Annotated in this window: 53 protein-coding genes and 1 pseudogene; 20 read left to right on the top strand and 34 right to left on the bottom strand. The window is 60.7% G+C overall.

Going from position 1 to position 54,436, the window contains the following annotated elements:
- The 4 genes and pseudogenes from AOA59_RS25630 to AOA59_RS25620 all read left to right on the top strand — a co-directional run.
- Positions 1-569, top strand: a pseudogene (locus AOA59_RS25630) (RHS repeat-associated core domain-containing protein); the annotation flags it as partial.
- Positions 566-898 carry a hypothetical protein gene (locus AOA59_RS25625; RefSeq protein WP_099489534.1) on the top strand — a complete coding sequence of 111 codons (333 nt, stop codon included), beginning with the start codon at positions 566-568 and terminating at the stop codon, positions 896-898. The pseudogene AOA59_RS25630 and the gene AOA59_RS25625, both read left to right, overlap by 4 nt.
- A gap of 217 nt (positions 899-1,115) precedes the next feature.
- Entirely contained in the window at positions 1,116-1,268 is a 153-nt protein-coding gene (locus AOA59_RS32450) for a hypothetical protein (protein WP_158235263.1), read from the top strand.
- Between the two features lie 2 nt (positions 1,269-1,270).
- Positions 1,271-1,486, top strand: a complete 216-nt coding sequence (locus tag AOA59_RS25620; protein ID WP_099489533.1) for a hypothetical protein — start codon at positions 1,271-1,273, stop codon at positions 1,484-1,486.
- A 56-nt stretch (positions 1,487-1,542) separates the two neighbouring features.
- On the opposite strand, the gene AOA59_RS25615 is transcribed toward AOA59_RS25620, so the two are convergent.
- The 8 genes from AOA59_RS25615 to AOA59_RS25580 form a co-directional block, all read right to left on the bottom strand.
- Positions 1,543-3,075 (bottom strand): sodium:solute symporter, encoded by a 1,533-nt coding sequence (locus AOA59_RS25615; protein ID WP_099489532.1) that lies wholly within the window; start codon positions 3,073-3,075, stop codon positions 1,543-1,545.
- Entirely contained in the window at positions 3,075-3,326 is a 252-nt protein-coding gene (locus AOA59_RS25610) for a hypothetical protein (protein WP_065931763.1), read from the bottom strand. The genes AOA59_RS25615 and AOA59_RS25610 overlap by 1 nt, the downstream gene beginning before the upstream one ends.
- A gap of 133 nt (positions 3,327-3,459) precedes the next feature.
- The gene (locus AOA59_RS25605; RefSeq protein ID WP_099489531.1) at positions 3,460-4,395 is read right to left on the bottom strand and encodes a choline kinase family protein; all 936 of its coding nucleotides are present in this window, start codon (positions 4,393-4,395) and stop codon (positions 3,460-3,462) included.
- A complete protein-coding gene (locus AOA59_RS25600) occupies positions 4,392-5,348 on the bottom strand; it encodes an aminoglycoside phosphotransferase family protein (protein ID WP_099489530.1) in 957 nt (318 codons plus the stop codon). Before AOA59_RS25600 ends, AOA59_RS25605 begins: the two co-directional genes overlap by 4 nt.
- Before the next feature lie 8 nt (positions 5,349-5,356).
- Complete coding sequence (locus AOA59_RS25595; protein ID WP_099489529.1) at positions 5,357-6,637, bottom strand: Zn-dependent hydrolase; 1,281 nt, start codon at positions 6,635-6,637, stop codon at positions 5,357-5,359.
- Positions 6,615-7,373, bottom strand: coding sequence for a DeoR/GlpR family DNA-binding transcription regulator (locus AOA59_RS25590; protein WP_099489528.1), 759 nt, complete (start codon positions 7,371-7,373; stop codon positions 6,615-6,617). The genes AOA59_RS25595 and AOA59_RS25590 overlap by 23 nt, the downstream gene beginning before the upstream one ends.
- Before the next feature lie 221 nt (positions 7,374-7,594).
- The gene (locus AOA59_RS25585; protein WP_178076295.1) at positions 7,595-8,995 is read right to left on the bottom strand and encodes an amidase; all 1,401 of its coding nucleotides are present in this window, start codon (positions 8,993-8,995) and stop codon (positions 7,595-7,597) included.
- Positions 8,996-9,126: 131 nt separating this feature from the next.
- The gene (locus tag AOA59_RS25580) at positions 9,127-9,564 is read right to left on the bottom strand and encodes a DUF3995 domain-containing protein (RefSeq protein WP_058421820.1); all 438 of its coding nucleotides are present in this window, start codon (positions 9,562-9,564) and stop codon (positions 9,127-9,129) included.
- Between the two features lie 92 nt (positions 9,565-9,656).
- Here AOA59_RS25580 and AOA59_RS25575 point away from each other — a divergent pair, with 92 nt between their 5' ends.
- Together AOA59_RS25575 and AOA59_RS25570 are read left to right on the top strand one after the other, a co-directional pair.
- Positions 9,657-10,046 carry a DUF2946 domain-containing protein gene (locus AOA59_RS25575; RefSeq protein WP_069785718.1) on the top strand — a complete coding sequence of 130 codons (390 nt, stop codon included), beginning with the start codon at positions 9,657-9,659 and terminating at the stop codon, positions 10,044-10,046.
- Positions 10,047-10,140: 94 nt separating this feature from the next.
- A complete protein-coding gene (locus AOA59_RS25570; protein ID WP_099489526.1) occupies positions 10,141-12,267 on the top strand; it encodes a TonB-dependent siderophore receptor in 2,127 nt (708 codons plus the stop codon).
- Between the two features lie 142 nt (positions 12,268-12,409).
- Here AOA59_RS25570 and AOA59_RS25560 read toward each other — a convergent pair whose 3' ends face one another.
- Together AOA59_RS25560 and AOA59_RS25555 are read right to left on the bottom strand one after the other, a co-directional pair.
- Complete coding sequence (locus tag AOA59_RS25560) at positions 12,410-13,429, bottom strand: ABC transporter substrate-binding protein (RefSeq protein WP_099489525.1); 1,020 nt, start codon at positions 13,427-13,429, stop codon at positions 12,410-12,412.
- A gap of 132 nt (positions 13,430-13,561) precedes the next feature.
- Positions 13,562-14,011, bottom strand: a complete 450-nt coding sequence (locus AOA59_RS25555) for a hypothetical protein (protein WP_050547738.1) — start codon at positions 14,009-14,011, stop codon at positions 13,562-13,564.
- Positions 14,012-14,419: 408 nt separating this feature from the next.
- Here AOA59_RS25555 and AOA59_RS25550 point away from each other — a divergent pair, with 408 nt between their 5' ends.
- From AOA59_RS25550 to AOA59_RS25540, 3 genes are all read left to right on the top strand, one after another.
- Entirely contained in the window at positions 14,420-14,683 is a 264-nt protein-coding gene (locus AOA59_RS25550; protein ID WP_065931770.1) for a hypothetical protein, read from the top strand.
- Positions 14,684-14,819: 136 nt separating this feature from the next.
- Positions 14,820-15,050, top strand: a complete 231-nt coding sequence (locus AOA59_RS25545; protein ID WP_099489524.1) for a hypothetical protein — start codon at positions 14,820-14,822, stop codon at positions 15,048-15,050.
- A 77-nt stretch (positions 15,051-15,127) separates the two neighbouring features.
- Entirely contained in the window at positions 15,128-15,364 is a 237-nt protein-coding gene (locus AOA59_RS25540) for a DUF2789 domain-containing protein (RefSeq protein ID WP_065931772.1), read from the top strand.
- A gap of 6 nt (positions 15,365-15,370) precedes the next feature.
- Here AOA59_RS25540 and AOA59_RS25535 read toward each other — a convergent pair whose 3' ends face one another.
- The 14 genes from AOA59_RS25535 to iolC form a co-directional block, all read right to left on the bottom strand.
- The gene (locus AOA59_RS25535; RefSeq protein WP_017136429.1) at positions 15,371-15,574 is read right to left on the bottom strand and encodes a hypothetical protein; all 204 of its coding nucleotides are present in this window, start codon (positions 15,572-15,574) and stop codon (positions 15,371-15,373) included.
- Positions 15,575-15,688: 114 nt separating this feature from the next.
- Positions 15,689-16,921: a methyl-accepting chemotaxis protein gene (locus AOA59_RS25530; RefSeq protein WP_371919089.1), complete on the bottom strand. Its 1,233-nt coding sequence runs from the start codon at positions 16,919-16,921 to the stop codon at positions 15,689-15,691.
- 544 nt (positions 16,922-17,465) lie between these two features.
- Entirely contained in the window at positions 17,466-17,870 is a 405-nt protein-coding gene (locus AOA59_RS25525) for a TraR/DksA C4-type zinc finger protein (protein ID WP_003191666.1), read from the bottom strand.
- Positions 17,871-18,294: 424 nt separating this feature from the next.
- Positions 18,295-19,317, bottom strand: coding sequence for an ABC transporter permease (locus tag AOA59_RS25520; protein ID WP_026013640.1), 1,023 nt, complete (start codon positions 19,315-19,317; stop codon positions 18,295-18,297).
- Between the two features lie 31 nt (positions 19,318-19,348).
- Complete coding sequence (locus tag AOA59_RS25515; protein ID WP_065931774.1) at positions 19,349-20,902, bottom strand: sugar ABC transporter ATP-binding protein; 1,554 nt, start codon at positions 20,900-20,902, stop codon at positions 19,349-19,351.
- A 65-nt stretch (positions 20,903-20,967) separates the two neighbouring features.
- On the bottom strand, positions 20,968-21,897 hold the full coding sequence (locus AOA59_RS25510) for a sugar ABC transporter substrate-binding protein (RefSeq protein ID WP_065931775.1): 930 nt from the start codon (positions 21,895-21,897) through the stop codon (positions 20,968-20,970).
- Positions 21,898-21,945: 48 nt separating this feature from the next.
- The gene (locus tag AOA59_RS32730; protein WP_163005443.1) at positions 21,946-22,122 is read right to left on the bottom strand and encodes a hypothetical protein; all 177 of its coding nucleotides are present in this window, start codon (positions 22,120-22,122) and stop codon (positions 21,946-21,948) included.
- A 127-nt stretch (positions 22,123-22,249) separates the two neighbouring features.
- Positions 22,250-23,278 carry a Gfo/Idh/MocA family oxidoreductase gene (locus tag AOA59_RS25505; RefSeq protein ID WP_099489522.1) on the bottom strand — a complete coding sequence of 343 codons (1,029 nt, stop codon included), beginning with the start codon at positions 23,276-23,278 and terminating at the stop codon, positions 22,250-22,252.
- Between the two features lie 93 nt (positions 23,279-23,371).
- A complete protein-coding gene (locus AOA59_RS25500; protein ID WP_099489521.1) occupies positions 23,372-24,382 on the bottom strand; it encodes a Gfo/Idh/MocA family protein in 1,011 nt (336 codons plus the stop codon).
- An 18-nt stretch (positions 24,383-24,400) separates the two neighbouring features.
- The gene (gene iolD / locus AOA59_RS25495) at positions 24,401-26,332 is read right to left on the bottom strand and encodes a 3D-(3,5/4)-trihydroxycyclohexane-1,2-dione acylhydrolase (decyclizing) (protein WP_099489520.1); all 1,932 of its coding nucleotides are present in this window, start codon (positions 26,330-26,332) and stop codon (positions 24,401-24,403) included.
- Between the two features lie 164 nt (positions 26,333-26,496).
- Positions 26,497-27,318: a TIM barrel protein gene (locus tag AOA59_RS25490; protein WP_099489519.1), complete on the bottom strand. Its 822-nt coding sequence runs from the start codon at positions 27,316-27,318 to the stop codon at positions 26,497-26,499.
- 26 nt (positions 27,319-27,344) lie between these two features.
- On the bottom strand, positions 27,345-28,133 hold the full coding sequence (iolB, locus tag AOA59_RS25485) for a 5-deoxy-glucuronate isomerase (protein WP_099489518.1): 789 nt from the start codon (positions 28,131-28,133) through the stop codon (positions 27,345-27,347).
- Positions 28,133-29,023, bottom strand: a complete 891-nt coding sequence (gene iolE, locus AOA59_RS25480; RefSeq protein ID WP_099489517.1) for a myo-inosose-2 dehydratase — start codon at positions 29,021-29,023, stop codon at positions 28,133-28,135. The genes iolB and iolE overlap by 1 nt, the downstream gene beginning before the upstream one ends.
- A gap of 162 nt (positions 29,024-29,185) precedes the next feature.
- Positions 29,186-31,123: a 5-dehydro-2-deoxygluconokinase gene (iolC, locus tag AOA59_RS25475; RefSeq protein ID WP_099489516.1), complete on the bottom strand. Its 1,938-nt coding sequence runs from the start codon at positions 31,121-31,123 to the stop codon at positions 29,186-29,188.
- Here iolC and AOA59_RS32110 point away from each other — a divergent pair.
- Positions 31,122-31,325 carry a hypothetical protein gene (locus tag AOA59_RS32110; protein ID WP_143522811.1) on the top strand — a complete coding sequence of 68 codons (204 nt, stop codon included), beginning with the start codon at positions 31,122-31,124 and terminating at the stop codon, positions 31,323-31,325. The two genes, iolC and AOA59_RS32110, sit on opposite strands and share 2 nt — an antisense overlap.
- 82 nt (positions 31,326-31,407) lie before the next feature.
- Entirely contained in the window at positions 31,408-32,316 is a 909-nt protein-coding gene (locus AOA59_RS25470) for a MurR/RpiR family transcriptional regulator (RefSeq protein ID WP_017136418.1), read from the top strand.
- A 79-nt stretch (positions 32,317-32,395) separates the two neighbouring features.
- Here the strand turns inward: AOA59_RS25470 and AOA59_RS25465 are convergent, their stop codons facing one another.
- A complete protein-coding gene (locus tag AOA59_RS25465) occupies positions 32,396-33,817 on the bottom strand; it encodes a PLP-dependent aminotransferase family protein (RefSeq protein WP_099489515.1) in 1,422 nt (473 codons plus the stop codon).
- Between the two features lie 94 nt (positions 33,818-33,911).
- Between AOA59_RS25465 and AOA59_RS25460 the strand changes: the two genes are divergently transcribed.
- Entirely contained in the window at positions 33,912-35,141 is a 1,230-nt protein-coding gene (locus AOA59_RS25460; RefSeq protein WP_099489514.1) for a multidrug effflux MFS transporter, read from the top strand.
- Positions 35,142-35,297: 156 nt separating this feature from the next.
- Here AOA59_RS25460 and AOA59_RS25455 read toward each other — a convergent pair whose 3' ends face one another.
- Positions 35,298-36,203 (bottom strand): hypothetical protein, encoded by a 906-nt coding sequence (locus AOA59_RS25455; protein ID WP_099489513.1) that lies wholly within the window; start codon positions 36,201-36,203, stop codon positions 35,298-35,300.
- A 411-nt stretch (positions 36,204-36,614) separates the two neighbouring features.
- On the opposite strand from AOA59_RS25455, the gene AOA59_RS25450 reads away from it, so the two are divergent.
- Together AOA59_RS25450 and AOA59_RS25445 are read left to right on the top strand one after the other, a co-directional pair.
- Positions 36,615-37,298 (top strand): response regulator transcription factor, encoded by a 684-nt coding sequence (locus AOA59_RS25450; RefSeq protein WP_003219726.1) that lies wholly within the window; start codon positions 36,615-36,617, stop codon positions 37,296-37,298.
- A complete protein-coding gene (locus tag AOA59_RS25445) occupies positions 37,276-38,670 on the top strand; it encodes a HAMP domain-containing sensor histidine kinase (RefSeq protein WP_058421805.1) in 1,395 nt (464 codons plus the stop codon). The genes AOA59_RS25450 and AOA59_RS25445 overlap by 23 nt, the downstream gene beginning before the upstream one ends.
- A gap of 123 nt (positions 38,671-38,793) precedes the next feature.
- On the opposite strand, the gene AOA59_RS25440 is transcribed toward AOA59_RS25445, so the two are convergent.
- Genes AOA59_RS25440 through AOA59_RS25430 form a run of 3 tightly spaced genes read right to left on the bottom strand, consistent with a single transcriptional unit; the run spans position 38,794 to position 41,051 of the window.
- Positions 38,794-39,204, bottom strand: coding sequence for an SRPBCC family protein (locus AOA59_RS25440; RefSeq protein ID WP_065931784.1), 411 nt, complete (start codon positions 39,202-39,204; stop codon positions 38,794-38,796).
- Between the two features lie 27 nt (positions 39,205-39,231).
- Positions 39,232-40,029 carry an SDR family NAD(P)-dependent oxidoreductase gene (locus AOA59_RS25435; protein ID WP_065931785.1) on the bottom strand — a complete coding sequence of 266 codons (798 nt, stop codon included), beginning with the start codon at positions 40,027-40,029 and terminating at the stop codon, positions 39,232-39,234.
- Between the two features lie 17 nt (positions 40,030-40,046).
- On the bottom strand, positions 40,047-41,051 hold the full coding sequence (locus AOA59_RS25430) for an aldo/keto reductase (RefSeq protein ID WP_099489512.1): 1,005 nt from the start codon (positions 41,049-41,051) through the stop codon (positions 40,047-40,049).
- 114 nt (positions 41,052-41,165) lie between these two features.
- Here AOA59_RS25430 and AOA59_RS25425 point away from each other — a divergent pair, with 114 nt between their 5' ends.
- On the top strand, positions 41,166-42,056 hold the full coding sequence (locus tag AOA59_RS25425) for a LysR substrate-binding domain-containing protein (RefSeq protein ID WP_065931787.1): 891 nt from the start codon (positions 41,166-41,168) through the stop codon (positions 42,054-42,056).
- Positions 42,057-42,172: 116 nt separating this feature from the next.
- On the opposite strand, the gene AOA59_RS25420 is transcribed toward AOA59_RS25425, so the two are convergent.
- The 3 genes from AOA59_RS25420 to AOA59_RS25410 are packed head-to-tail and all read right to left on the bottom strand — an operon-like array spanning position 42,173 to position 45,931.
- Positions 42,173-43,465, bottom strand: coding sequence for an FAD-binding oxidoreductase (locus AOA59_RS25420; RefSeq protein ID WP_099489511.1), 1,293 nt, complete (start codon positions 43,463-43,465; stop codon positions 42,173-42,175).
- Positions 43,462-44,550 (bottom strand): polyamine ABC transporter substrate-binding protein, encoded by a 1,089-nt coding sequence (locus AOA59_RS25415; RefSeq protein ID WP_099489510.1) that lies wholly within the window; start codon positions 44,548-44,550, stop codon positions 43,462-43,464. The genes AOA59_RS25420 and AOA59_RS25415 overlap by 4 nt, the downstream gene beginning before the upstream one ends.
- Before the next feature lie 22 nt (positions 44,551-44,572).
- On the bottom strand, positions 44,573-45,931 hold the full coding sequence (locus tag AOA59_RS25410; protein ID WP_099489509.1) for a glutamine synthetase family protein: 1,359 nt from the start codon (positions 45,929-45,931) through the stop codon (positions 44,573-44,575).
- Between the two features lie 138 nt (positions 45,932-46,069).
- On the opposite strand from AOA59_RS25410, the gene AOA59_RS25405 reads away from it, so the two are divergent.
- Positions 46,070-46,966, top strand: a complete 897-nt coding sequence (locus tag AOA59_RS25405; protein WP_099489508.1) for a helix-turn-helix domain-containing protein — start codon at positions 46,070-46,072, stop codon at positions 46,964-46,966.
- Between the two features lie 359 nt (positions 46,967-47,325).
- Positions 47,326-49,470 carry a TonB-dependent siderophore receptor gene (locus AOA59_RS25395; protein WP_099489506.1) on the top strand — a complete coding sequence of 715 codons (2,145 nt, stop codon included), beginning with the start codon at positions 47,326-47,328 and terminating at the stop codon, positions 49,468-49,470.
- Here the strand turns inward: AOA59_RS25395 and AOA59_RS25390 are convergent.
- Positions 49,460-50,590 carry an MFS transporter gene (locus AOA59_RS25390; protein WP_099489505.1) on the bottom strand — a complete coding sequence of 377 codons (1,131 nt, stop codon included), beginning with the start codon at positions 50,588-50,590 and terminating at the stop codon, positions 49,460-49,462. The genes AOA59_RS25395 and AOA59_RS25390 overlap by 11 nt on opposite strands.
- Before the next feature lie 99 nt (positions 50,591-50,689).
- Here AOA59_RS25390 and AOA59_RS25385 point away from each other — a divergent pair, with 99 nt between their 5' ends.
- Positions 50,690-51,460 carry a helix-turn-helix domain-containing protein gene (locus tag AOA59_RS25385; protein ID WP_065931794.1) on the top strand — a complete coding sequence of 257 codons (771 nt, stop codon included), beginning with the start codon at positions 50,690-50,692 and terminating at the stop codon, positions 51,458-51,460.
- 19 nt (positions 51,461-51,479) lie between these two features.
- Here AOA59_RS25385 and AOA59_RS25380 read toward each other — a convergent pair whose 3' ends face one another.
- On the bottom strand, positions 51,480-51,950 hold the full coding sequence (locus AOA59_RS25380; RefSeq protein ID WP_099489504.1) for an Lrp/AsnC family transcriptional regulator: 471 nt from the start codon (positions 51,948-51,950) through the stop codon (positions 51,480-51,482).
- 124 nt (positions 51,951-52,074) lie between these two features.
- Here AOA59_RS25380 and AOA59_RS25375 point away from each other — a divergent pair, with 124 nt between their 5' ends.
- Together AOA59_RS25375 and AOA59_RS25370 are read left to right on the top strand one after the other, a co-directional pair.
- A complete protein-coding gene (locus AOA59_RS25375; RefSeq protein WP_065931796.1) occupies positions 52,075-53,319 on the top strand; it encodes a methionine gamma-lyase in 1,245 nt (414 codons plus the stop codon).
- Between the two features lie 232 nt (positions 53,320-53,551).
- Positions 53,552-54,229: a helix-turn-helix transcriptional regulator gene (locus tag AOA59_RS25370; RefSeq protein WP_178076294.1), complete on the top strand. Its 678-nt coding sequence runs from the start codon at positions 53,552-53,554 to the stop codon at positions 54,227-54,229.
- The last annotated feature ends 207 nt before the right edge of the window (positions 54,230-54,436 follow it).

Raw genomic sequence — 54,436 nt, 5'->3', positions numbered from 1 at the left:
TACAACCGCCATCGCTACTACAATCCAGATATTGGTCGCTACCTGACGCCGGATCCGGTGAAGCTGGCGGGTGGGATCAACGCATACAAGTATGTGCCAAACCGACAGGGTGGGTTGATCCGCTGGGGCTAAATACTTGCCCGGGCGCAGGCAACTGTGACCCAGTTGTTGCAGCTAACGATCCACCTAAGTCCGCCAAAACAGACGAGGGAGATGTTGAACTACCCCAAGCAAGGGGCGCACAACGATCGGCCAAATACTCAGGCAACTGGAAAACGGCCGATCTAAATGAAAACATCATCAAGTTTGCGGGCTCAAACCCAGTTATTACTACGACGAGCAAAGGTAAAAAAATATATAAAAACCCATCTGATGGTATTGAAATAGTAGAAGATTTGAGTGGTGGATACTTTAGAATACACGATCCTTCACTCACGGGATCAAGACGCTATCTCAGCCTGGAAGGCATAGTACCAAACAACAAATTATCCCCTTCAGGAAAGCAAATGGGCAGAACACAGAGTGAATACAACGAAGCCACTCACTTCAACAAGGGCATAGAAAAATGAAACTTATCTGCACCCCTTTGACTACAGAAGCGATGATTCTATTAGACACAGACGACTGCCCAACTTCCTTATTAGCAAATTGCCCTCTGACCTATACAGAATATAAGCAGTTAATGGAATCAGGAGTTATCGAAAAAATCAACACATCACTTGGAAAAATGATCGACGACTATGAAGACGAAAGCATCAATACCAATGAAGACCTAAAAAAATCATTATATATACTAGAACATCATTCAATACCCGAAAACCAAGAACTGGCAAGAAAAATAATCAAACTCAACAAGCTGGCTATTGACAAAAATACCGGACTGTATTTCTTTTTTTAAACCATAGAAGATATTGACACGGGAAGCAGCACAATTAAGCTGTGAGCAGAGCCGCTAACAGCTTTAGCTTAACGACGAAATCATTTTATCGTAACTGCAAGCGACTAAAGTGCTAACCATATATAGTCGATACCGAAAACAAGAAATCGACTCATTGCGAAAAAACTCAAACAAAAAGCGGCAGGCTCCACTCGCGAAAAACAAAATGAAAATAGTAGTGACCGATACATTTTCCTATCTGAACGTATTGCACGTAAAATCCCATTCTTCCTTCGGAGATGGCACTGCACTGTGGGGTGATATTGCGCCAAAAATCGGTGAAATTATCGACGTTGAGTTTGATTTTGAGGAGGTTTCTCATGGAATATAAACGTGAAGCCAACCGCTGAAAAGTCTCCAAAAATCAAAATGGAGGACCGCCTCATCCAAATAACCGCCGAACTGGTCCAAGCTGACGAAGACGGATGTGCAGCATTAAAACTCGGCGATTCAATAATCCTAATTGAGTTGGATGGCCCCCTATCGCAGAAATCAGGATTTGTTGAACTCAGCGCTACCGCAATTCAAATTTACCCAACACATATTTGAGTCCACATAAGTTACACGCTCAAACCGGGGCCACTCACCGCAGCCCCGATCCATTTTCAACTCATAACCGGCGCAGCCCCCACCTGCACCCCACGCCCACTCGCCGCCATCTCAAACAACCCCTCCACGCGCGCTTGCTCCACCGCGCTCGGCTTGATCACCAGCGCACACACCACAAAAATCGCAGCATTCACCACCAGCCCCACAATCCCGCTGGTCAACGAACCTAGTGCGGGGATGTCATCCGGGTACAGTGTGGTCAGCACAATCGCCACCACGATCCCCGCCAACATGCCGGCAATCGCGCCCTGTTTGTTGCCCCGGCGACTGAAGATGCCGAAGAACAGTGGCACAGCCAGTTGAATGATGCCTTGGTAGGAGATCTGCGCCAGTAATTGCAGGCGGGAATAATCGAAGGTCAGATAGGCGAGCACCGAGGCGGCGACGATAAACACCACCATGCCGGCCTTGGCCAGTACGGTGAGTTGGCGGTCGGTGCGTGGGGTGTTCCAGGTGGCCAGGTCGTTGGCGAATTGGGTGCCGCAGACTTGTACGCAGCCGTCGACGTGGCCGATGCTGGCGGCCAGTACGATGACGATGGCCAGCGCCAGCAACCAGGGCCCGCCGATGTCGAACAGCGAGAGGAACCAGCCTTGTTGCGGGTGGGCCAGCACGTTGGGGTCCTGGCTGATCGCGGCGGCGAACAGCATAAGGATGCCGTAGAAGCCGCCCACCAGCAGCATGGTGTACAGCGTGCCCTTTTTCACCGCGCGCACGCCGCTGGCGGTGTAGATGCGCTGGAAGCTCATCGGCCAGCACATCGAGCCGATCACGCCGGTGAAGATCAGGCTGAACATGTACATCGGGCCATAACCGCTGCCGGTGGCGCCGGGGATTTGCAGCATTTTTTCCGGCAATTGCGCGAGGTTGGAAAACGCGGCCTGATCGCCGAACAATAGGAACACGCAGACGCCGGCGCACACCACGTAGGCGATAAGGCCCTGGAACATGTCGGTCATGATCAACCCGCGCATGCCCATGCTCACGGTCCAGTATTGGCGGATCAGTACCACCGCCACGCCTGCGAACAGGCAGGTGGTGACGCCCCAGCGGCCAAAGCTGGCGAACTGGAACAGCATCGCCAGGGCCTGGATGCCCATCACCACCCAGGGAAACACCGAGATGATGCCGATGATCGAGGCCACCCGTTTTACCGCCGGGCTGCCGAAGCGCATGCCCAGCAGGTCCGGCTGGGTGCGCAGGTTGAAGCGTTTGCCCCAGGTCCAGGCGCGGCTGGCCATCAGGTACATCGCGGTCACGCCCAGGGTCGCATAGACCATGCCATAGAAACCCAGGGCGCCGCCGACGCTCAGGGCAAAAAACGCGGTGAAGGTCGAGCCCGGCCACCAGGAGTTGGTGTAGCACATGGCGATATACCACGGCCCATAGGAGCGCCCGCCAACGGCGTAATCGGAAAAACTGGTGCTTTCGCGGTTGGTGGCATAGAGCACGGCGATCATCCCGGCCAGGAACAGGCCGATCACACCGAAGGTAATCAACAAGTGGGCATCGCTGCTGGTGCTGATCATCACACGCCCTCCTCGTCAGGAATGTCACCGGCCTTGAGTTCGGCCAGATACAACCCCCACACCCCAAGGGCTGCGAGTACGGCAATGGCGATCCAATAGAAGATCGGCAGCGGGATGCCCACCACCAAGGCGCGGCTGCCACTCACGCTCAAGTAAAACGGCGGGAATAACGCCAGCATCAACAACAGGAAAAAGTAGCCGCCGAAGATCTGGTTTCTCAGGCGTGCAGGTGACGCGCTTGCAGGTTTCATGATGGAGGGTGCTCCTTGAATTTCTGGATCGGTTTGTTGTGTGATCAATCAAAAAATCAAGCAGTGAAACGTCAGCGCAAACCAGCGCCAAAAGAGCTACAGGGTGACGCGTCGTTATTGTGCTGGCGCAGGCTCAGGCCTGTCTTAGCCAGGTTTCCCATTGCGAATCATTGATCACGCTACGGGCGCGCATATGCTTCCAGGCACCGTATTTATAGAAGTCGAAATCCAGCTGCGACACCGCGTGCTGGACCATCGCCCAGGTCGACCATTTGATGTCGGCCAGGGCCTTGTGCAATTTGATCCGCGCCAGGCGTTGCGGGGTGACCTGGCCGAAATAGTCTTCGATCAGCGCCAGTTCCATCTCGTCGGTGAAGAACATCTCGCCAAACCACAGCGCCAGTTCGTAATGGCGGTCGTTGTTGGAAGCGTATTCAAAATCCACCAGGCGGATCTGGCGCCGGTCATTGAGCATGAAATTGCCCGCCAGCGTGTCGTTCATGCACGGCGCCAGGTCGATGCCCGACGCTTGCAACGCGCCACGCGCGCGGTCGCACTGGCGGCGCAGCCAGGCGTCATCACTGGGCGTGCAGCCGTGCAGTTCTTCGACCTGGCGCTGATGCTCGGCAATCATGTCGAACACGGTTTTGGTCTGGCACAGCGGCGACTGGTCGTTGAACGCTTTCAGCGCATGCAGGGCGTTATGGCGTACATCGCGGTCGAGAAAGTCCTGATTCGAAGAGGCCCGCCAGCCTTCCATGAACTCGAAGACCTCAACACCCAACTCTTCGAGGAAGGCAAACACCGGCGCGCCATAGCCGGTTTGCGCGGCCTTGACGCTGGCGTCATGGGCGGTGCGCCGGTCGATAAACATCTCGGTGCCGGCACCAGGTACTTTGAAGAAGTAGGCGGTGTCGAGCCCGCTGACCTCGACCCGCCAGTTGCTGTTGGAGATCCCGCCGCTGACCGGCTCGTAACGAATGCCCGAACCGCCCCAATCGCGCACGCCGCGCACGGCGGCCTCCAATTGGCATTCCTGAGGCGTACAGGCCTCACCCATTGCTTTCATGCCTGCCCCTCCTGTACCTGCCGTAACCAACTTTCAAATCGCGGGTCTTGCAAGCTTTGCCGGCAACGCAGCAAGGTCCACTGCCCCACCTTGGAAAACTCCAAAGGCCGCGTCGAAGTCGCGCCGACCCACAAGCCCCACAGCGACCAGTACCAATCATTGATCAGCGCGTAGAGGCGGCAGCGGGCGTAATCGCACTCGCGACACTCACCGGCCCACGCCTTGATGCCGTCACGCCACTGGCTTTCGAAGGCATACAACTCGTTGAGGCTGAGGGCCACGTCGTACCAGGGGTCAAAGCAGCCCGCGTAGTCGAAGTCGATCAATTGCAGCGCGCCGCCGGGGCCGATCATCACATTGCTCGCCAGCCCATCACCGTGCAAGGGCACGCAGTTGCCGGGGTTCAATTGCAGCGCGGTCCAGGCCAGATCGATGCAGGTTTCAATCCACCCATGATCAGCGGGCAAGCCCACACCGTCGCGGCTGCACAGCTCACGCAGGCGCTGGATATCCTGCAGCGGCGAGCGGTTGAAGCCCGGTGAAGTGCCGACGTGCAACTGCCGCTTCAAGGCCCACAGCGCTTGCAGGCGCTGGGGTTGCAGCAACTCATCGAGCCGTGCCCAACGCCATTCGTGGGCCGGCAAGGCATCCAGCAGCAACACACCCGCAGCTGCGTCCACCAGGCGCACGCCGGGGGTTACGTCACAGTCAGCCGCCAGTTGGGTGGCGCGGCCGGTGCGCTCGATGTCGATCAGCGCACGCATGTCGTCGTGCAGCACTTTGGCGTAGCACCGGCCCCAGGGCGCCGTGAGGTGAAAGCCGGTCCACTCGGTGGCCAGGCGTATCGGCGAGGCGATACCGGCCGTGCCGTCCGTGACCTCGACATGGGCGGACAGGCCGGCGGACTCCAGGGCACCCATCAGGCGCGACAGTGCATCAGTACGGTTGGACATGGCGTCCCTCACCGGTAAGCGTTGGGGGAAGTACAGGCGCAATGCAGCAGCGCCGTCAGCATCTGCAGGCCGGTGCGCATGTCGCGGTCGTGGGTGAACTCCGCCTCGTTATGGGACACGCCGTTGCTGCTCGGAATGAACAACAGGCACGCCGGGTAATGCCGGCCGAGGCTGATGGCGTCGTGGCCGGAAACCGTGACGCTGTTGCCGACGGCCAGCCCCAGCTGTTGACCGACACCGTAGGCCAATTCGGCAAAACCAGGGTGCAACGCGATCGGCGCACGCAGGGCTCGGCTTTCGACTTCGTAAGTGGTGGCGGTCGAGGCGGCGACGGCCTTGAGGCTGGCATCCAGCCGATAACCGGCAACCGCCAGCAATGCCGTGTCCGGCGAGCGGTATTCCACATGCAAGGTGACGCGCGACGGCACCACGTTCGGCGAGTTGGGGTAAATTTCCAGGCGCCCTACCGAACTGTGAAACTGCAACCCGTGCACGTCCGCTTCGGCGCGCACGGTGGTTATCGCATGCGCCGCCGCGAGCAAGGCATCTTTGCGGGCGGCCATCGGGGTTGGGCCGGTGTGGTTCTGTTCGCCGTCGAAACGGATACGCTGCTTGAGCGCCGCCCAGGTTTCACGCACTACGCCGATATCCAGGCCTTGGCTTTCGAGGCCATCGCTTTGTTCAACGTGGATTTCCACGTAACCGGCCACCTTCAATTCAACCAGGCCGTCGCCCAGATAGCCGATCGCTTGCAGCGCATCCTTGAGGCGAATGCCGTCGCCGTCGCGGCATTCCCAGGCGTCGTGCAGCGCCAGGTCGCCGGTAAACACACTGCTGCCGATCAGGCTGGGTTGAAAGCGCGCGCCTTCTTCGTTGGTCCAGTTGACCACCGCCAGGTTGCACGCCGGGGTTTCGCCGCGCGCGTGCAGTTGGCGCGCCAGGCTGGCGACGGCCACTGCGCCGGCCAACACCCCATAGATACCGTCGAACCGCCCTGCGCTGGGCTGGCTGTCCAAGTGTGAGCCGCACAGCACATAGGGAGCGTCCGGGTTGAAGGTGATCAGCCCGAACAGATTGCCGATGGCGTCTACCCGCACTTCGAAACCGCGTTCGCGCAGCCACGCACTGAACAGGTCACGCACCGCGCCGTCTTCGGCCGACGCGGCCAGGCGATGCAAGCCACCTGCCGGTGTCGCGCCGATGGCCGAGCTGTCGCGAAACAGCGTCTCGAACGCCTCGATGTCCGCCTCACTGGGAGACAGCCACTCAGGGGTAAAGGATGTCGACATGGGCGTGCTCCAGGCAGGTCGCAAACTCCGCGGACGGAGGGCGATTGGTGACCAAAGTGGTGATGGCGCTGAACGGCAGTGTGTTGATGAACGTGCGATGGCCGAACTTGGCGTCGTCCGCGAGGATGACGCTGCGCAGGCAGTGCTGGGTCAGGGTGCGGCGCAGCAGCGCCTCGGGCTCCTGGTAGTCCATGAAGCCCAACTGCAGGTCCACCGCGCCGATGCCCATGAAGGCAATGTCGTAGTGAAACTGGCGGACGAATTCCAGGGTGTGGGCGCCGATCAGCGCGTTGTCATTACGGCGCACATCGCCGGGCACCACCAGCACCTGGTTACTGCTTTGCTGGGTGATCAACTGCGCGATGTCCAGCGAGTTGGTGATGATGCGCAGTTGGCTGAAACCGATCAATTGCTGGGCCAGGGCCAAGGTCGAGGTGCCGGTATCGAGAAACAGCACCATGCCCTCGCTAACCAATTTGGCAGCACAGACAGCCATGCGCGTCTTGGCCTGGGCCTTGATGCGGGTGCGCACTTGCAGCGGTTGTTCTTCGTTAAGCCTGGGCAGGATCGCGCCGCCATGGATGCGGCGCAACTTGCCGGACTCTTCCAGGTATTTGAAGTCGCGGCGAATGGTTTCTTCGCTGACAAACAGTGCTTGCGCCAGGTCCGACGCCTTGACGCGCTGATGTTGGGTGAGCATGAGCATGATTTCGTCGAGACGTGGCTGATTGAGCATAAAGGGTGCATTCCAAGGCAAATTCGAGCCGCCAGTATCGCGCGCCTTGCGCCCGCCACGGTACGCGGCATGCACCGGTCCGGCGGGGGGCGTAGGACGATTGAAGGCGGTTGATCGGGTCACGGGTACCTCTCACTCATCAAGGTGTGAAAGGGCAGAAACACTACAAAAGGATCTGTCCAGGGCAGGCTTCTAACGAGCCGGCTCCACGGGTAATCAGGTCAGGACAACAAAGGAGGCAGGTGCTGATCCCAAGGCGCAATGGCCTCCACTGCAGCGCAGAACTGCAACACCTGGGCGTCGGCAAAGCGCGGGCCGACCACTTGCAACCCAATCGGCAAGCCGCTCGGGCTGAAGCCGCAAGGCAAGCTGGCGGCGGGGTTGCCGGTGATATTGAACGGGTAGGTAAAAGGCGTCCAACGTGCCCAGGGCACCGCGCCGTCTGCGCCCGGCCAGCCGTCGGGCGCCACCTGGTCGGCGGCGAACGGCAGGGTTGGCAGCGTCGGCAGTAGCAACACGTCGTAATCGTTAAACAGCGCGTGCACCTGGTTGGCGAACTGCGCCCGCTGCTGCACGGCCTTGAGGTAGGCACCGAGGTCGTACTCGCCCGCGCGCTGGATCAACGCGGCAAAGCCTGGGTCCAGTTGGTCGAGGCGATCGGCCAGGGCTTTGCCGTAAGCAATACCGCGCCCGCCGACCCACAGGGTTTCGAACGTGGCGAGCGGGTCCTGCCAGTCCACTTCCAGGGTGGTCACGGTGACCGGCAAACGTTCCGCCAGGTTGTACACGGCGGCCTCGACGCTAGCGGCGATGACCGGGTCGACCGGGGTGTTGAACAATGTCGGGCAATACGCCACCCGCAGCGGCCCCAGTGGCTGGTCGCAGCGTGCCAGGCAGGATTCGGTCAAGGCCGGCAAAGCCTGGTGATCCAGCGGGTCTGGCCCGGAAAGAATGTCGAATAATAAGGCGCTGTCGCGCACCGTGCGCGTGATCGGCCCGGCATGGCTGAGCATTTCGGTGGCCGACCATGGCCAGGTCGGAATGCGGCCCAAGGAGCCCTTCATCGCGAACGCTGCGCAGAACGCGGCCGGAATGCGCACCGACCCACCACCGTCGGAACCCAGTGTGCCCGGCACCATGCGTGCCGCCACGGCAATCGCCGAGCCGGAGCTGGAACCACCGCTGGTGAGCTGTGGGTTCCAGGGATTGCGGCCGTTGCCGAACACACGCGAGGTACTGGCGCCGGTCCAGCCGAATTCAGTGGTGGCGGTTTTGCCGAGGATGATTGCACCGGCGTCCTTGAGGCGGCGAATAATCGGCGCATCCTGGCTGGGCACATGCTCAAGGCCGGTCAACGAGCCTCGGGTGGTGCGCAGGCCGGCGGTGGAAAACAGGTCCTTTATCCCAAAAGGCACGCCATGCAGCGGGCCACGCAACTGCCCTGCCCTGGCCTCTTCGGTCAGCACTTGCGCTTGCGCCAATGCCGAGTCGGCGTACACGTCGCCAAACGCATTGAGTGTGGGATTGTGGGTTTCGATTGCGTGCAGGCTTTGCTTGACCAGGTGTACCGCAGACAGCGTGCCCGCCCGAATGGCCTCGGCAGCGTCAATCACAGTGGGCATCAAGAGGTCTGTGTTCATTGAGTATCCTGGGCCGTCTGCACATGAGTCCGGTGGGTACATCAATAAACGCCCACGCCTGGTGGCGTGTCAAGTGAGTTTTGTTGAGTATGTGGTTTTTGTGTGTTTTGTTATCAATTCCACGCCACGATCAACAAACCCGCACCCAATACCAGGCACAGGGGTGAGTAGAAGTAGGTATCCAAACGGGCAAATCTGGACCCGCTCACCTTCTTGAAAAAGCCCACCAGTTCCGAATCGCCAATTGCCCTCGCGAACATCACCAAGGCAATCGCACTGATGCCCCATTGCAGAGCGCCGTGGGACACCGGCGAAAAATACAACCCGGCCCGCAGGCACACCAGCAACGCAATCGCCACCAAGCCCAGCGCCACCAGAAACGTGCCCAACGCCGACGGTTTGAACGCCGGCCGTGGCCCCTGGGCGAACTCGCCGGGCAATTCGGGGATGGCGGCCAGGCTGCCGAGCTTGCCGCCGGCGGCCCAGTACAGATGCACCATGCTGATGCAGGTAAAAATCGCGACGATCCAGCGTGCGACGAAAAAGCTCATGGCAGGCGCTCCCTTAAATGTGCGAATGAGGATAGTCGGCCTGAGATTTTTTGTAGGCATTTCGTCGGCGGCTGATGGTAAAGTGCCGCCCCATGAAAATCGCCCGTGCCGACCGCTCACTCATTGCCTGGATGCTGTATTGCTGCGTCCTGTTCAATGTGTTCGCGTGCAGTATTGGTCATGGGCAGATGCTGGGCATGCAGCTCAACGGCATCGGCGGCCAGTTCTGTACGGTCGACCCGCGCACCCAGGCGCCTGCGCAGAACACCTCCACCGACGAGAACCTGCCGACGCTGTCCAAAGCGTTCGGCTGCCCACTGTGCTCGACCGGCGGCATGGGCCCGGCACTCAGTTCCAGCCTCAATATAGCGGTGTTGCCGCAACCCCACGCGCCACCGCCGGCGGTGGTGCTTGCCGCTGATATTCCTGCCCGCTTCACCTGGCCCACGGCCAACCCGCGCGCGCCTCCCGCTTTCGCCTGATCCCTGCGCTTTTCGATCTGCACCAGCCACCGTTCCCTTTAGGACTACGGAGCGCTGTGCGTTGTTTTCAAGCCAAGATTTTCAGGATTCAACCATGAAACATTTACCCTTGTTGGCGGGCCTGTTCGGCTGCCTGCCGGTCTGTGCCTGGGCGCTTGAGCTGGCCCCCACCACCATTGATGGCGAACAAACCCGCGAACCGGGCCTGGCCCTGGACCAATCCAGCGGCACGGCATCACGCCTGGGTTTAAGCCTGCGCGAAACCCCGGCGTCGGTGGCCATTGCCAACCGCAATGACATTGAGCGCCATGGCGCCAAGACCTTCCGCGATGCGGCCAACACCTTGCCCGGCGTCAACGCCAGTGCGCCGCCGGGGTTTGGCGGGTTTGTGTCCTATCGTGGTTTTACCAGCAGCCAGATCACCCAGATGTTCAACGGTATCAACGTCGCCACCGGCCTGGCGCGACCGGTGGATGCGTGGATCTATGACCGAGTGGAGCTGGTCGGGGGTCCGTCCTCCCTGATCAACGGCGCCGGCTCCGTGGGTGGCTCGCTCAACTACGTGACCAAGCTGGCCACCCGTGAGGAGCAAGCCGCCGAAGGCCAGCTCAGCTATGGCAGCTACGACACTGCCGGCATGGCCTTTGGCCTCAACCACGCCCTGACCGAACCCGGCGCCGAGGTGCAGCACTACGCCCGCCTGGATGTAAGCCGCAACACCAACCACAGCTACATCGACCGCGACCAGCGAGATGCCTGGAGCCTGGCATTTTCCTTGCTCAGCGATCTCACCCCCAACCTGTCCCACACCCTGGCCCTGGAATACCAGGATGAACATGAAGACAGCCCGTATTGGGGCACGCCGGTGCTCAACCCCAAGGCTGGCGAGCTGAAAATCGACAAGCACAACCGCTTCAACAACTACAACGTCGCCGACGGTCGTTACGAGCAACGCACGATCTGGATGCGTTCGATCATCGACTACCGGATCAACGACAGCACCACACTGAAAAACACCCTGTATCACCTGGACAGCCAGCGCGACTACCGCAACCTGGAAACCTACCAATACAACGCCGACAACAGCGCGGTGAACCGCTCGACCGCCTACCAGGTGCGCCATCAGGGCGAGCAGCACGGCAACCAGTTCGAGCTGCGCCATGACGACAGCGTGTTCGGCCTGTCGACCACCTGGTCCGGTGGCTTCGAGTACAAGGTCAACAGCACCACCAATAACCCGTTGAATGTGCCGGGCAACAGCACGGTGGACCCGAACGCCTACAACCCAGGGCACTTCTACGACATTCCGGGCACCAAGCCAGGTTTTATCAAAGACAAGACCAACGAGGTCACCACCAAAGCCCTGTTTGTGGAAAACCGCCTGGGCCTCACCGATAAACTCTCGCTGCTCACGGGCCTGCGTTACGACGCCATCGACCTGGATGTGACTAACCATCGCGTAGTCACCGCCACCAACCCACGGCACTTCGAGCGCAGCTGGGAACCGGTCACCGGCCGCGTGGGCCTGACGTATCAGTTCATCCCGTCGGCCAATGTGTATGTGCAATACAGCACCGCGGCCGAGCAGCCTTCCACCACCACTCAAGTGTTCGACGTGTCGACCGGCAAACAGTGGGAAGTCGGCAGCAAGTTCGACTACCTCGACGGGCGCGGTTCGGCCACCGTCGCCGCCTACAGGATCGAGCGCAAGGACTTTGCCGTCACCGACCCGCTGGACCCGAACAACAGCATCCCGGTGGGTGCACAGACCTCCAAGGGCATCGAGCTGGCCAGCTCGTTACGCATCACGCCACGGCTGCTGGCCGAAGGCAACGTTGCTTGGGTGGACGCCGAGTACGATGACTTCAACGAGAAAATCGCCAGCGGCGCGGTGGTGTCGCGCAAGGGCAATACGCCCACCAACGTGCCCAAGCGTGTGGGCAACCTGTGGCTGACGTATGATTTTGCCGAGGACTGGCAAGGCGGTGTGGATGCGCGGTATGTGGCCCAGGTGTATGCCGATAATGCCAACACCCAGACGGTGCCGGCCTATACGCTGTTCGGCACGTTCCTGCGTTACAAGGTGGATTCACATACCTCGGTGACCGGGCGGGTGCGTAACCTGACCAATGAGGTGTATGCCGAGTTTGCGCATGTGTCGCCGGCTTACTATTTGGGCTCGCCGAGGACGTTTGAGTTGGTCGTACAAACCCGATTCTAAACCTGCAATGCAATAAAAAATGTGGGAGCGGGCTTGCTCGCGAATGCGGTGTGTCAGTCACTGGATAGATTGACTGAACCACCGCATTCGCGAGCAAGCCCGCTCCCACATTTGGATCTTTATACGATAGAAAGAGCTGCGGTTACTTCAGGCTCGCCTCAACCTTCTGCGCCACCTCCGGCGTCAACCACGCCTTCCACACTTCAGGATGTTCCTTGAGGAACACCTGCGCCACCTCACGCGGTGCCGTGTGATTTTCACTCATCGCCGCCAAGGCTTTATTCAACGGCTCGATCGGGAACTGCACCTTGGTAAAGAACTCGGCAATCTGCGGCTGCGCCTGCTGGAACGGTGTCGACACGCCGATGCTCAGCTTGGACGCCAACGAGCGGGTCGGCCGTGGGTTAGGGTTGTCTGCATCGGTCAGGGTCTTCCAGGCATCGGCGTCAAATGGCGGTTCTTCCAGCTGGATCAACTTGTAGCGGCCCATCAAGGGTGTTGGCGACCAGTAGTAGAACAGCACCGGCTTGCCCCGGCGAATCGACGACGCAATCTCCGCATCCAGCGCCGCACCCGAGCCGCTGCGGAAGTTCACATAGCTGTCGTTCAAGCCATAAGCCTTGAGCTTCTGCGCATTGACCACTTCCGAGGTCCAGCCGATCGGGCTGTTGAGAAAGCGCCCTTTGCCGGGCGACTCCGGGTCTTTGAACACGTCCTTGTAACGCGCCAGGTCCTGCACGGTCTTGAGGTCCGGCGCCAGCGGCTTGAGGCCTTTGGCCGGGTCGCCCTTGACCACGTATTCCGGCACCCACCAACCTTCGGTGGCGCCCTTGACCGTATCACCCAGGCCGATGACTTTGCCTTCGGCTTCGGCCTTGATCCACACCGGGCTGCGGCCGGCCCATTCTTCGCCGATCACCTGGATGTCATTTTTCGCCAGCGCGGTTTCCAGGGTGATGGTGGTACCGGGCAACGTATCGGTGGGCAGGTCATAGCCCTTTTCGACGATAAAGCGCAGCACCTCGGTGATCAGGCTGCCGCTTTCCCAGTTCAGGTCGGCAAAGTGCACCGGCGTTTGCGCAGCCGATACCGGCCACGACAGACTCATGGTCGTCAGCGCCGCAGCCGCAGCCGCAACCACCCGGGTTCTCAATCCTTTCATGCCTTTGCACCTCGCATTTTCACAGCCATAGCGGGCGGCTTTGCTGCGGATGCGCGAAGCCTCTGAATAGTTAAGTCAACTCAACTGTAGTAGAGGTTCCGGGAGAGCAAGAATACACGTGGCGTTTAGCAGTTACTCACTGGCCTTGAACGTCACCAGTTCACCCTTGCGCCATTTGGCGGCCTTGCCGGTCACGGCCTTGAGGGTTTTGGTCAAGCCTTCCTGCAACTGTTCATTGGCGGCGAACACCAGCATCACGCTGTGGCCTTCCTTGAACACGATGCCCTGGCCTTCGGTCGACGAAACAAAGGCGTAATCGCCCAAGCCATACACCGTCAACTTGATGTCGCGAAACTTCAATTCGAACTTGCCGCCTTCACGGCTAGGCAACACGGCGGCACGAAAATGGTCACCGACCTTGAGTTCCAGGCGCGGCTTGTCATCCACGACCAGCGCCGATTCGGTATCGATCTCGGCGATGTAAATGCCTTCCGGCGTCTGTTCAGTGATGTAAACGAAACGGGATTGAAACTGCTTGACCAACTTTGCGCGCAAATCACCCAGCACGAATAACGCGTGCATATCCAGATTACTGACTGCCAAGGAAACGCCCCCACATCAAAAAAGGCACTGACCGCCGGAGCGGGCAGCACAAAAAAACGGCCGTTACGGCTCGATCACACATTCGTAAAAAGCTGAAGAAAACCTGCCGCCACGCCATAAGACTAGTACAGAGATGCACGATGGACCTTATGCAAGGTCATCAGGCGACACAGCAAATCACAGGTTCAGCCGCCCGAGAACTCGGACCGACCCACTTCAGAGAATAACCCGGTTAAAAAACGCGATTTCCGACAGCCTACACATTACATAACACCCGGAATGGAACCAGGCATCGGCTGCCAACGACAATACTAAAACAGCAACCCGGTTCAAAACCACTCGAAACGCTGCTGGCAAGTCCACAAGATCGATCGACAGGAGCTGAGCATGCAACCACGTCAACACGCCGTTATGTCGTCCCGCACTCGTTCATCATGTCCCGACGAGCGCCAATACTACTGCTTACATAACCCCAACGGGTACTCCAATTGCGTTCTTTACCAAGTAGTACCGGCCGGGCGCAATTTCTTTCATATCCTGGAAGTGACCAGCGGCAGGATCAAAGGCTTTCGCAGCACGCACTCGAAGGCCTGTGAATTGGCCAAACAGCTCGAAGCCAGCCTGAATGCAATTCACGGCGCGATGGTTTAGTCACCCGCGTGACTTTACTGCGCCGCCGCCCTTCAACTACTGCCATACTGACCCGCCCATTGAAATGTGTCCCTTGCGGGTCGCAATTCATCAGTGCAGTGACCTTGATGCAGTTAACTTGAAGGGAAGGCAATACGTGACGGAATTTGATATTGGCGAATTTTTCATCCATGGCGATGCGCGGGAAGTAGACGGTGAGTTTCAAGCGGTGATCATTATGCGAGCCAAACCACCGTTGACCGCGGTCACCACGCATCAGGTCGAAAAAGATCGTTGGTTCAAAACCGCCGACGCTGCGGCCCTTGCCGGCAAAGATGCCGCCAAGGCGCTGAAGTCCGCCGTGGATTCAGGTGCACTCAATTCCTGACCTGTGTAAATCCTGAACTCTGTCGCGTCCAAGGCCTCACATGCACAACATCCCTCACCTTGCATGGAGATCCCACCATGGACGCGCCAATCCCAACGCTTGAAACCCTGTTTGAACAACTCGGCCTGGACTCGACACCCGAGGCCATCGACGCGTTTATCGTCGCGCATCCGCTGCCTGAAGACGTGAAACTGATCGACGCACCCTTCTGGTCGCCACAACAGGCGGCGTTTCTCAAGGAAGAACTGCGCGACGACGCCGAATGGGCAATTGCGGTGGATGAGCTGAACCAGCGCCTGCACCAGCCCCAATAACACGCCTCAATGCAGGCTGTCTGACTGTTCCAGGTGCATCAGCGCCTGCCAGGCAGCCCTGCACTCCTCGGCTTCACTGCGGCTGGCGAATGCCGTGCCGCGTTGCTCGCCGTTGAGCAACACCACCCAGCAGGCTTTTTGGCCCAGCGCACGCAGGGTTTCGGGAACACCGCTGCCGATCATTACGGCGACATCGACCTTGTTTTGCATGGAGCTTCTCCGCCACATTAGTTAGCTACCTAACAATATTGGCCATGCTACGGTTTTATTCACGTTGGAAAAAGCTATCCCCGGAATAGCTCCATTGCATAAACAGTAACAATCCTAATGCCCAGCCTTGGCCCCTTCCGGTTTATAGCCCAGGCGCAAGCCACCCCAATGCCGCCCCTTGACCATGATCGGCACCGACAAATCGTGCATCAGTTCCCCGGTGTCGCGGGTGTAGGTCTGCAACAGCACCGCTTGCTGATGGCTGCCGCAACGAATGCCGGTACGGTCGTCAAACTTGCGTTTGGTACGGTTCTGCACGGCGTCAACCTGTGCATCGCCGGTCAGGGCGTGGGAGAACGCCTTGTTATGCGTGGGCACATAGCCCTGCGGTGTGCAGGCAATCGCGAACACCAGCCCCTCATGACGCGGCAGCAATGCCTCCTGGATCGCCGGCAGCACTTGGTCGGTATAGCCATCAAAGCGCGTGTGGTATTTGCTCGGTTGGGTGTTGGGGATGGGGGTGTAGCTGCGGTCGAACAGGTCTTCCAGGCTGATGCGGTTTTGCAGGATGTCAGCCTCGAATTGTGCACCAATACGGCTCGCCCCTTCACGGGCCAGGTCGTAGATGCGCTGGTGATAGTCATCCAGCCCGACTTCAGCCAGGCGTTCACTGATGGTTTCGGCCTGCCCTTCCATCTGCACCGCGACCTCGGCCAGTTGCCGCGTCTGCTGGTCGCTCACCGATAGATCGCTGCGCATCTGCTCGACCGCGTGAAACAGGCTGTCGAGTTGCGCGCGGTTGGTGTCGGTGCCTTGGGCGATCTCGTTGACCTGCCCTTCTACGTCGGCGGCCAGGCTGGCGATATTTTCCAGTTGCTCACCCGCCTGCTCCACCTGCTCAACGCCGATGTGCAAGTCGGCGGACAGTTGACGAATCTGCTCCACCACCTGTGCGGTGCGTTGTTGAATATCGGCGACCATCACACCGACCTCATCCGTCGCCGTGGCCGTACGCCCGGCCAGGCCACGCACTTCATCGGCCACTACGGCAAAGCCGCGCCCGTGCTCACCGGCGCGCGCCGCTTCAATGGCGGCGTTCAGCGCGAGCAAGTTAGTCTGGCTGGCAATGGACTGGATCACCAGGGTCACACGCTGGATCTCTTCACTGCGCTGGCTCAGCGCTTCGATCAACTCTCGGCTGGCATTGGCGCGCAGGCGCAGTTGGTGCATGCGGGTGATCGATTGGGCCAACACTTCGCGCCCTTCCGTGCTGCGCTGGTGCGCCTGGCTGGCCGCGCCCAAGGCCTGCCGGCTGAGTTCAGAGGTGACTTGCTCGGTGTCGATCATCACTTCGGCGCTGCTGACAATTTGCCTGGCGGCGCCTAATTGCGATTGCACGCGCGCGGCCAGTTGCTTGACCGAATAGGCCACGCCGGCAGCGGAAAGCGCGTTATGACTGGTGGTGTAGGAAAGATCGCGAGTCAGCTCACCCAGTGCATCAATCGCCAGGGGCGGCGCGACACCCGGCACTCGGGCTTTGAGCGCAGGCAGCCAGATCACCAGCAAAGCCAGTGGCAGGCACAGGTACAGCGGCAAACCGGCAAACGAGAGGCCCAGCAAAACCAGCACCAGCGCGGTGCTCTGCATAAGCGGCGTCAGCCAGCCGGGCAGCACACGCACCACCGATTGCGGTGGCGCTGCTGCGCCCATCAGAGATCCGTCTCCAGCCATCGTCGTCACCCCACTGTTTGTCGTTATTGTTGCTGCATTAAACGCCACTATAGAGCCATTATCCATGGGCCTTTCGTGGGGGGCTTGCAGCAGATCAATAGACAGGGGCGTAACGGGTGTTTCTTCGGGCATCACAGCTGCGATGCCCGACTTCAGCGGATTAGGCCTGGCGCTGGTGCTTATCGATCTGCTCATGGCGCTCTTGCGCTTCGATGCAGTACTTGGTGGTCGGGCTGATCAGCAAGCGCTTGAGGCCGATAGGCTCGCCGCTGTCATCGCACCAGCCAAAAGAATCTTCCTTGATGCGTTCCAGGGCACGCTCAAGCTGCGGCAGCATGCGCTGGTCGCGGTCGATGGCGTTTACCAGCCAGGTGCGCTCTTCTTCCACAGAGGCAGCGTCAGCCGGGTCCGCGGGGGTGTCCAGGCTTTCGATGGCGATGCGGTTCTGCTCAATGCGCTCGTGGTGTTCCACTTTCATGTCTTGCAGCAACTTCTCGAAAAAAGCGTGCTGTTCGGCATTCATGTAGTCATCCGCCGGCATGGCCAGCAACTTTTCCTTTGTCATTGATTTCTCTATAAAAAATACGTGCATTAAGGCGAATAAGGGAGCGTTCCGGCAGACCTTCGCAGGCCTCGGAAAGGCGCCGTCCATTTCAAGCGCCACCCGGCACTCAATTTACGAGGGGCGGCAGTCTAAGGCCGACTTGAGGGCTCAGCAACTGAAAAGACAGGCAATTTTTCCCAATTAACCCCCAAAGGCACCAGGACGGGCTTGGCGAACGGTTATCGGAGTGCGTTTATAGCAAGAAATTCAGTGTTGTGGAGCTATATAGAAGACAAACGGTTAGAACTGATGGTGGTAAGTGGGAATACACCCATCAGGTTCACTGAAGATCCAGTGGGGCTGCTGCGCAGCCCAACGCAGGGCAAGCCTGCTCGCCACAACAAGCCAGCTCCCACATTGGATGGGTGTTGCCCGTAACTCGGTATCAGCGCTTGAGCTTGCGCTTGTTGCGGTACTGGTCGATCACCACCGCAATCACGATGATCAAGCCCTTGATGATGTCCTGGATATACGCATCCACCCCCACAAAGGTAAACCCGCTGGCCATCACCCCGAGGATCAGCGCGCCGATCACGGTGCCGGTGATGCGCCCTACCCCGCCTGCCAGGCTGGTGCCGCCGATCACGGCCGCCGCAATCGCATCCAGCTCATAGGACATGCCCATGCCGGCCTGGCCGGTGGCAGCCCGTGCCGAGGCCACCACACCGGCCAGGCCCGCCAGCAGACCGGCGATGCTGTAGACGATGATCAGGTGACGCTTGACGTTGATGCCCGAGGTGCGCGCCGCCTGCATGTTGCCGCCGATGGCGTAGGTGTACTTGCCATATTTGGTGTAGCGCAGGGCGATATGGAAGATCACCGCCACCACCAGGAAGATAATCACCGGCATCGCACCATGGCCGATGGCCGTGTACGAATCCGAGAGCATGCTCACCGGCTGGCCTTCGGTGTAGTAGCGCGCCAGGCCACGGGCCGAGACCATCATGCCCAGGGTCGCAATAAACGGCGGAATGCCGGTCACTGCGATGATACTGCCGTTGATTGCCCCCGCCAGCAGCCCGACACCCAGGCCCATGGCCACCGGAATCCACACCGGCAAGTCGGTCAGGCTGGGAAACACTGCCCGGGAAAAGTCCGAGGTTTGCGCCAGGCTGGCGGCGATCATCGCCGATAACGCCAACACCGAGCCGGACGACAGGTCGATACCGGTGGTGATGATCACCTGGGTCACGCCAATCGCCAGCAGGCCGATGATCGACACTTGCAGAATCATCAGCACCAGACGCTGGGAGTTCATCAGGAAGCTCTGGTCGCGTACGATCCAGCCGAACAGTTCAAACACCAGGCCGATGCCGATCAACACCAGGAAGATACTCAGCTCGGTGGGTAAACGCCGACGGTGCTTGACCGGTGCCGTGGCAGGCTTGTTGTCTGTTATTGCGTTCATAGCCAATCACCTTCTTATTCTGTGCGGTTCGTCAGTGGACTACGGTCATACCGGAAGCCAGCTGCATGACTTTTTCCTGGGTCGCATCGGCGCGGTCCAGGGTGCCCATCAGTTCGCCTTCGTGCATCACCATCACCCGGTCGCTCATGCCCAGCACTTCCGGCAGCTCCGAGGAAATCATGATCACCGCCATGCCTTCGCTGGCGAGGAAGGAAATCAAGCGATAGATCTCGGCCTTGGCGCCCACGTCGATGCCACGGGTCGGCTCGTCGAGGATCAGCAGGCGCGGGTTGGTCATCAGCCAGCGCGCCAACAAGGCTTTTTGCTGGTTGCCGCCGGACAGGGTGTCGATGCACTGCTCCAGTGACGGGGTTTTCACCCGCAGCTTCTTGCACATGTCTTCGCACAGCGCGCGCAGGGCTTTCTGCTGGATAAAACCGTTACCCGAGTAATGCGGCAATACGGCCATCTCCATGTTCTCCAGCACCGACAGGCACGGGAACAGGCCACTGAGCTTGCGGTCCTCGGTCAACAGCGCAAAACCTTTCTCGATGGCCATGTGCGGGTCGGTGATGCGCACCGCTTTGCCGTCAAGGGTGATCTGGCCGCTGGAACTTGGCGTGATGCCGAAAATGGTCTCCGCCACGTTGGTACGCCCCGAGCCCATCAACCCGGCGATGCCGAGAATTTCACCGGCATGCAGGTCGAACGATACGTCCTTGAACACGCCGTCCAGGCTCAAGTCGCGCACCGACAAGAGCAAATCGCCGATGGGCGTCTCGCGCACCGGGAACAACTGGCTCAGTTCGCGACCGACCATCATCGAAATCAGGCTGTCGCTGTTCATGCTGTCGGCACGCTGCAGGCCGATGTACTGGCCGTCGCGGAACACCGCCACTTCGTCGGCGATGGCAAACACTTCGTTCATTTTGTGCGTGATGTAGACGATGCCTTTGCCCTGGGACTTGAGGTCGGCAATGATCGAAAACAGGTGGGCCACTTCCTTTTCGGTAATGGCTGAAGTCGGTTCATCCATGATCAGGATGTCGGAGTCGTAGGACACCGCCTTGGCAATCTCGACCATCTGCCGCTCGGCGATGCTGAGGTTGCCGACCTGTTCTTCCGGGTCCAGGTTGATGCGCAAACGGGCCAGTAACTCGGCGGTGCAGCGGTGCATTTCGCGGTGGTTGACCATGTGCAGGCTATTGAGCTGCTCGCGGCCGATCCAGATGTTCTCGGCGATGCTCATGTGCGGCATCAGGTTGAGTTCCTGGTGGATCATCGCGATCCCGGCCTTCTGCGCCGCCAGCGGTGTTTCAAACACAATCGGTTTGCCGCGCAGGCGGATTTCACCGGCGTCGGGCTGGTAGATGCCGGCGATGATTTTCATCAACGTCGACTTGCCCGCACCGTTCTCGCCCATCAGCGCCAGCACCGAGCCCGGGCGCACGCGCAGTTGCACATCGGCCAGGGCCACGACGCCGGGAAAGCCTTTGCTGATGTTGACGATTTCCAGCAGGTAGGGTTCTTCCGGCAGCGCGGGCTGGAGGCCGGGGGGCTGCGAGACAGTGGCTTGAGCGAGCATAGAAAAGTACCTCGACTGCAGGGCGACCGTGGCCGCCCTGCCGGCTTATTGTTGTTGTGTGCGGGCTACTTGAAGTCTTTGACGTTGTCCGGCGTGATCAGCTGGAACGGGATCACCACGTTCTGCTCGATGGGCTCGTTTTTAGCCATCTTGCGCGCGGTTTCCACCGACTTGTCGGCCTGGCCTTTGGCGTCCTGGAAGGCCGACACGGTCATGTCGCCCTTGGTGATCGCATTGAGGCCGTCCGGCGTGCCGTCGACACCGGCGATCAGCACGCCTTTTTTGCCCGCCGACTTCAGCGCCATGGATGCACCAATGGCCATCTCGTCATTGTTGGCCAGTACCGCGTCAAAATCGCGGCCCTGGGTCAGCCAGTCGTTGACCAGGGTCATGCCCTTGTCACGCAACCAGATGCCGGTCTGTTCCTGCTCGATCTTGATGCCCGGGTACTTGGTCAACACTTCCTTCACGCCCTTGGTGCGGTTGGTAGTGGAGTTGTTCGCCAAGTCGCCCAACAGAATCACAATGTTGCCCTTGCCGCCGAGTTTTTCGGCGATGTATTGCATCTGCAGTTTGCCGGCCTCGACGTCATCGGACACCACTGCTGCCACGCCTGGGGCCAGAGTCGGGCTATCCGGGCGGCGGTTGACGAACACCAGCGGGATTTTCGCCGCGGTGGCGGCCTTGATGATGTTGGCGGTCGATGCGGTGTCCACCGGGTTGACGATAATCGCGTCGACCTTCTGGCTGATGAAGTTCTCGACCTGGCTCAGTTGCTTGACCACGTCGGCGCGCGCATCTTCAAACTGCAATTGCACACCATCGCCCTTGGGATAGGACTTGGCTTGCTTGTCCATGTCCTCACGCAGATAGGTCAGGAAGGTGTCATCAAAGGCGGACATGGTCACGCCAATTTTGAGGTCGGCGGCCGAGGCAAAACCACTGGCCAGCAACATGGACAGGGCCAGCGCGGTAAAACGGATCGGGGTCTTCATGAACGGTCTGTCTCCACTTTCTTGTTGGTTTTTTGGACGTTGCGTTTATCAGCGTTCGGCAGGCAGTCGAACCACCGGTGCCCCCGGGATGCAGCAGACCAGCGCGCCGTGGTTTTCGACACACAGCACATTAAGGAAGGAGAAGTAGAACGGCCGGGCGCGGGGCAGACCGCGTGGCGCTGAGGCAGGGCGTAAAACTCGCAGTACAGCGTTGAAGATTTTCATCTGACGGTACCTGGTTGTTTTTGATCTTGTTTTTGTTGAGCCGTGCGAATCGAGTTCGAACGTACTTTATGCAACCTGGAAAAGACTGTATTAGAAAATAATTTCCATATCAACCTGTTTTAGAATTTTATTCTATTTTTGTCGAAACCACCTGCTGGCGCTCGGCGCTAAGGCGTGCGGCGTCCAATATACGGGTGGTTTCCAGCGCATCATAGGCGTCTACCGGCAGCGGCCCCTGCCCTTGTACGGCCAGTTGCAACTGGCGATAGAACTGCGTCCAGCAGCCCTTCTCGGACGGCACGCGCTCACGCTCTTCGCCTTGCTCGAACCAGCCCCAGCGTCGATGCTCCTCGGCGCCCCAGTGCTCGCCTTCGGTTTTCGGCGACTTGCCGGCCATCAGCGCGTCTTCCTGGCCGTCCAGCCCATCGACGGTGTAACAACCCAGGGTGCCGCTGACGCGAAAACGCGGGGCCTGGCTGTTTTGCAGGGCGTTACCCCACAAATGGGAAATCACACCATTGGCGTGGGTCAGGGACACAAAGAAGCCGTGATCGAGGGTGGGGTGTTGCGGCGTGAACTGCAATTGCGCGAATACCCGGTCCACCGGGCCGAACAATTGCAGCGCCTGGTCTACCAAGTGGCTGCCCAGGTCACGCAACCAGCCGCCGCCGCTGGGGTTGCCGACGGCCTGCGGGCTGTAGCGTTCGACGCGGGATTCAAAGCGTGTGATCTCACCCAGTGCACCGGCGTCGATCAGCTTGCGCAGGGTCAGGTAATCCGAATCCCAGCGGCGATTCTGGTAGACGCTGAGCAGCGAGCCCTGGCGCTCGGCGGCGGTAATCAGCGCCTGGGCCTGTTCGGCGTTGCTGGCGAAGGGTTTGTCGCTGACCACCGCCACGCCGTGCTCGATGGCTTCCAGCACCAGCGCCGGGCGGCCTTTGAGGGTGGTGGAGATCACCAGCGCATCCACGCCGGCCTCGACGATCTGGCCGATGCTGTCAAAGGCCTTTACGCCCGGAAGGTCGGTACTCAATTGCTGGCGGCGCTCCGCTGAACGGGTCACCACGCCAACAAAAGTCGCACCGGGCAAGGTTGCAATCAGCGGTGCATGAAAGAAACGCCCTCCGTGGCCGTAGCCGACTAGTCCGATTCGCATAAGTTGTTTCCTTGTTGAATTGCAAACCCAATCAAGTGTGGGAGCTGGCTTGCCTGCTCCCACACTGACTGCATTCCACCTGGCAGATTGTGATTAGCCGTAAAAGTGCGGACGCTCCGGCAAGCTCACCTTCACGATCTGCTCACTGTTCTGCGCCTCGATGCACGCATCCGCCGCCACTGCCGCCGCAAACCCGTCCCAGGCCGAAGGCCCGCCGACCTGGCCGGCACGCACGCTGTCGATAAACGCCTGCAATTCCACGTCGTAAGCCCCGATAAACCGGTCCTTCCAGTCCATCAAAATGGCATTCGACAGCTTCGCACCACTGCGCATTTGCACCTGCGAAGGCTCCGGCAGCTTGGCAATGCCAGTCTCCCCCACCACTTCACACTGGATGTCGTAGCCGTACTGGCAGTTCACGAACACTTCCACATCGATGCGCGTGCCCTTGGCGGTTTCCAGCAGCACGATCTGCGGGTCGCGCAGGTGGGCCAGGGCTCTGCTCGATTTGCGCGGGAACACCACCTGCACCGACACATAGTCATCGTTGAGCAACCAACGCAACACATCCAGTTCGTGGATCAAGGTGTCGGTGATCGCCATATCGGTCTTGTAGTTCTCGCCCACCGTCGGGTTGCGGTGCGCGCAATGCAGCATCAGTGGCTCGCCGATCTGGCCGCTGTCGATCACGGCCTTGAGGGCGCGATAACCTTCGTCATACGGGCGCATAAAGCCCACTTGCACCAGGCGCTTGCCATAGGCCAGTTCTGCGTCGACGATCTTGCGGCAACCTTGCGCCGTCACCGCCAGCGGTTTTTCGCAGAACACCGGCTTGCCGGCGGCGATGGCGGCCAGTACGAACTCTTCGTGGCTCGGCCCCCAGGACGTGACGAGAATGGCTTCGACCTGTGGCGAGTTGATCAGCGCATGACCATCGGCGTAGACCTCGGCGGCAAGCTTCAAATCAGCGACGACCTTGGCGGCTTGCTCAAGGTTGATGTCGGTCACCGCCACCACCTGGCTATTGAGCAAGGTCTGGCTGCAACGACGGATATGGTCACGGCCGATAGCGCCAGTGCCAATCACTCCAAGCTTTAACGACATACACAACTCCTCTTGTTATTAGTACTGCCGGGCCTTGGCCAGCTGTTCATTGAGTTTTTTCGCGGCGGCATTCGTGCGTTCACTGGTGGACACTTGCGCCACGCCCACGCGCCACCACGACAGGTAGCCGTGCACCATGGTTTTGGGCAGTACCTTGATATCAATCAGCGTGGACACCGTTTGCGTGCGCGCATCGGCCAGGGCCGCTTCGAGCTGCTCCACGCTGCTGACCTTGTAGGTCTTGCAGCCATAGGCTGCCGCGCTCATGGCGAAATCCACCGGCACCAGGCCGCCATCGAGCTTGCCGCTTTCGGGGTTACGAAAGCGGAACTCGGTGCCGAAGCTGTCCATGCCGTTGCCGATTTGCAGGTTGTTAATGCAGCCGAAGGCCATGTTGTCGAGCAGTACCACGTTGATCTTGCGTCGCTCCTGGATCGAAGTGGCCAGCTCCGAGTGCAGCATCATGTAGGAGCCGTCGCCGACCAGCGCATACACTTCCTTGCTCGGCTCGGCCAGCTTCACACCGAGGGCGGCGTTGATCTCGTAGCCCATGCACGAATAGCCATATTCGACGTGGTAGGTGTTGACGCCCTTGCTGCGCCAGGCGCGTTGCAAATCGCCGGGCAGGCTGCCGGCGGCGGCAACGATGATCGCATCGTCTGCCAGGGTGTCGTTCAACACGCCAAGCACACGGCTCTGGGTCAGGCACGAACCGGTCAGTTCGATAAATTCGCGTAATACGGCGCGGTCCAGATGGTCATCCACCTCGGGCACAAAATCGTCGCCGTGGTATTGCACCTGGTGCACGCGATCCACTTCTGCGTCCAGCTGCGCCTTGGCGTCGCGGACCTGCTCGCCCCAGCCGGCACGGTAGTCGCCCAAGGCATCGGCCAACGCTTCGAGGGCCACTTGCGCATCGGCCAGCACTTGCACGCCGTCGAGTTTCAACGCATCGCACGGGCTGATATTGAGGTTGAGAAACTTCACCTCGGCATGCTTGAACAGCGACTTGGACGAGGTGGTGAAATCGGTATAACGCGTGCCGATGCCGATGATCAGGTCCGCCTCGGGCGCCAGCAGGTTCGCCGCCAGACAGCCGGTTTCACCGATGCCACCGACGTTCAGCGGATGGCTGGATACCACCGCACTCTTGCCCGCCTGGGTTTCGGCGAAGGGAATCTCAAAACGCTCGGCGAACGCTTGCAGGGCCGCATTCGCGCCGGAGTACTTCACCCCGCCGCCACAGATGATCAGCGGCTTGCGCTTGCCCCGGAAGGCCGCCAGCGCATCACTGATCATCGCCGCCGTCGCCGGCCGACGTTCGATACGGTGCACACGCTTTTGCAGGAAATAATCCGGGTAGTCCCAGGCTTCGGCCTGCACATCCTGCGGCAGCGCCAGGGTTACGGCGCCGGTTTCGGCCGGGTCTGTGAGCACGCGCATGGCATGGATCGCCGCCGTCATCAGTTGCTCAGGGCGGTTGATACGGTCCCAGTATTTGCTCACCGAGCGGAACGCATCGTTGGTGCTGATGCTCAGGTCGTGGAATTGCTCGATCTGTTGCAACACCGGGTCCGGCTGGCGGCTGGCGTACACATCACCGGGCAACAGCAGCAGCGGAATACGGTTGGCCGTGGCGGTGGCCGCCGCGGTGAGCATATTCGCCGCGCCGGGGCCTACCGAGGCGGTACACGCGTAAATCCTGCGGCGCAGGTGCTGCTTGGCGAAACCGATGGCGGCATGGGCCATGCCCTGCTCGTTACGGCCCTGATGCACCACCAGGTCGCCGCTGTCCTGCTCCAGCGCCTGGCCCAGGCCGAGCACATTGCCGTGGCCGAAAATCGTGAACACACCGGCGACAAACTTGCTCTGCACGCCATCGACTTCGATGTATTGGTTATCCAGGAACTTCACCAGGGCCTGGGCCATGGTCAGTCTTGTTGTGGTCATCACTTGCACCTTGTGTGAATGCAATTGGATTGATTAACACTGTTTCAATGTGGGAGCTGGCTTGCCTGCGATAGCAATGTGTCAGGCAATGTACCTTTCACTGATAGACCGCCATCGCAGCGGTGCGACGATTCGACAAGCCAACTCCCACAGGTTAATCGGCGTCAGGTTCGGGGGTTTTGCAGGTGGGCGATACTGGCCCCGATGGCCTGCTGGATATCCGCCAGCCCATGCACACTCTCGGCAAACGGCTCAAACGACAGGTAACCGCCGTACCCGCTGCTGAGCAACGTGTCGATCTGCGCGGCATTGCCGAGGATATCGCCCTCGCCCACCAGCACGCGGTGGCCGTCACGAATCGAATTAAGCGGCGCTTCGGCGTCTTCTACGCCAGAGATATGCACCAGGCCCGTCAATTGCGGGAAGAACTCCTGCTCGCTGGCCAGGTGGTGGTGGAAGGTGTCATGCACCAGCCGGAACACATCCAGGCCGCCAATCGACTGAATGGCGTCCACCGCCACGCGCTTGCGGCGCAGGGCACATTCTTCAAAGCCCAGCGGCTCGATGAACCCGAGGATGCCGTACTCGCGCAATATCGGCGCCAGCTCGCTCAGCGCCGTGCGCAAACCGGCGGCACGCTGGGCTTCGTTGCGCGTATCGCCGCGCTCATTCAACGGGCACATCACCAGGCCCTGCGCGCCGCATTCACGGGCATAAGTGGCGAGTTTGATCGCCTGGGCGCGACGCTCGTCATTCCACACATCAAACGGGTACAGCGCATTGATCGACAGCACCTTGATGCCCTGCACCGCGCACAATTCACGCACGCGGCTGGCCGGGGTGCCGTATTCGATTTCATGGCCTTTAAGGTCGTTGCGAATCTCGATGGCATCGCACTTGAGGGCCGCGGCCAACTGGATAAAGTCCGGCAGGGACAGGTTGGGGGCGACCATGCGGTTAAGGGCAAAACGTAGCGGCGACTTCATTGTTGTTGTTCTCCGTCCAAAACCGTTTAGAGGTCCAGCAGCCAGCTGTGCTGCGGGTCGTTATGGAAATGCCAGGCGCGTTTTGGCCCGGCCATCACGTTGAGGTAATACGATTCATAGCCATACGGCACGCTGACCGGGTGATACCCCTTGGGCACCACCACCAGGTCGCTGTTTTCCACGGCCATGGCCTGGTCGATGCTGCGATCGTCGGTGTACACGCGCTGGAACACAAAGCCCTGCGGCGGGTTGATCTGGTGGTAGTAGGTTTCTTCCAGGAAGCTCTGGTGCGGCAGGTCGTCGGTGTCGTGCTTGTGCGGCGGGTAGCTCGACGAGTGCCCGGACGGCGTGCGCACTTCCACCACCAGCAGCGAATGGGCCGGCTCGCTGTCGGGCAGGATGTCGCACACGTAGCGGGTGTTGGCGCCTTTGCCGCGCACGCTGCGTTTGCACTGCTCGGGGCGAATCAGGCGCGGCTCAAAGCCCGGCGCACCGGGCGCGGCGCAGACGGCAATCTGCACGTCGCTCAAGGCGGTAATCTGCGCATCGGTGCCGGGCGGCAGGTACGCGGCGAACGGGGATTTGTCTTCGAACACCGACTGGCGGTCGCCAAGGTTCTGCCAGTTAAAGCCTTCGCCTTCGATATTGACGCGACCGCTGAGCAGCACCAGGCACAGCTCTTGATCCCCGGCGCTGACCGGCAGGGTTTCGCCCAGGCTCAGTCGATAAGCGGAAAAACCCACATACTCCAGGCGCCCTGCTTCCAGGGCCACCATGGTTTGCCCGCGTTTGCTGCTTTTGACCAACAGGCTCATCACTTAGTCCTCTCGTTGAGCAGCGCGCGCAGGGTGTCGTAGCCTTTTTTGGCATAGATATAGCTGGGCGCCACGGCCGGATCCTGCTCGGCTTCGACCACCAGCCAGCCCTTGTAGTGGGCAGCCAACAGCACATCGAGCAACTCGGCAAAATCGATGTCGCCATCGCCGGGCACCGTGAACGTGCCGTTGACGATGCAGTCAGGGAAGCTCCACATCTGGTTGCGCGCCAGTTGCACCACCGGCTTGCGCACGTCCTTGAAATGCACGTGGCAGACGCGGTCGATGTGTTTACCCAGGACCTCGAGGGGTTCGCCGCCGCCCATGTAGCAATGGCCCGAATCGAACAGCAGGCCGACTTCCGGGCCTGTTCGTTTCATCAACTGGTCAATGTCTTCAGGGGATTCAACGTAGGCGCCCATATGGTGGTGATACGCCAGGCGCACGCCTTGGGACAGGGTGAAACGCGCCAGCTCCGTGAGCTTGTCGGCGTAGTCCTGCCAGGCCTGTTCGCTGTGAAAACGCGGGCGTTCGATCAGGCGCACCTTCGAGCCCTGGATCGAGTCGGCGACCTCGCCGTACACCAGCACGTTAGCGCCATTGAGTTTAAGCAGCTCGACATGGCTGGCGATGGCTTCGATTTCTTCGGCCACCGAACGCCGCGCCAGGCGGCTGGAATACCAGCCGGAGACCAGCGCCAGGTCATAAGGGCGCAGCACATCACCGACGCCCTTGGCGTCTTTGGGGAACTTGCCGTTGAGTTCAAACCCTTCGTAGCCGATCTCCTTGCCTTCGCTGAGTGCTGTGCTCAGCGGCGTTTCACCGCCCAGGGCCGGCAGGTCGTCGTTGCTCCAGGAGATCGGGTTGATGCCAATTCGGATTGCGGGCATGGCTGCACCTTTTATTGTTTTCAGATAGCACTGAGATCTGTTTTATGTGGGAGCTGGCTTGCCTGCGATGGCATCAACTCGGTGCATCTGATGGACCGAGTCGCCCGCATCGCAGGCAAGCCAGCTCCCACATTGAATTGCATTTCAAACTAAAAGCCTTGTTCAGTCTCTGGAACTGCGCCAGGCATTGATGAGCTGCTCGAACGTGGCCTGCACCTGCTCAATCAACCCTTCATCATCAATCTCCCCCGCCATCCACGCACGGCTGGGCTCCTGGAAGATCGTACGGCCCACCGCGAACCCACGGCAGGTGGTGCTTTGGCTGGCTTGCTGAAAGCCATCGGCCAGAAACTGCGCCGAAGCATTCAGGCCCAGCAGCACCACGCCACGGCAGTACGGGTCACGCTCGTGGATCAGTTCGTCGAGCTTTTTCCAGTCTTCGGCCGACTGCGCCTCGATCTTCCACCACGCCGGGTAAATGCCCAGGTTGTACAGGCGCTTGAGGCTGCGATAGAGCACGTCGGGATAGGTCGACGGGTGATCCTTGGGCGGCACGACTTCCAGCAGCAGTTCATGGCCGCTGACCAGGGACGCCTCGTACACCGCCTTGAGTTGCGCCTCTTGCTCCAGACGCAGCATCGGCTCGTCGTCGGGGTGGAACTGCACCAGGCACTTGATGATTTGCTCCTGGGGCCAGGCAATCAGGTTGCTGCCCACCGAGCGGCCATGTTCAAACGCCAGCGGCCGCGAGTTCTGCACCTCGACCGGGCGGGCGATCCACCAGCCACGGCCGCTGGCGGCATTCAATGCGTCCTGGCCGAAGCGCTGGTCGGCCAGCAGGCCCACATCGGCTTCGATGCCCTGCTGCGCCAGCTTGGTTTCCACACGTTCGATGGCCTGGATAAACAGCTGCTTGATGTCGCTGATGCGGGTCAGGTCCTGGCCGCCTTTTTGCGCCAGGTCCACCAGTTGCCAGCGGTGGTCGAAGGCAAACACAAACAGCTGCTTCCAGGTTTTGCGCGGCACCGTGACGCGGTGCAGGCGTTGCAGGGTCACGTCCTGGTCCGGCCGGGTGATGGGCACCGGGCTGTTGAACAGGTAATCCAGTTCGGCCGGCGTCGGCATGGCCGGCGCGCAAGCGTGGCGGGACACGACCAGGCCGCCGCAGGCGTTGGCCAACTGGCTGCAACGCTCATCGCTGGCATTATTGATCCAGCCACTGAGGAAGCCGGACATGAAGGCGTCACCGGCACCCAGCACATTCAGCACTTCAACCCGCACGCCTGGGTAAATCGCGCCGTCTTCCAGGCGCGCCGGGATGGCGCCGTGGATCACCGTGCAGCCTTGCGGGCCGAGCTTGACCACCAGAGTCGCCGGGGTCAGTTCACGCACGGTGCGCAACGCCGTCAGCAGGTCTTCACTGCCACCGGCGATCAAGAACTCTTCTTCAGTGCCGACGATCAGGTCGAAACGCGGCAGGATGCTCTGCACATGCTGGCTGACGTTCTGGTCGGCAACAAACCGCGTTTCGCCATCCGCCTTGCCCGCCAGGCCCCACAGCACCGGGCGGTAGTCGATATCCAGCACACGCTTGACGTTGTGCTTGGCGGCGTAATCCAGCGCCTGGATGCTGGCCTTGTACACGCCATCGGTGGAGAAATGTGTGCCGGTGATCAACAAGGCTTTGCTGGAGGCGATAAAGGCCTCGCTGATGTCTTCGGCGCGCAGGGCCATGTCGGCGCAGTTTTCGCGATAGAACACCAGCGGAAAGGTTTCGCGGTCTTTAAGCCCCAGCAATACCAGGGCGGTGAGGCGTTCCGGGTCGACCTTGATACCGCTCACATCACAGCCTTCACGGGCCAGGGATTCGAGCAGGAACCGGCCCATATGGTCATCGCCCACGCGGCTCAACATCGCCGACTTGAGGCCCAGCCGCGCCGTGCCGAAGGCGATGTTGGCGGAGGAACCGCCGAGGTACTTGGCAAAGCTGGACACGTCCTCAAGCCGCGCACCGACTTGCTGCGCATAGAGGTCGACGCCCAGGCGCCCGAGGCAAATCAGATCCAATTGACGCCCACTGGCAAAACGAGTCTGGCCCATGCTGGCTCCTGTTATTTTTATCAGCCTGCGTGGTGCCGCCGTGGTGACGACACACGCTCTTGGTGCAAGCAGACTAGAACGTCCGGCGGCGGCAATCAATATTTATTCCATAATTATTTTTAGTGGAATATTTTTTCCAATAAGCCAGCATAATGGCATGCCAGCCGCCGTGCATCGTTTCAGCAGCCCACGGGCGCCGTGATGCCGAGGTATTTTTTTGCGCCTACCCTGTAGACTTGCGTCACCCATCAGCGCATCAGACGAACACGCCAGAAGGATTGCCCATGTCCCGCACAGATCCCGAGACCACCCTGGAAGATACGATCGCCAGCCCTCCGATCAATGCCGAACGCCTGTTGCAGCTGATCACGGACGAATACGAAAGCCTGCCGCGCCAGCTCAAACGCATTGCCAGCTACATGAGCCAGCAGAGCGACCGCATCATGGTCGACCGCATCAGCGACATCGCCCGCGAATGCGAAGTGCACCCTTCGGCCATCGTGCGGTTTTCCCAGCGCTTCGGTTTCAGTGGGTTCAGCGAGATGCAGGCGCTGTTTCGCGAGGCCTACACCCACAAGACCACGCCGGTGCAGAACTACCAGCAGCGCATCCGCAGCATGATCGCCAACAAGTCGCAGAAGGCCAGCGGCGGCGACCTGGCGCGTGAGTGCGTGAATGCCACCCTCTCCGGCATTGAGCGCCTGGGGCTGGAGCTCGATGATGTGGCGTTCGAGAAGGCGGTGGACCTGGTGGTCAACGCCGACAATATCTACGTGGTCGGCGTGCGCCGCTCGTTTGCCGTGGCCGATTACCTGGTCTACAACCTGCAGCACACCAACAAGCGCATCCACCTGATCTCGGGCCTGGGCGGCAGTTATCGCGAGCAGATGCGCAGCGTGCGCGCCAATGACCTGGTGATCGCGATCAGCTTTACGCCCTACGGTAAAGAGACCCAGCATTGCCTGCGCATCGCCCAGCATCATCAGGCCAAGACCCTGATCATCACCGACAGCAACCTGTCGCCCCTGGCCAAGCGGGCGAACGCTGTATTGTTGGTGAATGAGGGTTCTTCGTTTGCCTTCCGCTCCTTGAGCGCCACGTTGTGCCTTTGCCAGGCGTTGTTTATTGCCGTGGCGTATCGGTTGGAATTGAAGGTGGATGAGATTCACGAGCAGGTCGGTTTCGACGACTGACACTCAGCAGTGGGAGCTGGCTTGCCTGCGATAGCATCAACTCGGTGTGCCTGAAACACCGAGCCCTGCCAAGCGCCCATTAAACCGCCATTAACAATTTGTTGAGAACCCGACCGTGAAAGCGGATCTGCGCCAGGGTCAGCGCGGTGTAGCCGATGATCACCGCCGGCGGCAGGCTGGCCTCATCACAGAACTTGCCCAACGGCTGCAAGGTCAGGCCGACGGCGGCAGCGCGGCTGCAAAAGTCCGCCTCGCCGACGCCCGTCGGCAACCACAGTACAAAATGCAACCCCGCTTGCTGGCCGCTGACCGTGCAGCCCTCCGGCAGGCAGGCGAGCAACGCATCGCGGCGTGCCTGATAGGCTTGGCGTGAAGCGCGCAAATGCCGCACGAACGCCCCGCTGCCCAGGAATTCGACCAGGCCCAACTGATCCGTGGCGCCCACCGAATGCCCGGTCAATTGTGAAGTGCGCAACAACCCGGGCCGCAGCGCCCTGGGCACCACCATGAAGCCCACACGCAAGCCGGGAAACAGGTTCTTGTTGAAGCTGCCGCAGTAGATCACCCGGTCGCCGGAATCGAGGGATTTGAGCGCGGCCAGTGGCGCGCTGTTGTAGTTGTATTCGCTGTCGTAATCGTCTTCGACCACCCAGGCGTCAGCGCGGGCAGCCCAGTCCAGCAATGCCAGGCGGCGCGAGACCGACAGTGTCATGCCCAACGGCGCCTGGTGCGCAGGCGACACGTAAGCCAGCCGCGCCGTGGCTGGGAGCTGGGCGGTGTCGAGGCCGTCGGCTGTGACCGGGATCGATTCAACCCGCGCACCGGCCAGGCTGAACAGGCGCCGAGCGGGCTTGTAACCTGGGTCTTCGACGCACGCCGTGTCGCCGAGCTTGAGCAAGGTGCGCGCGATCAGGTCAAGGGCGTGACGAATGCCCGTGGTCACAATCACTTCATCCGCCTCGCAATGCATGCCGCGATAACTGCGCAGGTAGTCGGCGATTTGCTCGCGCAACGCCGGCAACCCGGCCGGGTGGGCGGCCTCCAGGGCACCCGGCCCCGCCGCCAGCAAACCTCGGGAAATACAGCGTGCCCAGGTTTTCAAGTCGAACAGGCCGGCATCCGGGCGCCGGGCCACAAAGGGCACGTGGCTTTGCACGCCTGCATCGGACTGATCAGGCACGGCCAGGCGACGTGGGTGGCTGCTCGGCGTTGGGGCCGCAATGAATTGCTCAGGGATCACCGCACTCACCCGCGTACCGGATCCCGCCACGCGCTCTACGTAGCCCTCGCTGTGCAGGCGCTCGAACGCCGCTTCCAGGGTGCCACGCGATACCAGCCAGCGTTCGGCCAGGCTGCGGGTCGACGGCAAACGGCTGCCCGCCGGCAACTGCCGGTTGAGGATCGCGGCGCGCAATGCGTCGTAAGCGCCCTGCTGTTTACCGGCGTCCAGGGAGTCCGGGCGCGGCAGGTCGAGGGTGGCGGCGGTTTTGCCTCGGGGCATAAGTGGTCCAGTGCTTTAAGCAATAAGTGGCTCAAAGGATTAAACCACAAAGTCGTTAGAGTTCAGGCTCTACTCGTTAGCGAAGAAGCTTCCCATGACTCAACGCGCCCTCTCCACCGGGTTTTGGCTGGTCCTGTTGACCGTGCTGATCGCCCTGCCCCGCCTGACCCTCGACCTGCACTTGCCGGCCCTGCCCGCCATGGCCGACTACCTCCACAGCAGCGACAGCCAACTGCAACTGACCCTCACGCTGTACACCCTCGGTTCGGCGATTTCCCTGCTGGTCAGCGGCCCGTTGACCGACCGTTTCGGTCGGCGCCCGGTCTTGCTGGCCGGGCTGCTGCTGTACGTGGTGGCGACGGTGACCTGCGCCCAGGCCGACAGCCTCGGCGTGCTGGTGATCGCCCGGCTGTTCCAGGCCCTCGGCGGTTGCTGCACCACGGTGATCGGCCGGGTGATCGTGCGCGATTACTTCGATCGCCACGAACAGGCGCGCCTGCTGGGCTTGATCTCCATGGCCATGGCGATCTCGCCGATGGCCGCGCCGGTGCTTGGCAGCCTGATGCTGCCCTTGATCAACTGGCGTGGCTTGTTTGTGCTGCTGGCCATGATCGGCGCCGTGCTGTGCCTGGTGGTTTACCGCCGCCTGCCGGAAACCCGCCCGACCGAAGTTGCCGCTGCGCCGCCGAGCAACCTGCTGCGCGTGTATGGCCAACTGCTGCGCGACCGCTATTTCCTGCGCTACGCCCTGGCCATCGGCTGTGTGTACAGCACGTATTTTCCGTTTATCAGCGAGTCGTCTTCGCTGTTGCAGCGCGGCTACCAACTGACGGCCACGGAATACGCGCTGGTATTCGCCGCGACGATCAGCGGCTACATGCTCGGGGCGAACCTGTTTCGCCGTTTGGTATTGCGCTTGGAGCCCGACCGCTTGATCAACGCTGGGATCGGCCTGAATGTGCTGGGCAGCGTTTTGCTGGCGGTGGCTACTCTCACGCTGCCGGGAGAATGGCTGGCGATTGTGCTGCCGATGGTGGTGATCATGGTGTCGGTGGGGATGGTGATTCCGGCCTGCCAGCTGTCGGTGCTGCAGCCCTATGGCGCGATTGCGGGGACGGCGTCGGGGTTGTTCTTCTTTATCCAGATGATCCTGACGGCGGTGAGCAGCTGGGTGACGGGCTTGATGTCGAATGGCACTTCACTGCCCTTGGTGATCATGACTTCAGTGGCGAGCGCCCTCCTGATCACAAGCTGGCTGACACTGCGCAAAACCCAATGTGGGAGCGGGCTTGCTCGCGAAAGCGGTGTATCAGTCAGCTCATGAATAGCTGAAAGACCGCCTTCGCGAGCAAGCCCGCTCCCACAGGGGGGACCGAGCTTGGCTCAGGTTTTAGTGCATAAAGATCGCGATCAGGATGATCACCGGAATCGGCACGCCGAGGAACCACAGTAGTAATGAGCGCATGATGTTCTCCTTGAATTAACGAACGTAGTTTTCGGTTTCGACGTACACCACAGCATCCCGACGACGACCGCCGAAGGTAGCCGCGAAGCTGGCAAAGAACGCGCCGATCAACAGGGCCACAAAGGTCCACAGCGAGGTGTAGGCGGCAACTTTGGCGGCTGTGTCGGCCGCTTGCTTGGCTTTGAGCTTGGCGTCTTCGATAGCTTTACGGGCTTCGCCGTAGACCTTGTCGATACGCGCTTCGGCATCGGCCTGGCTGAGGTTGGTGCGCTGGCTGATCAACTGGGCCAGGTAGGTACGGTCTTCCGGTGCCAGTTGGCCGTCGTTGCTCAGGGTGCGGGTGAGGATGCGTGCAACCACGCCGTGTACCGCGTCATCGCTCACAGCCGCTGGGCGGTCATCGCGGAACAGGCTGTCGACGTAGTAGTCGAAGTCGCCACTGTTGGCCCCCTTGGTTGCGCTGCCGGCGGCCTGGCTGATGCCGCTGGCGGCACCTGCCGCCACACTGGCACCGGCTTTCACGCCGCCGCTGACCACGCTGCTGACCGAACCGACCACCAGGACCGCGGTGACCAGGGTTGCGACGGCCCAGGCGAGGAAACCATGGGCCGTGTCGCGAAAGTACACTTCATCGCCATGCATGTTCGACCATTTCACACGCAACCGGCCGGCAATGTAACCGCCCAGGCCCGAAGCGACGATTTGGGTGAATGCCAGCCAGATAATCGTGGAAATACCCAGCCCCTTGGCGCTCATGCCACTGTCGGCCCACGGCGACACGGCCGAAAAGCCAAGGCCGAAGCCCAGCAGCACCAGGATAAGCGACAGTGCAGCCGCCGCAGCGGCTCCGGCAAAGATTGCGCCCCAGGAAACCCCAGAGCGCGCGCTTGACTCTTGCAGCGTGGATGACGATGTGATCATTGTTGTTTTGCTCCCGGCAGGAAAAATAGTGTTACAAGTCTCAAAACAGACAGTGCAGGCAGCGTGCCAGCCGGGCTAAAAATTAAAGTCCTTTTATTTCAACAGGTTAAGTATTTTGAACTTCCCATGACCGTGCAACTTGCAAGAAACAACAGTCGCAGGCGTGCTTTATGCAATCTCGCTGCAAACCCGCTCACTGTGGGAGCTGGCCTGCCTGCGATAGCGGTCTTCCAGGTTGATATTTTGTGTCTGATACACCGCCATCACAGGCAAGCCAGCTCCCACAGTGGAGGTGTGCAACCGGGAAATTTGTGGTGGTTTTGCCAAGATGAAGTTTAATTTAGGAAACATTCAGCTACTTCTTGGCAAAATGACCCCACTTCTAGTGTGAATCGCTCACCAGGTAATCCTATGACCCGTATTTTGACCATCGAGGATGACGCCGTAACAGCCCGCGAGATCGTCGCCGAGCTGAGTAGCCATGGACTGGATGTGGATTGGGTGGACAACGGCCGCGAAGGCCTGGTCCGTGCTGTGAGTGGTGATTACGATCTGATCACCCTCGACCGGATGCTGCCGGAGCTGGATGGCCTGGCCATCGTCACGACCCTGCGCACCATTGGGGTGTCGACGCCGATCTTGATGATCAGCGCCCTCTCCGATGTCGACGAGCGCGTGCGCGGCCTGCGGGCCGGTGGCGATGACTACCTGACCAAGCCGTTCGCCTCCGACGAAATGGCCGCCCGTGTCGAAGTCCTGCTGCGGCGCAAAAGCACGGTCAAGGAATTCGAAACCGCCCTGCGCGTGGCCGACCTGGAACTGAACCTGATCAGCCGCGAAGCCAGCCGCGCCGAGCAGCCGCTGAGCCTGTTGCCCACCGAATACAAACTGCTTGAGTTCCTGATGCGCAACACCGGGCAGATCCTGTCGCGGATGATGATCTTCGAGGAAGTCTGGGGTTATCACTTCGACCCGGGCACCAACCTGATCGATGTGCACATCGGTCGCCTGCGCAAGAAAATCGATCCACCGGGCCTCACGCCGCTGATCCGCACGGTACGAGGTTCCGGTTATGTCATTGCTGAACCCCTCTAAGGGCTGGCGCTCCTCCAGCAGCCGCTTGCTGGCGCTCTACAGCTCGTTGTTTGTGGCCTGGAGTTGCATCCTCATGGGGGTGCTGTATTTCGAAGTGTCGGGTTACCTGGGCGACCTGTCCCGCCACTCGCTGATGCAGCGCCAACACTTGTTTCAGCGTTTTGACGGCGAAGAACTGGTGGAAGCACTGACCACCAGCATGACCTTCGACATGAAGGGCGTGGACGCCTATGGCCTGTTCGATGAGCAGTTTCGCCCCCTGAGCGGGCCGATTCGCGCCGTGCCGCCGGATTTGCCGCTGGACGGCAAGATCCACGCGCTGGCCAATTGCGTCGAGTCCGACGACCCCAAACTGCCCAAAGACAGCTGCGACGCCGTCGCCACCCACACCGAAGACGGGCGTTGGCTGGTGCTGGTGCGGGCCAACGGTTCGCTGTTCGGCGTCACCCGGATCATCTGGCATGCGCTGCTGTGGGCGCTGTCGCTGACCATTATTCCGGGCGCGGCCGGCTGGCATTTGTTGCGCCGCCGCCCGTTGCGGCGTATTCGCGGGATCCAGGCGAGTGCCGAGGCCATCGTTGCCGGTGACCTGACCCACCGCCTGCCGCTGTCGAACCGGCGTGATGAGCTGGACATGCTTGCGGCCATCGTCAACGCCATGCTCGACCGCATCGAGAAGCTGATGAACGAGGTCAAGGGCGTGTGCGACAACATCGCCCACGACCTGCGCACCCCGCTGACACGCTTGCGCGCGCAGCTGTACCGCATCAAGCAGGAAGCCGAGGAGAACTCGGTGTACGCGGTGAAGCTCGACGACGCCATCGCCGAGACCGACACACTGATGGCACGCTTTCGCGGGCTGTTGCGCATCTCGGAGCTGGAAGACCACCAGCGCCGCTCGGGTTTCCTGGTGATGGACCCGCTGCCGCTGCTGCGCGAACTGCATGACTTTTATCTGCCATTGGCCGAAGAAGGCGAATTGCAGCTGCGCCTTGAAGTGCCAGAAGCGCTGCCGTGGATCACTGGCGACCGTGCGCTGTTGTTCGAAGCCTTGGCCAACCTGCTGAGCAACTCGATCAAGTTCTCCCCCGCCGGTGGCGAGGTGATCTTGCGGGGTGTGAATGACGGCGGCAGCACGCGCATCGAAGTGCACGACTCCGGGCCGGGTATTCCGGCAGCGGAACGTGATGCGGTGTTCCAGCGGTTTTACCGTGTGGATGAAAGCGACCAGCAAGGCGGCTTCGGTTTGGGCCTGTCGATTGTGGCGGCGATCATCAACTTGCATGGGTTCAAGCTGGAGGTCGGCAGCAGCCAGAGCGGCGGTGCGCGGTTGGTGCTGGAGTGTCGGCAGCAGTTGATGCCCGAAGCCTGATCGTTCCCACGCTCTGCGTGGGAATGCAGCCCAGGACGCTCCGCGTCCCACAGCGTGACGCGGAGCGTCACAGGAGGCATTCCCACGCAGAGCGTGGGAACGATCAACGGCTTTGCCTGTTAGTTAGAAGTTGGCGCGCAACGCCTCGAGGCCGTCGCCGTACACACCGGTGAACAACGCTTCCACCGCCGCATCCGTGGTTCCGGCTGCCGGGGTGAACACGCCGGACCAGGTCACTTTCGCCGAGCTGTCGGTGAGCGCCTCAACCTGCAAGGTCGCAAGGTAGGCACTCACCGGAAACGGCGACTGCTCGATGGTGTAGCTGTAGCTGCGCGCTACGTTATCAAAACGCTGCAAACGCTCGACCACCACACCGCCATCCGCGGTTTGCAGGTGGCGCACGCGCCCGCCCTCGCTCGGCTCGCTCTTGACGATAAACGGCAGCCAATCCGGCAGCGCGTTGAAGCCACCGACCAATTGCCAGACCTGATCGGCCGACACCGGAATTTCAATCACAGAAGAAGCTGTCGCCACACTAAATACTCCAGAAAAAATAAGATTTCAGATCGCCATGCTGTCGACCACACCACCGTCGACCCGCAGCGCAGCGCCTGTGGTTGCAGAAGACAGCGGTGAAGCAATGTACGCCACCAGGTTCGCCACTTCATCCACATTCGCCGCGCGCTGGATGATCGAGGTCGGCCGCGCGTTACGTACAAATACGTCGGCCTCGTCCCGCGCACTGCGCCCGGACTTTTGTGTGGCGTCCTTGAGCATCTGCTCCAGGCCGTCGGTAAAGGTCGGCCCCGGCAGCACTGCGTTAACCGTCACGCCGGTGCCCGCCAGGCGCTTGGCCAGGCCATGGGAAACCGCGAGGTTGGCGCTTTTGGTCACGCCGTAGTTGATCATGTCGGCCGGTGTGGCCACGCCGGACTCCGACGACAGGAAGATCACCCGCCCCCAGCCCTGCTCGACCATGCCGGGCGTGTAATGCCGTGCCAGGCGTACGCCGGAGATCACATTGACCTCGTAGAAGCGCGTCCACTCGCTGTCGGGTGCGTCGAAGAAATCCACATCGTTGAAGATGCCCAGGTTGTTGACCAGGATGTCGGCACGCGGTTCGGCGGCGAACAGTGTCTGGGCGCCTGCGGCGGTGCCGAGGTCGGCCACCAGCCCGCGCAGATCAGCGCCCGGCACCGCCTGGCGAATGCTTGCCAGCGCGTCGTCGACCTTGCCAGATTCGCGCCCGATCACCACCACGGTGGCGCCACAGGCTGCCAGCGCCTGGCTGATGCCCAGGCCAATACCGGCGGTGCTGCCGCTGACGATGGCTACTTTGCCGCTTACATCAATGTTCATCGGTTGTACTCCTGAAGTTAGAGCGGCAGAGGCGCACGGGCCGAAATCAACCGGGCATCGCGCAGCGCCTGCCAGAAGGCTGCCGGGATCTTCTCTGACAACGCCGCAACGTCTTCGGCAATCCTCCCCGGACGACTGGCCCCCGGAATCACCGCCGCCACGGCCGGATGCGCCAGGGAAAATTGCAGGGCTGCGGCTTTTACGCTGACCCCGAACGCCTGGGCAATCGCCTTGATCTGCTCGACTTTATCGATGATCGCGGGGCTCGCCTGCTGGTATTCGAAGTGCGCGCCACCGGCCAGAATGCCGGAGCTGTAAGGCCCGCCGACGACAATCTCGACATTCTGCGCCAAGGCTGCGTCCATCAAACGCTGCAAGGCACGTTCGTGGTCCAGCAAAGTGTAGCGGCCGGCCAGCAGGAAGCCATCGGGCTGGGCGTCGCTGAGGTCCAGGGTCAGCTCGCAGGGTTCAACGCGGTTGACGCCCAGGCCCCAGGCCTTGATCACGCCTTCTTCGCGCAAGCGGGTCAGCACTTTGAAGGCACCGGTGCGCGCCTGGTTGAAGTAGTCCAGCCATTGGTCGCCGTAGAAATCCTGGGCGATATCGTGAATCCACACGATGTCCAGGCGATCGGTTTGCAGGCGCTTCAGGCTGTCTTCGATGGACCGCAAGGTGGCGTCGGCGCTGTAATCGTTGAGCATCTTGTTGGGACGGCCGTGTTCGAACACGCCGCTTTTTTCGCCGAGGTCGCGGGCGCTTTCTTCGACTTCATCGAGAATCACCCGGCCCACTTTGGTGCTGAGCACGAAGTCATCGCGGTTGTACTGCGACAGCGCCTGGCCCAGGCGGATTTCCGACAGGCCCGAGCCGTAGAAGGGAGCGGTGTCGAAGTAACGCACGCCATGGTTCCAGGCGGCCTCGACGGTGTCCTGGGCTTCGTCTTCAGCAATTGCGCGGAACATATTGCCCAGCGGTGCAGTGCCAAAGCCCAGCGGGCCGGGCAGTTTGTCTTTCAAGCTCATGGTGGATCCTCAATCGGTTGTGGGTCGCTGTGACCGTTGAGCAGATCCTAGATTGCAGAGATCAGACCGTCCAAGACATACTGCGACCAACTTGAGTCCTGCAAGGTCTTACATATGATTGATCTTCGCCAACTGCGCTACTTCGAAGTGGTCGCTGAAGAAGAACACGTCGGCCGTGCCGCCGAGCGCCTGCATATCTCGCAGTCGCCGCTGAGCCGGCAGATCGCCCAGCTGGAAGAGCGCCTGGGCCTGACCCTGTTCGAACGCAGCCAGCAGCGCATACGCCTGACGCGCGATGGCCAGACGTTCCTGGCGGAAACCAAGGCGCTGTTGACCCACGCCAATCGCTTGGAGTCCCTGGGCAAGCGCCTGGGACGCGGCGAAGAAGGTGGTTTGTGCATCGGCTACATCGAAAACGCCATGCATGCCGGCGTGCTGCCCAATGCGTTGCGCGTATTGCGCGATGACCGGCCCACCGTGCATATCAAGCTGTACAACTTGCCGTCGCTGGAACAGCTCGAAGGCTTGCGTCAACGCAGCCTCGACATTGCCCTGGTCGGCGAGCCACCGGCCACCGATGACCCGGACCTGACGGCGCTGCAGGTGCTGGACGACCCGATGCTGCTGGCGCTGCCGGAGCAGCATGCATTGGCGCACCACAGCGAATTGCTACCCGAGCATTTGGCTGATCAGGAGTGGATCGGCGTGCAACGCAAACCTGGCGCCAACCCGGCGGACGACTTTGTGGCGGCGTGCATACGTGCCGGGTTCACGCCGCAGATTCCCATGGAAGCCAGTGAGCCGTTTACCGCCCTCGGCCTCGTCGCCTCGGGGTTGGGTGTGGCGATGGTGCAAAAGGGGTTGAGCCGCAATGCGCCGCCTGGGGTGGTGTTGCGCGAGTTGCCTTGGCTGAGTTACACCACACCGTTATGGGCGGCGTGGCACCGGGTTAATTTGCGGCCGCTGGTGGAAACGTTCAGGAAGGTGCTGACGCAAACCCTGTAAAGGCCAGCGCAACGGGTGGCCTCATCGCCCCGGCCATACTCGATCCAATGTCAGCCACTCATGCCCTTGCCTCAATCTTTTCCCCTCAGGCTCATCCGGTTAAACGCGGCTGGCGGTCAGCGCATTTCCCGCAACCGATACCACAGCATCCCCAACGCCAGAAGCGGTGAGCGCAAGGCCTTGCCGCCGGGGAAGGTCGTGTGCGGCACTTGGCTGAAGATATCCAGGCCGTGGCTTGCGCCGGCGTGAATGCCTTCGGCGAGCAGGCGCGCGCACCAATGGGTCACGTTCAGGCCATGCCCGGAATAGCCCTGGGCATAGAACACATTCGGGTGCTGCTTGAGGCGCCCGACCTGGGGAAAGCGGTTGGCGGTGATGCCGATCTTGCCGCCCCATTGGAACTCGATGGCGGTGCCTGCCAACTGCGGGAATACCTTGAGCAACTTGGGCTGCATATACGCGGCGATATCCGCCGGGTCACGCCCCGAGTAATGGCAGGCGCCGCCGAACAACAGGCGCCGGTCAGCCGAGAGCCGGTAGTAATCGAGCCCGACTTTCTGGTCGCACAGTGCGAGGTTTTGCGGGATCAACTGCTGGGCCACTTCGACCGACAGCGGCTCGGTGGCGATGATGTAGCTGCCCGCCGGCAGCACCTTGCCGCTCAGGCGCGGTTCCAGTTCCTCCAAATGCGCGTTACAGGCCAGTACCAGATTAGCCGCGCGCACCGTGCCGCCAGCGCAACGCACCTGCACCGTATCGCCGTGCACAAGCTCCAGCACCGGGGTCTGTTCGAAAACTTTCACCCCCAGCGACTCGGCCACCTGTGCCTCGCCCAGCACCAGGTTCAACGGGTGCAAGTGCCCGGAGCCCATGTCCACCAGGCCGCCAGCGTAGACGCTGGAGCCCACCACCTGCGACATGTCTTGCGGGCCGACCAGTCGGGTTTCAGCGGCATACCCCAGCGCCGCCAGGCCCGCCTGCTCGCCTTTGAACGCAGCAAACTGCGCCGGGGTGTTGGCCAGTTCGCAAAAGCCCCAACGCAAATCGCAGTCAATGCTGTGCCGGGCAATGCGCTCGCCCACCAGCGCCACCGAGTCGATCCCGGCGCGCTGCAGGTAACGCACGCCCTCCTCGCCCACATACTTGGCGAACCCCGACACGTCATGGCCGATGCCACGAATCAATTGCCCGCCATTGCGCCCGCTGGCGCCCCAGCCGATGCGCCGGGCCTCCAGCAGGATCACCGAGAGCCCGCGCTGGGCCAGTTCAATCGCGGTGTTGACGCCGGTAAACCCGCCGCCGATTACGCACACATCAGCGCTCAGGTCGGCGCTCAGCGACGGGCGCTCCGGCATGGCGTTGGCCGAAGCCCGGTAGTAGGACCGGGCGTGGTCATTGGACTGGATCATTTGTTGGTCTTCACTTTGCTCCAGGCGCGGGTCATCAGGCGCATGGTCGCCGGGGTCGGCGTGGTGGAAATATAGAGTTTGTCGAGCACTTCCTGGGGCGGGTACACCTCAGGGTTGTTCACCAGCTCCGGCGCCATAAAGGGCTTGGCCGCCGGGTTGGCGTTGGCATAACCGACCGCGGCACTGACCTTGGCGATCACTTCCGGGTCGAGCAAATAATTGATAAAGGCGTGGGCCTCTTTCGGGTTGCCGGCATCGGCAGGAATCGCCAACAGATCGAACCACAGGTTGGAGCCTTCCTTGGGAATCGAGTAGGCGATATTCACGCCGTTTTTGGCTTCCTTGGCGCGATTGGCCGCCTGGAACACGTCGCCTGAATAGCCGAAGGCCACGCAGATATCGCCGTTGGCCAAGTCGGATATGTACTTGGAAGAATGGAAGTAGGTGATGTACGGGCGCAGCGTCAGCAGCTTGGCTTCGGCCTGTTTGTAGTCCTCGGGGTTTTCGCTGCGCGGGTCTTTGCCCATGTAGTTGAGGATTGCCGGGAACAGCTCATCGGCTGAATCCAGGAAGGCCACGCCACACTCGTGCAGCTTCTTGATGTTCTCGGGCTCAAACAGCACCGCCCATGAGTCGATGTGGTCGATGCCCAGCACCTGCTTGACCTTGTCGACGTTGTAGCCGATACCATTGGTGCCCCACAGGTACGGCACCGAGTGCGCGTTGCCCGGGTCATTTTTCTCCAGCAGCTTAAGCAGTTTGGGGTCGAGGTTTTTGAAGTTGGGCAGCTGCGAACGGTCGAGTTTCAAGAACGCGCCGGCTTTTACCTGGCGCGCCAGGAAGTGGTTGGACGGCACCACCACGTCATAGCCGGTGCGCCCGGCGAGCAACTTGCCTTCCAGCGTTTCGTTGGAGTCGAATACGTCATAGATCACCTTGATCCCGGTCTTGGCCTGGAAATCGGCCAAGGTGGTCTCGCCGATATAGTCGGTCCAGTTATAGACGCTGACCGTCTGGGCGGCCTGGCCGGTGCTGCTGAACGCCGCGACGAGAGCCAGCGGGAGAAGCTTTTTCACAAGACGCATATCGACACCCCTTTAGTGGTTTTTAGACGCTCAACAGCAGGAACTCACGTTCCCAGGAACTGATCACCCGCTTGAAGTTCTCGTGCTCGGCGCGTTTGACCGCCACATAGCCACGCACGAACTTGTCGCCCAGGTACTGCTTGACCGTGTCGCAGTCCTCCATGCGCGCCAGCGCATCTTCGAGGGTGAACGGCAGGCGCAAGTTGCGGCGTTCATAGGCACGGCCTTCCACCGGCGCGCTCGGCTCAATCTGCTCGATCATGCCCAGGTAGCCACACAGCAAGCTCGCGGCAATCGCCAGGTAAGGGTTGGCATCCGCGCCCGGCAGGCGGTTTTCCACGCGCATCGCATCGGGGCTGGAGGTCGGCACACGCAGGCCGACGGTGCGGTTTTCTTCGCCCCACTCTACGTTGACCGGCGCCGAGGTGTCCGGTAAAAAACGGCGGAACGAGTTCACGTTCGGCGCGAACATCGGCAGCAGCTTGGGGATGTACTTTTGCAAGCCGCCGATGTGATGCAAGAACAGCTGGCTCATCTTGCCGTCGGCGTCGACGAACACCGGCTTGCCCGTGGCGATATCCACCACGCTCTGGTGCAGGTGCATGGCGCTGCCCGGCTCGTCGGCCACCGGTTTGGCCATAAAGGTTGCAGCCACGTTGTGCTTGAGTGCGGCTTCACGCAGGGTGCGTTTGAACACGGTGATCTGGTCGGCCAGGTCGAGGGCATCGCCATGGCGGAAGTTGATTTCCATCTGCGCCGGGCCGTCTTCGTGGATCAGCGTGTCGAGGTCCAGGCCCTGGAGTTCGCACCAGTCATAGACATCTTCGAACAGCGGGTCGAACTCGTTGGCGGCGTCGATGGAAAATGACTGGCGCCCGGTTTCGGCACGGCCCGAACGGCCCACCGGAGTTTTCAACGGCAGGTCCGGGTCTTCGCAGCGCTGGGTCAGGTAGAACTCCATTTCTGGCGCAACAATCGGCTGCCAGCCTTTGTCGGTGTACAGCTGCAAGACTTTTTTAAGCACATTGCGCGGCGACAACTCGATAGGGTTGCCCTGCTTGTCGAAGGTGTCGTGGATCACAATCGCGGTGGGCTCGATGGCCCACGGTATTACATAAGTGGCGTTGGACACCGGGCGGCAGATCATGTCGATGTCGGCAGGGTCGAGCAGGTCGTAGTAGATATCGTCGTCGACAAAGTCCCCGGTCACCGTTTGCAGCAGCACACTTTCCGGCAGGCGCATGCCTCGCTCATGCAGGAACTTGTTGGTGGGCGCAATCTTGCCGCGTGCGATGCCAGTCAAATCACTGATCACGCATTCGACTTCGGTAATCTTGTGTTCTTTCAGCCAGGCGGACAGCTGATCGAAGGGGGCGTTCATAAGGACCTCGTCATGGGTTGGATGCTGCGCCGACTTGTACACCCGGCGCATTGAGGTCTATCTTGGGCCAGCCTTCAAACGGCATCTATCCACTTTGCACCAACCACAACGCACCAATAGAGTGCGCCCAGGTTACCCATGACACAGGCAACAGCTTTGCGCGTACAGGCCTTCACCACCGGTGATGTGGCCGCTCAATGCAGTGCGACACCCGGTTGGGTGCAGCAGTACCAGCAGATGTCCCCGGGGCATTTTGCCGGGCAGATCCGCTACCTCGACCTGCACGGCGTCGAGGTCTACGAAGAGTGCATGAACACGCGCGTCGAACAGCATTTCAACGCGCCACCGGGCTCGCTGGCGTTTTGTTTCGATGGCAGCGACAACGCGCTGTACATGCTCAATGGCGAAAGCCGCAACACCTGGATCACCCCGGAAAACTACCGCGAAGTGGCGGTGGTATTCGGCCCGCAGTTTGTGCAGCGCCATGGCCTGGATGTGGCGAAACTCGAGGGGTTGTTCATGGCGCCGCTGACCTGTCGGCAGAACGCGTTGTTCAGCCGATGGCTCAGTGGCACGCTGACGCGGCTGTCCGCGCTGACGGACCCTATCGGCCGTGATGCTCTCACCCAGCAACTGCTTGATGACTGCCTGTTTATTCTCGACAACGCCTGTGTGTGCCTGGACCGCAGCTCGTTGCAGCGGCGCAGCGACGAGCGCCTGTTGATGGCGCGCATCGGCGAATGGGCGGCGGATGCGCCGGATGAAACCGTCAACCTGCTGGAACTGGCGCAGATTGCCGGTGTGCCGTTGCGTCAATTGCAGCAAGGCTTCAAGACTTACACCGGGATGAGCCCGGCGCAGTGGTTGCGCTTGCGCCGGTTGAACGGGGCGCGCCGTGAGTTGTTGAGCTCGACTCGGGCCACGGTGGCTGAGGTGGCGATGAACTGGTCGTTCTGGCATTTGGGGCGGTTTTCGCAGAGTTATCGGGCGTTGTTTCGGGAGCTGCCCAGTGAGACGCTCAGGCGCTTGGGTTGACGTGTGTTTTTGGTACCGACCTGGGGGGCCGCCGACTTCGTCAGCGAAAAGGATGTAAGGGCCAGAGCAACAGCAACAGCAACAGCAGAGCCATACTCGGTCAAGGGTGGGAGCTGGCTTGCCTGCGATAGCATCAACTCGGTATACCTGACACACCGAGGTGTCTGCATCGCAGGCAAGCCAGCTCCCACAGAAAAGCCGATCTCGGGTGTATGCGGATCCGCTGTGGCTCTTGATTCAACCACTCAGGTCGGCTTTACACAAAACAACCCAACACCACCCTTCTCAATAGCTTGTAAATCCCGGCACATCCCCCTAGCTTATGCGCCCCCCGCCCCGCGCATTAAGGCCCTACCCCCATGGTTGTGCGTTTTCGTCCCGTCGTTACCTCACGTTTCGCCCTCGGCCTGTTACTCAGCGGCAGCCTGGGCAACAGCATGGCCGCTGAAATCGAACTACCGGCGGTAAACGTCCAGGGCCAGGATGAATCCGGCTATCGCACCAACAGCGCCTCGGTGGGCGGCTTCAACGAAGCGCCGTTGCTGGACACTCCGGCATCAATCACCGTGATCAACGCCGAACGGATCAAAGACCAGCAAGCGCGCCTGCTCAGTGAAGTACTGCGCAACGACGCCTCTGTTGGCGACAGTTATGCGCCCATCGGCTACTACGAAAACTTCGTGGTGCGCGGTTTCTCGCTGAACGCAGCCAGCAGCTACAAGATCAACGGCCGCACCATCACCGGCGAGCAAAACGTCGCCCTCGAAAACAAGCAGCAGGTCGAGGTGCTCAAGGGCCTGGCCGGTTTGCAAAGCGGCATTTCCGAACCCAGCGGCGTGATCAATTACGTGACCAAGCGCCCGGAGGATGTGCGCTCGGTCACCGTGTCCACTGACGACCGTGGCAGCGGTTATGTCGCCACCGATGTGGGTGGCTGGTTTGGCAGCGAGCAACAGTTCGGCCTGCGCGCCAACGTTGCCCACGAAGACCTCAATTCGTATGTCGAGCACGCCGATGGCCAGCGCGATTTTGTGTCCCTGGCCTTCGACTGGAACATCAGCCCCGACGCGGTGCTGCAACTGGATGCGGAATACCAGAACAAGCAACAGCGCTCCGTGCCGGGTTATCAACTGCTGGGCGGCACCGAAGTGCCCCATGACGCGTCACCGAAGAAGTTGCTGGGGCACCAGAGTGGCTCCCATCAGGTGGGCATCGATTCGCTGAACCTCAATGGCAAGTTTGAATACCGTTTCAGTGATCAGTGGAAAGGCAGCCTCAGTGCCGCCCACAGCAAAGTGGTGATTGATGATTACAGCGCGTTTGCCTGGGGAGGCGCCACGACCGGCGTAGGCAACTCCTTCACGCCGGACGGCAACTACGACATTTACGATTACCGAAGCCCCGACGACACGCGCCGTGATGATGAAGTGCAAGCTGCAATGACCGGGCTGTTCGACACTGCCGGGCTGGGCCATGAACTGACTTTCGGCAGCAGCGCGTTTCGCCGGGTGATCGACAAGCGCAAGGCCGTCAACGAATACATCGGCAGCGGCAATATCAACCAGGACGCACCGACCTTCGAGCCTGCCGACAAGCCGCTGAACCCCAGCCATCGCAACCTCGACAGCCGCCAGTACGGCCTGTTCGTCACCGACCGCATCCGCTTCAACGAGCAATGGCAAACCATCATTGGCGGGCGCGAAGTGCGTCTGGATGAAAAAGCGTTCGATGACCAAGGCAACCAGGCGCGCCACACCCAGCAATACGTATTCCTGCCTCAAGCTTCGTTGATCTATAAACCCGTGGAAAATATCTCGCTGTACACCAGCTACAGCAAGGGCTTGTCATTGGGCGGCACGGCACCGTGGTTTGCGCAGAACGAAAGCGAAACCCTGGCCCCAACCGTGTCCCGGCAAATCGAAGCCGGCGTGAAATACGACTGGCGCCGCATCAGCTTCGCCGCCGCCGTGTTCCAGACCCGCCAGGCCTATCAGTATTCCAAGCCGGATGGTGCCGGTAACTTCACCTACGTCCAACAAGGCGAACAAAAAAACACCGGCCTGGAACTCTCCGCCAACGGCTGGGCCACCGACCGCCTGCAGATTGCCACCAGCGTGGCGGCGATTCGCGCCCGCGTGACCAACAGCGGCACGCCGGACTACGAAGGCCACCAGGCCATCAACGTACCCAAACTGCGCGCCAGCCTGTATGCCGATTACGCCCTGCCGTGGATGAATGGGCTGGCCGTGCTGGGCGGCGTGCAATACAGCGCCAGGAAGTACGCCGACCGCACCGGCAATGTGCAAGTGGGAGACTACGCCGTGGTGAATGTCGGCAGCCGCTACACCACCAAAATCGACGGCTATGAAACCGTGTTCCGCCTCAGCGTCGACAACCTGTTCGACAAACGCTACTGGCGCGATGCGGGTGAATACCTGGGCGACGACTACCTGTTCCAGGGCGCGCCCTTGACCGCGCGCCTGAGTGCTTCGGTCAACTTCTGAGCCCGCGCGGCGCTGCCAGCCACAGCGCCGCCAAACCACAGACCAACAGGCTCCAACCCAGGTCCTGGGCCCAGGCGACCAGGGTCAACCCGGCGCCGATCACCAGGTAATACAACAAGCCAAACAGCGCGGCGGCAGTGCCCAGGCGATCGTGATAAGCCACCAGCGCGGCCCCCAGCACATTGGGAATGGCCATGCCGAACGCCAGCACCACCAGCAGCATCGGCCAGACAAACAGCCAGCTGTGTTGCAGCAGCACGACCAGCAAGCCGCCCAGCACCGCGACACTGGCGGCGATCAGTACTAATTGCTCGCCATTTATTCCACGCTTGAGCAGCCGTTTGTTCAGCCACGCACCAAACCCCGAGCCCAGCGCCAGCCACACGCCGCTGTAGCCGAAGTCGGCGGCAGACAAACCCAGCCGCGAAAAGATGAATGGCCCCAGGCTGTAATAGCTGAACAGCGCAATGTTGAACGCCGCCACCAACCCCACCGATCGCCAAATCCCGGCATCCCTGAGCAGCAACCGCAACGTCTCGCCAAGCGCGGCGGTCGGCAGCGAGGCTGGACGTGTCTCCGGCAACGCCCATAAGCACACTGCCCACAAGGCCAGCGAGAGCAGCAACAAGCCACTGAGCACCCCGCGATAACCGAAGGACTGCACCAGGCTGGCGCCCGTGAACAAACCCACGGCCGGGCTGGCGGCCAGGGCAATGCCCATCAGCGAAAATACCTGGGCCAATTGCACGCCCTGGAAACGGTCACGCAGCACGGTCTGCGTCACTACCGAGCCGACCGCCGCGCCGAACGCCGCCAACGCCTGGGCCAGCAGCAAACCGTTGAAGCTGGTCATGCCCAGGGCCAGTACCGTGGCCGCCACATACAGGGCCAATCCGGCCAGCATGACCGGCCGCCGCCCCCAACGATCACACAGTCGGCCCCACACCACCACGCCAAAAGCGAACGCCAGAAAGTACACCGACAACGTCTGCCCGGCCCGCTCCGGCCCCACCGCAAAGGCCCGGCCGATATCTCCCAGCGCTGGGCTGTAAAGCGTTTGGGCCAGTTGCGGGAACATCAGTAACGCCACCGTCAGTGGCAAAAAAATTCTAATCTTCATTCCCCAACTCCTTTGCTTGAAACAGCGCAAGAAGTGTAAGAACTACGGAGTGGGGTATTATCCAGACTTTGACAATTTACCCATCAAATCGGACAACCTATGGCCTGGCTCACCGCCGACGCCCCTTTCGATCCCGACCACCTGGCAGCGCCGGTCATCGGCATCGCCGCCCTGCTCGGTGATCACGACTCCGGCCTGCACCGCCACCAGCGCGGGCAACTGCTGTTCACCCGCCGAGGGTGCACCCGTATCACCCTCGACAACCAACTGTGCCTGCTGCCGCCTTCGCGCGCCGCGTGGATCCCGTGCGGCGTGCCGCATCGCGCGGTGATGCACAAAACCGTGGACTATCGCTCGGTGTATCTGAGCCCGGCACTGGCCGATCAACTGCCCCCGCAGGTTGGGGTGATCGAGGTCAGCCCATTGCTGCGTGCAGTGCTGGAACCCATAGCGATGGCGCCCTTCGATACCGATTGGCAAACGGGCCGCTACGCGCATTTGCTTGCGCTGTGCCTGGATGAAATCCAGGCGGCCACCGCACAACCGATGCTCCTGCCGTTGCCCCATGACAAACGCCTGGCGCCCTTGCTCGCGGATCTGCAAAGGTTACCGCCGACCCTGCAAGCCCTGGAGCAACAGATAGGCGCCAGCACCAAGACCATCGGCCGGATATTCCTGCGGGAAACCGGCCTTGGTTATCAGCAATGGCGTCAGCAATGGCGCTTGATGCGCGCAATTGAACTGCTGGCCATCGGGCGTAACCTCGGCTACTGCGCGTTCGAGTTGGGTTTTGCCAGTGACAGCGCGTTGATCGCCTTCTTCAAAAGCATGACCGGCAGCACGCCACGCGGGTATATGAAAGTCGACTGAGGGCGTGCTTGAGACCGCTTCAGCCCGGTAACGGAATCACCCGCAAAGGCCGCACCGACTTATAGGAAAAACTCGAGTAGATTTCTTTAACGCAGGGCAACGTCTGCAACACCTCGCGCGCAAACTCGCCGAACGACTCCAGGTCTTTGGCCACCACCTCGAGCAAAAAGTCATAGCGCCCCGACACGTTGTGGCACGCGACGACCTCGGGAACCTCCAGCAGCCGTTGCTCGAACGCCCGGGCGATTTCCTGGGTGTGGCTTTCCATCATGATGCTGACAAACGCCGTCACGCCATACCCCAGCGCCTTGGGCGACAGGATCGCCTGGTAGCCGCTGATCACCCCGCTCTCCTCCAGGTTGCGCACCCGTCGCCAGCACGGCGAAGTGGTCAGGGCCACGCGGTCGGCAAGCTCGGCCACGGTCAAGCGGGCATTGCCTTGCAAGGCGTTTAAAAGGGCTTTGTCGGTGCGGTCCAGACTCACGGGCATAATGTGCCTCTATTTGTTGTTTTTGTCGATGATTCGCCCCGTAATCCGCGATTTTCCTGGGCTTTTTTGCAATGTTCAACTGTGGTTATGAGCATAGCATTGTAGGAAATAAGGAGCGTGCGACATGAACAATAAACACACTACATTCGGTTTTTCGACCCGCGCCATCCACCACGGTTACGACCCCAAGGACCATCACGGCGCCCTCGTACCGCCGATCTATTTATCGGCCACCTTCGCGTTCCCGACTGCCGAATATGGCGCTGCCTGTTTTGCCGGGGACGCCGGCGGCCACTTCTACACACGCATTTCCAACCCGACCCTGGCACTGCTGGAATCACGCATGGCCGCTCTGGAAAACGGCGCAGCCGCCGTGGCTTTCAGCTCCGGCATGGGTGCAATTGCGGCGACGTTCTGGACCTTGCTGCGTCCGGGCGACGAAGTGATCGTCAGCCAGACCCTGTACGGCTGCACCTTTGCCCTGCTGCACCATGGCCTTGCCGAGTTCGGCATCCGGGTGCGACACGTCGACCTCACCGACCTGGCCGCCCTGCGCGCGGCATTGTCCCCCGCCACTCGCATGGTCTACTGCGAAACCCCGGCCAACCCCAACCTGCGCCTGGTGGACATCGCCGCCGTGGCCGAGCTGGCGCACCAGCAACCGAATATCACCGTGGTGGTCGACAACACCTACTGCACGCCCTACCTGCAACGGCCGCTGGAACTGGGAGCCGATGTGGTGGTGCACTCGGCCACCAAGTACCTCAGCGGCCATGGCGATATCACCGCCGGTATTGCCGTGAGCAACCAGGCCCTGGCGCAACGTATTCGCCTGCAAGGCCTTAAGGATCTGACCGGCGCGGTGATGTCGCCGCAGGATGCATCCTTGCTGATGCGCGGCCTCAAGACCCTGGCACTGCGCATGGACCGCCATTGCAGCAACGCCCAGGCGGTGGCCGAAGCCTTGCAGGCCCACCCTGCGGTGCAGTGGGTGACTTACCCGGGCCTGCGCTCTTTTCCTCAATACGCCCTGGCGGCGCGGCAGATGAAGCAGTCCGGCGGCATGATCGCGTTTGAACTCAAGGGCGGCATCGACACCGGCCGGCGCTTCATGAATGCCCTCAACCTGTTCACTCGCGCCGTCAGCCTGGGTGACGCCGAATCGCTCGCCCAGCACCCGGCGAGCATGACCCACTCCACCTACACCCCCGAAGAACGCGCGCAGCACGGTATCAGCGAAGGCCTGGTACGCTTGTCGGTCGGGCTTGAAGACATCGCCGACCTGTTGGCCGATATCCACCAGGCTCTGGCCAAATGCACGCGTGCGGCACCGGGCCGCGCCGTGGTGGAAGAACACGCCGTAAAATAAGGCCTAGGTTTGAGGTAATCCTTTCCCACAGACGGTGGTCGGACTGGTCCGACCACCGTTGTGCGTTTTAATCTGGTTTTTTTGCCGATTGGATCCCCCTGCTTTTCCCAGGCTGTACTAGCATAGGTGCTTGGCGGGTGCATTATCACTGCAGGTTATTCACTTCGATTACCTTGTTAAGCCCCGCCGTTATAAGGATGAATACCCGCACTCGACATTCATGGACGAACTGATGAACTCACACCTGTTTCCCCATATAGGCAAAGTCATCGCCAGCACCGGCAGCCGCCATTTCCCGCGCATGCTGCATGACTTGATCCTGACCCAACTGGCAGTGGACGCCACCCATATCACCCAACTGCAGGTCAGCGCCGAAGGGCACACCCGGCGCCGGATCAGCCCGGTCTACACCGACTCGGCGGCGGCGCTGGGCGAAGAACCACTCGCCGCCCAATTGCACCTTACGCGCCGCAAGGACGATGTGCGTTATGTGCTGTCGGTGTATCGCTCGCATCAATCGGAAAGTTTTTCGCCGCAGGAACGCAGCATGCTGCAGGATTTTTCTACGCTGCTTCTGCCCATGGTCGAGAAGCACATCACTGCGATCCAGCCGTGTCGCCAGGACGGGTCGCCTGTGGTGGCGGAAAATCAGGGGCTTGAAACCCTGCGTCGGCGTATTGAAGAGCGTCTGGTGCAATCGGGGTTGACCTTGTCCAACCGTGAGCTGGAAGTGTGCGTGGGCTTGCTGGCCGGGCGGACCGCACCGCAGTTGGCGGAGCAGTTGGCGTTGAAGGTCAACACTGTTGAAAGCTACCTCAAGCGGGCGGCGATCAAGCTGGGGATCAGCGGGCGGCATTCGTTGTTGCGGTGGATGTATGCGGGTGATGAGGGGGTAGCTGCGGATCTCTAAATCACAGCAGAGTTTTATGGGGTGGTTTGTCGGAGTACATATCCGTTATTTAGGTAACGGCGGCCTATGGTTCCGCTCTTACAGCGGCTCACTTTTTGAGGGACCAAAAAGTAAGCAAAAAGTCCATCAGGGTATGACTCACCCACATGGGTTACAAATCAGTTCACGCACATAGGTAACAGTTTTTAACTGGCAGGGTCGATTTCG

It is taken from the genome of Pseudomonas sp. 2822-15 (genome assembly GCF_002742515.1).
GTDB classification, from domain to species: Bacteria; Pseudomonadota; Gammaproteobacteria; order Pseudomonadales; family Pseudomonadaceae; genus Aquipseudomonas; species Aquipseudomonas salomonii.
This window is presented reverse-complemented; position numbering and strand designations above follow the sequence as displayed.

Coding starts and splice junctions, on each gene's coding strand:
- AOA59_RS25625 (WP_099489534.1), top strand. CDS start 566: ATGAAACTTATCTGCACCCCTTTGACTACAGAAGCGATGATTCTATTA.
- AOA59_RS25615 (WP_099489532.1), bottom strand. CDS start 3,075: ATGATCAGCACCAGCAGCGATGCCCACTTGTTGATTACCTTCGGTGTG.
- AOA59_RS25610 (WP_065931763.1), bottom strand. CDS start 3,326: ATGAAACCTGCAAGCGCGTCACCTGCACGCCTGAGAAACCAGATCTTC.
- AOA59_RS25605 (WP_099489531.1), bottom strand. CDS start 4,395: ATGAAAGCAATGGGTGAGGCCTGTACGCCTCAGGAATGCCAATTGGAG.
- AOA59_RS25600 (WP_099489530.1), bottom strand. CDS start 5,348: ATGTCCAACCGTACTGATGCACTGTCGCGCCTGATGGGTGCCCTGGAG.
- AOA59_RS25595 (WP_099489529.1), bottom strand. CDS start 6,637: ATGTCGACATCCTTTACCCCTGAGTGGCTGTCTCCCAGTGAGGCGGAC.
- AOA59_RS25590 (WP_099489528.1), bottom strand. CDS start 7,373: ATGCTCAATCAGCCACGTCTCGACGAAATCATGCTCATGCTCACCCAA.
- AOA59_RS25585 (WP_178076295.1), bottom strand. CDS start 8,995: ATGCCCACTGTGATTGACGCTGCCGAGGCCATTCGGGCGGGCACGCTG.
- AOA59_RS25580 (WP_058421820.1), bottom strand. CDS start 9,564: ATGAGCTTTTTCGTCGCACGCTGGATCGTCGCGATTTTTACCTGCATC.
- AOA59_RS25575 (WP_069785718.1), top strand. CDS start 9,657: ATGAAAATCGCCCGTGCCGACCGCTCACTCATTGCCTGGATGCTGTAT.
- AOA59_RS25570 (WP_099489526.1), top strand. CDS start 10,141: ATGAAACATTTACCCTTGTTGGCGGGCCTGTTCGGCTGCCTGCCGGTC.
- AOA59_RS25560 (WP_099489525.1), bottom strand. CDS start 13,429: ATGAAAGGATTGAGAACCCGGGTGGTTGCGGCTGCGGCTGCGGCGCTG.
- AOA59_RS25555 (WP_050547738.1), bottom strand. CDS start 14,011: ATGCACGCGTTATTCGTGCTGGGTGATTTGCGCGCAAAGTTGGTCAAG.
- AOA59_RS25550 (WP_065931770.1), top strand. CDS start 14,420: ATGCAACCACGTCAACACGCCGTTATGTCGTCCCGCACTCGTTCATCA.
- AOA59_RS25540 (WP_065931772.1), top strand. CDS start 15,128: ATGGACGCGCCAATCCCAACGCTTGAAACCCTGTTTGAACAACTCGGC.
- AOA59_RS25535 (WP_017136429.1), bottom strand. CDS start 15,574: ATGCAAAACAAGGTCGATGTCGCCGTAATGATCGGCAGCGGTGTTCCC.
- AOA59_RS25530 (WP_371919089.1), bottom strand. CDS start 16,921: ATGATCGACACCGAGCAAGTCACCTCTGAACTCAGCCGGCAGGCCTTG.
- AOA59_RS25525 (WP_003191666.1), bottom strand. CDS start 17,870: ATGACAAAGGAAAAGTTGCTGGCCATGCCGGCGGATGACTACATGAAT.
- AOA59_RS25520 (WP_026013640.1), bottom strand. CDS start 19,317: ATGAACGCAATAACAGACAACAAGCCTGCCACGGCACCGGTCAAGCAC.
- AOA59_RS25515 (WP_065931774.1), bottom strand. CDS start 20,902: ATGCTCGCTCAAGCCACTGTCTCGCAGCCCCCCGGCCTCCAGCCCGCG.
- AOA59_RS25510 (WP_065931775.1), bottom strand. CDS start 21,897: ATGAAGACCCCGATCCGTTTTACCGCGCTGGCCCTGTCCATGTTGCTG.
- AOA59_RS32730 (WP_163005443.1), bottom strand. CDS start 22,122: ATGAAAATCTTCAACGCTGTACTGCGAGTTTTACGCCCTGCCTCAGCG.
- AOA59_RS25505 (WP_099489522.1), bottom strand. CDS start 23,278: ATGCGAATCGGACTAGTCGGCTACGGCCACGGAGGGCGTTTCTTTCAT.
- AOA59_RS25500 (WP_099489521.1), bottom strand. CDS start 24,382: ATGTCGTTAAAGCTTGGAGTGATTGGCACTGGCGCTATCGGCCGTGAC.
- iolD (WP_099489520.1), bottom strand. CDS start 26,332: ATGACCACAACAAGACTGACCATGGCCCAGGCCCTGGTGAAGTTCCTG.
- AOA59_RS25490 (WP_099489519.1), bottom strand. CDS start 27,318: ATGAAGTCGCCGCTACGTTTTGCCCTTAACCGCATGGTCGCCCCCAAC.
- iolB (WP_099489518.1), bottom strand. CDS start 28,133: ATGAGCCTGTTGGTCAAAAGCAGCAAACGCGGGCAAACCATGGTGGCC.
- iolE (WP_099489517.1), bottom strand. CDS start 29,023: ATGCCCGCAATCCGAATTGGCATCAACCCGATCTCCTGGAGCAACGAC.
- AOA59_RS32110 (WP_143522811.1), top strand. CDS start 31,122: ATGCTGGCTCCTGTTATTTTTATCAGCCTGCGTGGTGCCGCCGTGGTG.
- iolC (WP_099489516.1), bottom strand. CDS start 31,123: ATGGGCCAGACTCGTTTTGCCAGTGGGCGTCAATTGGATCTGATTTGC.
- AOA59_RS25470 (WP_017136418.1), top strand. CDS start 31,408: ATGTCCCGCACAGATCCCGAGACCACCCTGGAAGATACGATCGCCAGC.
- AOA59_RS25465 (WP_099489515.1), bottom strand. CDS start 33,817: ATGCCCCGAGGCAAAACCGCCGCCACCCTCGACCTGCCGCGCCCGGAC.
- AOA59_RS25460 (WP_099489514.1), top strand. CDS start 33,912: ATGACTCAACGCGCCCTCTCCACCGGGTTTTGGCTGGTCCTGTTGACC.
- AOA59_RS25455 (WP_099489513.1), bottom strand. CDS start 36,203: ATGATCACATCGTCATCCACGCTGCAAGAGTCAAGCGCGCGCTCTGGG.
- AOA59_RS25450 (WP_003219726.1), top strand. CDS start 36,615: ATGACCCGTATTTTGACCATCGAGGATGACGCCGTAACAGCCCGCGAG.
- AOA59_RS25445 (WP_058421805.1), top strand. CDS start 37,276: ATGTCATTGCTGAACCCCTCTAAGGGCTGGCGCTCCTCCAGCAGCCGC.
- AOA59_RS25435 (WP_065931785.1), bottom strand. CDS start 40,029: ATGAACATTGATGTAAGCGGCAAAGTAGCCATCGTCAGCGGCAGCACC.
- AOA59_RS25430 (WP_099489512.1), bottom strand. CDS start 41,051: ATGAGCTTGAAAGACAAACTGCCCGGCCCGCTGGGCTTTGGCACTGCA.
- AOA59_RS25425 (WP_065931787.1), top strand. CDS start 41,166: ATGATTGATCTTCGCCAACTGCGCTACTTCGAAGTGGTCGCTGAAGAA.
- AOA59_RS25420 (WP_099489511.1), bottom strand. CDS start 43,465: ATGATCCAGTCCAATGACCACGCCCGGTCCTACTACCGGGCTTCGGCC.
- AOA59_RS25415 (WP_099489510.1), bottom strand. CDS start 44,550: ATGCGTCTTGTGAAAAAGCTTCTCCCGCTGGCTCTCGTCGCGGCGTTC.
- AOA59_RS25410 (WP_099489509.1), bottom strand. CDS start 45,931: ATGAACGCCCCCTTCGATCAGCTGTCCGCCTGGCTGAAAGAACACAAG.
- AOA59_RS25405 (WP_099489508.1), top strand. CDS start 46,070: ATGACACAGGCAACAGCTTTGCGCGTACAGGCCTTCACCACCGGTGAT.
- AOA59_RS25395 (WP_099489506.1), top strand. CDS start 47,326: ATGGTTGTGCGTTTTCGTCCCGTCGTTACCTCACGTTTCGCCCTCGGC.
- AOA59_RS25390 (WP_099489505.1), bottom strand. CDS start 50,590: ATGAAGATTAGAATTTTTTTGCCACTGACGGTGGCGTTACTGATGTTC.
- AOA59_RS25385 (WP_065931794.1), top strand. CDS start 50,690: ATGGCCTGGCTCACCGCCGACGCCCCTTTCGATCCCGACCACCTGGCA.
- AOA59_RS25380 (WP_099489504.1), bottom strand. CDS start 51,950: ATGCCCGTGAGTCTGGACCGCACCGACAAAGCCCTTTTAAACGCCTTG.
- AOA59_RS25375 (WP_065931796.1), top strand. CDS start 52,075: ATGAACAATAAACACACTACATTCGGTTTTTCGACCCGCGCCATCCAC.
- AOA59_RS25370 (WP_178076294.1), top strand. CDS start 53,552: ATGAACTCACACCTGTTTCCCCATATAGGCAAAGTCATCGCCAGCACC.